The 57,671-nt window shown below is 67.2% G+C and carries 48 protein-coding genes and 1 pseudogene (1 of these 49 running past the window's edge); 16 read left to right on the top strand and 33 right to left on the bottom strand.

What is annotated here, in order from left to right; genetic code table 11:
- The 4 genes from ACFU5M_RS16685 to ACFU5M_RS16670 all read right to left on the bottom strand — a co-directional run.
- A protein-coding gene (locus ACFU5M_RS16685) for a zinc-dependent alcohol dehydrogenase family protein (protein WP_379049617.1) crosses the window boundary here: on the bottom strand, window positions 1-531 show its 5' portion. Its footprint begins 492 nt before the window's first position; the window shows 531 of its 1,023 coding nt (coding positions 1-531); its start codon is at window positions 529-531; its stop codon lies off the left edge, out of view.
- Window positions 532-973: 442 nt separating this feature from the next.
- Window positions 974-1,999 (bottom strand): MerR family transcriptional regulator, encoded by a 1,026-nt coding sequence (locus tag ACFU5M_RS16680; protein WP_379049613.1) that lies wholly within the window; start codon window positions 1,997-1,999, stop codon window positions 974-976.
- Window positions 1,993-2,679 carry a HEAT repeat domain-containing protein gene (locus ACFU5M_RS16675; protein WP_379049652.1) on the bottom strand — a complete coding sequence of 229 codons (687 nt, stop codon included), beginning with the start codon at window positions 2,677-2,679 and terminating at the stop codon, window positions 1,993-1,995. The genes ACFU5M_RS16680 and ACFU5M_RS16675 overlap by 7 nt, the downstream gene beginning before the upstream one ends.
- A 375-nt stretch (window positions 2,680-3,054) precedes the next feature.
- Window positions 3,055-3,222 carry a DUF4236 domain-containing protein gene (locus ACFU5M_RS16670; RefSeq protein WP_084466474.1) on the bottom strand — a complete coding sequence of 56 codons (168 nt, stop codon included), beginning with the start codon at window positions 3,220-3,222 and terminating at the stop codon, window positions 3,055-3,057.
- Window positions 3,223-3,827: 605 nt separating this feature from the next.
- Here ACFU5M_RS16670 and ACFU5M_RS16665 point away from each other — a divergent pair.
- Entirely contained in the window at window positions 3,828-5,144 is a 1,317-nt protein-coding gene (locus ACFU5M_RS16665; protein WP_379049610.1) for a uracil-xanthine permease family protein, read from the top strand.
- Between the two features lie 234 nt (window positions 5,145-5,378).
- Here the strand turns inward: ACFU5M_RS16665 and ACFU5M_RS16660 are convergent, their stop codons facing one another.
- Complete coding sequence (locus ACFU5M_RS16660; RefSeq protein ID WP_379049606.1) at window positions 5,379-6,740, bottom strand: lipase family protein; 1,362 nt, start codon at window positions 6,738-6,740, stop codon at window positions 5,379-5,381.
- Between the two features lie 254 nt (window positions 6,741-6,994).
- Between ACFU5M_RS16660 and ACFU5M_RS16655 the strand changes: the two genes are divergently transcribed.
- Window positions 6,995-7,624, top strand: a complete 630-nt coding sequence (locus ACFU5M_RS16655) for a TetR/AcrR family transcriptional regulator (protein WP_379049649.1) — start codon at window positions 6,995-6,997, stop codon at window positions 7,622-7,624.
- A gap of 107 nt (window positions 7,625-7,731) precedes the next feature.
- On the opposite strand, the gene ACFU5M_RS16650 is transcribed toward ACFU5M_RS16655, so the two are convergent.
- Window positions 7,732-8,724: a LacI family DNA-binding transcriptional regulator gene (locus ACFU5M_RS16650; protein WP_379049603.1), complete on the bottom strand. Its 993-nt coding sequence runs from the start codon at window positions 8,722-8,724 to the stop codon at window positions 7,732-7,734.
- Between the two features lie 457 nt (window positions 8,725-9,181).
- Entirely contained in the window at window positions 9,182-9,724 is a 543-nt protein-coding gene (locus ACFU5M_RS16645) for a TetR family transcriptional regulator (protein WP_379049600.1), read from the bottom strand.
- Between the two features lie 489 nt (window positions 9,725-10,213).
- Between ACFU5M_RS16645 and ACFU5M_RS16640 the strand changes: the two genes are divergently transcribed.
- Both ACFU5M_RS16640 and ACFU5M_RS16635 read left to right on the top strand, forming a co-directional pair.
- Window positions 10,214-11,242, top strand: coding sequence for a phosphotransferase (locus tag ACFU5M_RS16640; RefSeq protein ID WP_379049646.1), 1,029 nt, complete (start codon window positions 10,214-10,216; stop codon window positions 11,240-11,242).
- A 132-nt stretch (window positions 11,243-11,374) separates the two neighbouring features.
- Window positions 11,375-12,982: an MFS transporter gene (locus tag ACFU5M_RS16635; protein WP_379049598.1), complete on the top strand. Its 1,608-nt coding sequence runs from the start codon at window positions 11,375-11,377 to the stop codon at window positions 12,980-12,982.
- 324 nt (window positions 12,983-13,306) lie between these two features.
- Here ACFU5M_RS16635 and ACFU5M_RS16630 read toward each other — a convergent pair whose 3' ends face one another.
- The 3 genes from ACFU5M_RS16630 to ACFU5M_RS16620 all read right to left on the bottom strand — a co-directional run bounded on the left by ACFU5M_RS16630 (window position 13,307) and on the right by ACFU5M_RS16620 (window position 17,160).
- The gene (locus ACFU5M_RS16630; protein ID WP_379049595.1) at window positions 13,307-14,560 is read right to left on the bottom strand and encodes a cytochrome P450; all 1,254 of its coding nucleotides are present in this window, start codon (window positions 14,558-14,560) and stop codon (window positions 13,307-13,309) included.
- A 109-nt stretch (window positions 14,561-14,669) separates the two neighbouring features.
- The gene (locus ACFU5M_RS16625; RefSeq protein WP_379049593.1) at window positions 14,670-15,788 is read right to left on the bottom strand and encodes an aminoglycoside phosphotransferase family protein; all 1,119 of its coding nucleotides are present in this window, start codon (window positions 15,786-15,788) and stop codon (window positions 14,670-14,672) included.
- Between the two features lie 274 nt (window positions 15,789-16,062).
- Complete coding sequence (locus ACFU5M_RS16620) at window positions 16,063-17,160, bottom strand: YihY/virulence factor BrkB family protein (RefSeq protein WP_379049591.1); 1,098 nt, start codon at window positions 17,158-17,160, stop codon at window positions 16,063-16,065.
- Between the two features lie 199 nt (window positions 17,161-17,359).
- Between ACFU5M_RS16620 and ACFU5M_RS16615 the strand changes: the two genes are divergently transcribed.
- Window positions 17,360-18,391 (top strand): DUF2293 domain-containing protein, encoded by a 1,032-nt coding sequence (locus ACFU5M_RS16615; protein ID WP_379049588.1) that lies wholly within the window; start codon window positions 17,360-17,362, stop codon window positions 18,389-18,391.
- Window positions 18,392-18,452: 61 nt separating this feature from the next.
- On the opposite strand, the gene ACFU5M_RS16610 is transcribed toward ACFU5M_RS16615, so the two are convergent.
- The gene (locus ACFU5M_RS16610) at window positions 18,453-19,475 is read right to left on the bottom strand and encodes an alpha/beta fold hydrolase (RefSeq protein ID WP_379049586.1); all 1,023 of its coding nucleotides are present in this window, start codon (window positions 19,473-19,475) and stop codon (window positions 18,453-18,455) included.
- Window positions 19,476-19,498: 23 nt separating this feature from the next.
- Window positions 19,499-19,999 (bottom strand): DinB family protein, encoded by a 501-nt coding sequence (locus tag ACFU5M_RS16605; protein ID WP_379049583.1) that lies wholly within the window; start codon window positions 19,997-19,999, stop codon window positions 19,499-19,501.
- A gap of 122 nt (window positions 20,000-20,121) precedes the next feature.
- Here ACFU5M_RS16605 and ACFU5M_RS16600 point away from each other — a divergent pair, with 122 nt between their 5' ends.
- Window positions 20,122-20,706 carry a helix-turn-helix domain-containing protein gene (locus ACFU5M_RS16600; RefSeq protein ID WP_379049582.1) on the top strand — a complete coding sequence of 195 codons (585 nt, stop codon included), beginning with the start codon at window positions 20,122-20,124 and terminating at the stop codon, window positions 20,704-20,706.
- Between the two features lie 410 nt (window positions 20,707-21,116).
- Window positions 21,117-21,410 (top strand): hypothetical protein, encoded by a 294-nt coding sequence (locus tag ACFU5M_RS16595; protein ID WP_379049579.1) that lies wholly within the window; start codon window positions 21,117-21,119, stop codon window positions 21,408-21,410.
- A gap of 614 nt (window positions 21,411-22,024) precedes the next feature.
- Here the strand turns inward: ACFU5M_RS16595 and ACFU5M_RS16590 are convergent.
- Window positions 22,025-23,053, bottom strand: coding sequence for an adenylate/guanylate cyclase domain-containing protein (locus ACFU5M_RS16590; RefSeq protein ID WP_379049643.1), 1,029 nt, complete (start codon window positions 23,051-23,053; stop codon window positions 22,025-22,027).
- Between the two features lie 436 nt (window positions 23,054-23,489).
- Between ACFU5M_RS16590 and ACFU5M_RS16585 the strand changes: the two genes are divergently transcribed.
- Entirely contained in the window at window positions 23,490-24,620 is a 1,131-nt protein-coding gene (locus ACFU5M_RS16585) for an ABC transporter substrate-binding protein (RefSeq protein ID WP_379049577.1), read from the top strand.
- On the opposite strand, the gene ACFU5M_RS16580 is transcribed toward ACFU5M_RS16585, so the two are convergent.
- Window positions 24,585-25,280, bottom strand: coding sequence for an MBL fold metallo-hydrolase (locus ACFU5M_RS16580; protein WP_379049574.1), 696 nt, complete (start codon window positions 25,278-25,280; stop codon window positions 24,585-24,587). The two genes, ACFU5M_RS16585 and ACFU5M_RS16580, sit on opposite strands and share 36 nt — an antisense overlap.
- A gap of 62 nt (window positions 25,281-25,342) precedes the next feature.
- On the opposite strand from ACFU5M_RS16580, the pseudogene ACFU5M_RS16575 reads away from it, so the two are divergent.
- From ACFU5M_RS16575 to ACFU5M_RS16560, 4 genes and pseudogenes are all read left to right on the top strand, one after another.
- Window positions 25,343-25,441, top strand: a pseudogene (locus ACFU5M_RS16575) (TetR/AcrR family transcriptional regulator); the annotation flags it as partial.
- A 96-nt stretch (window positions 25,442-25,537) separates the two neighbouring features.
- Window positions 25,538-26,329 (top strand): thioesterase family protein, encoded by a 792-nt coding sequence (locus ACFU5M_RS16570; RefSeq protein ID WP_379049572.1) that lies wholly within the window; start codon window positions 25,538-25,540, stop codon window positions 26,327-26,329.
- A gap of 479 nt (window positions 26,330-26,808) precedes the next feature.
- Window positions 26,809-27,201 carry a group 1 truncated hemoglobin gene (locus ACFU5M_RS16565; RefSeq protein ID WP_379049570.1) on the top strand — a complete coding sequence of 131 codons (393 nt, stop codon included), beginning with the start codon at window positions 26,809-26,811 and terminating at the stop codon, window positions 27,199-27,201.
- 244 nt (window positions 27,202-27,445) lie between these two features.
- Window positions 27,446-30,010, top strand: coding sequence for an AAA family ATPase (locus ACFU5M_RS16560; RefSeq protein WP_379049568.1), 2,565 nt, complete (start codon window positions 27,446-27,448; stop codon window positions 30,008-30,010).
- 117 nt (window positions 30,011-30,127) lie between these two features.
- Here ACFU5M_RS16560 and ACFU5M_RS16555 read toward each other — a convergent pair whose 3' ends face one another.
- The 7 genes from ACFU5M_RS16555 to ACFU5M_RS16525 form a co-directional block, all read right to left on the bottom strand.
- Window positions 30,128-31,168: a hypothetical protein gene (locus ACFU5M_RS16555; RefSeq protein ID WP_379049566.1), complete on the bottom strand. Its 1,041-nt coding sequence runs from the start codon at window positions 31,166-31,168 to the stop codon at window positions 30,128-30,130.
- Window positions 31,165-32,550, bottom strand: a complete 1,386-nt coding sequence (locus ACFU5M_RS16550) for a cytochrome P450 (RefSeq protein WP_379049563.1) — start codon at window positions 32,548-32,550, stop codon at window positions 31,165-31,167. The genes ACFU5M_RS16555 and ACFU5M_RS16550 overlap by 4 nt, the downstream gene beginning before the upstream one ends.
- A gap of 328 nt (window positions 32,551-32,878) precedes the next feature.
- On the bottom strand, window positions 32,879-33,193 hold the full coding sequence (locus ACFU5M_RS16545) for a hypothetical protein (protein WP_379049560.1): 315 nt from the start codon (window positions 33,191-33,193) through the stop codon (window positions 32,879-32,881).
- 647 nt (window positions 33,194-33,840) lie between these two features.
- A complete protein-coding gene (locus ACFU5M_RS16540) occupies window positions 33,841-35,112 on the bottom strand; it encodes an ATP-grasp domain-containing protein (RefSeq protein WP_379049558.1) in 1,272 nt (423 codons plus the stop codon).
- Window positions 35,102-36,343 (bottom strand): MFS transporter, encoded by a 1,242-nt coding sequence (locus ACFU5M_RS16535; RefSeq protein ID WP_379049555.1) that lies wholly within the window; start codon window positions 36,341-36,343, stop codon window positions 35,102-35,104. The genes ACFU5M_RS16540 and ACFU5M_RS16535 overlap by 11 nt, the downstream gene beginning before the upstream one ends.
- 413 nt (window positions 36,344-36,756) lie before the next feature.
- Window positions 36,757-37,728 carry an AraC family transcriptional regulator gene (locus tag ACFU5M_RS16530; RefSeq protein WP_379049553.1) on the bottom strand — a complete coding sequence of 324 codons (972 nt, stop codon included), beginning with the start codon at window positions 37,726-37,728 and terminating at the stop codon, window positions 36,757-36,759.
- A 551-nt stretch (window positions 37,729-38,279) separates the two neighbouring features.
- Entirely contained in the window at window positions 38,280-39,479 is a 1,200-nt protein-coding gene (locus ACFU5M_RS16525; protein ID WP_379049551.1) for an esterase/lipase family protein, read from the bottom strand.
- Between the two features lie 358 nt (window positions 39,480-39,837).
- Between ACFU5M_RS16525 and ACFU5M_RS16520 the strand changes: the two genes are divergently transcribed.
- Both ACFU5M_RS16520 and ACFU5M_RS16515 read left to right on the top strand, forming a co-directional pair.
- Complete coding sequence (locus ACFU5M_RS16520) at window positions 39,838-40,446, top strand: YdcF family protein (RefSeq protein WP_379049549.1); 609 nt, start codon at window positions 39,838-39,840, stop codon at window positions 40,444-40,446.
- Between the two features lie 44 nt (window positions 40,447-40,490).
- Window positions 40,491-41,528 carry a fused (3R)-hydroxyacyl-ACP dehydratase subunits HadA/HadB gene (locus ACFU5M_RS16515; RefSeq protein ID WP_379049547.1) on the top strand — a complete coding sequence of 346 codons (1,038 nt, stop codon included), beginning with the start codon at window positions 40,491-40,493 and terminating at the stop codon, window positions 41,526-41,528.
- 12 nt (window positions 41,529-41,540) lie between these two features.
- On the opposite strand, the gene ACFU5M_RS16510 is transcribed toward ACFU5M_RS16515, so the two are convergent.
- The 4 genes from ACFU5M_RS16510 to ACFU5M_RS16495 are packed head-to-tail and all read right to left on the bottom strand — an operon-like array spanning window position 41,541 to window position 45,613.
- Window positions 41,541-42,593, bottom strand: a complete 1,053-nt coding sequence (locus ACFU5M_RS16510) for an LLM class flavin-dependent oxidoreductase (RefSeq protein ID WP_379049544.1) — start codon at window positions 42,591-42,593, stop codon at window positions 41,541-41,543.
- 42 nt (window positions 42,594-42,635) lie between these two features.
- Window positions 42,636-43,664 (bottom strand): alpha/beta hydrolase, encoded by a 1,029-nt coding sequence (locus tag ACFU5M_RS16505; protein ID WP_379049542.1) that lies wholly within the window; start codon window positions 43,662-43,664, stop codon window positions 42,636-42,638.
- Window positions 43,661-44,611, bottom strand: coding sequence for an acyl-ACP desaturase (locus ACFU5M_RS16500; protein ID WP_379049539.1), 951 nt, complete (start codon window positions 44,609-44,611; stop codon window positions 43,661-43,663). Before ACFU5M_RS16500 ends, ACFU5M_RS16505 begins: the two co-directional genes overlap by 4 nt.
- A 57-nt stretch (window positions 44,612-44,668) precedes the next feature.
- A complete protein-coding gene (locus ACFU5M_RS16495; protein WP_379049537.1) occupies window positions 44,669-45,613 on the bottom strand; it encodes a transcriptional regulator in 945 nt (314 codons plus the stop codon).
- A gap of 568 nt (window positions 45,614-46,181) precedes the next feature.
- On the opposite strand from ACFU5M_RS16495, the gene ACFU5M_RS16490 reads away from it, so the two are divergent.
- On the top strand, window positions 46,182-47,732 hold the full coding sequence (locus ACFU5M_RS16490; protein ID WP_379049534.1) for an acyl-CoA carboxylase subunit beta: 1,551 nt from the start codon (window positions 46,182-46,184) through the stop codon (window positions 47,730-47,732).
- A gap of 215 nt (window positions 47,733-47,947) precedes the next feature.
- On the opposite strand, the gene ACFU5M_RS16485 is transcribed toward ACFU5M_RS16490, so the two are convergent.
- The 7 genes from ACFU5M_RS16485 to ACFU5M_RS16455 form a co-directional block, all read right to left on the bottom strand.
- The gene (locus ACFU5M_RS16485) at window positions 47,948-48,442 is read right to left on the bottom strand and encodes a hypothetical protein (RefSeq protein WP_379049532.1); all 495 of its coding nucleotides are present in this window, start codon (window positions 48,440-48,442) and stop codon (window positions 47,948-47,950) included.
- Between the two features lie 68 nt (window positions 48,443-48,510).
- On the bottom strand, window positions 48,511-49,170 hold the full coding sequence (locus ACFU5M_RS16480; RefSeq protein ID WP_379049530.1) for a TetR/AcrR family transcriptional regulator: 660 nt from the start codon (window positions 49,168-49,170) through the stop codon (window positions 48,511-48,513).
- Between the two features lie 90 nt (window positions 49,171-49,260).
- A complete protein-coding gene (locus tag ACFU5M_RS16475) occupies window positions 49,261-50,211 on the bottom strand; it encodes a helix-turn-helix domain-containing protein (protein ID WP_379049528.1) in 951 nt (316 codons plus the stop codon).
- Between the two features lie 57 nt (window positions 50,212-50,268).
- The gene (locus tag ACFU5M_RS16470; RefSeq protein ID WP_379049526.1) at window positions 50,269-51,258 is read right to left on the bottom strand and encodes a helix-turn-helix domain-containing protein; all 990 of its coding nucleotides are present in this window, start codon (window positions 51,256-51,258) and stop codon (window positions 50,269-50,271) included.
- 367 nt (window positions 51,259-51,625) lie between these two features.
- Window positions 51,626-52,690, bottom strand: a complete 1,065-nt coding sequence (locus ACFU5M_RS16465) for a fused (3R)-hydroxyacyl-ACP dehydratase subunits HadA/HadB (RefSeq protein WP_379049523.1) — start codon at window positions 52,688-52,690, stop codon at window positions 51,626-51,628.
- Window positions 52,691-52,868: 178 nt separating this feature from the next.
- The gene (locus ACFU5M_RS16460) at window positions 52,869-54,242 is read right to left on the bottom strand and encodes a lipase family protein (RefSeq protein WP_379049520.1); all 1,374 of its coding nucleotides are present in this window, start codon (window positions 54,240-54,242) and stop codon (window positions 52,869-52,871) included.
- A gap of 234 nt (window positions 54,243-54,476) precedes the next feature.
- A complete protein-coding gene (locus ACFU5M_RS16455) occupies window positions 54,477-55,652 on the bottom strand; it encodes a lipase family protein (RefSeq protein ID WP_379049517.1) in 1,176 nt (391 codons plus the stop codon).
- Between the two features lie 344 nt (window positions 55,653-55,996).
- On the opposite strand from ACFU5M_RS16455, the gene ACFU5M_RS16450 reads away from it, so the two are divergent.
- Complete coding sequence (locus tag ACFU5M_RS16450) at window positions 55,997-56,239, top strand: hypothetical protein (protein ID WP_379049514.1); 243 nt, start codon at window positions 55,997-55,999, stop codon at window positions 56,237-56,239.
- A 10-nt stretch (window positions 56,240-56,249) separates the two neighbouring features.
- Here ACFU5M_RS16450 and ACFU5M_RS16445 read toward each other — a convergent pair whose 3' ends face one another.
- The gene (locus ACFU5M_RS16445) at window positions 56,250-57,359 is read right to left on the bottom strand and encodes a lipase family protein (protein ID WP_379049640.1); all 1,110 of its coding nucleotides are present in this window, start codon (window positions 57,357-57,359) and stop codon (window positions 56,250-56,252) included.
- Between the last annotated feature and the right edge of the window lie 312 nt (window positions 57,360-57,671).

Raw genomic sequence — 57,671 nt, 5'->3', positions numbered from 1 at the left:
CCCGACCGCGCCGTCACCCACGACCGTGACCGTCTTGCCGGGCCCGGCTTCGGCCGCGACCGCGGCGAACCAGCCGGTGCCGAGCACATCGGAGGCGGCCAGCAGATGCGGGATCTGCGCGGCGGTCGGCTCGCCCGCGACCGGAACGAGGGTGCCGTCGGCCAGCGGGATACGGGCCCGTTCGGCCTGGGTGCCGATCATGCCGATGGGCACGTTGTGCACGCAGCGGCTCTGGTAGCCGGCGCGGCAGATCTCGCAGGTGTTGTCGGAAGCGAAGAACGATCCCACCACGAAGTCGCCTACCGCGACATCGCGCACGTTCGCGCCGACCTCTTCCACGACACCGACGTATTCGTGCCCCATCGGGGTGGGGCCGTTCAGCGTCTCGATACCGCGATAGGGCCACAGATCCGACCCGCAGATACAGGTCGCGGTGACGCGGAGGACCGCGTCGGTCGGCTCGACGATCCTCGAATCCTCCCGCTCCTCCACCCGCACATCCCCGGGAGCGTGCATGACGACTCCACGCATGATCGGTTTCTCCTTTCCTGTCGGTTCCGGATCACCCCACGGTGATGCCCAGTCGACCCCTTTGCACGCATCCGGGGAATCTCTCTCGAACGGTGCACTGGCAGGGCATCCCACCTGCTGCGATGCAACCCACCCCGAGCCCGGTTCTCCCACCGCCTACCGATTCTCGCCTGCTGGGCCGACACCCACGGCGGTTCGCCCACCTCGCGATCCGGGCCACCTTCGGTAACAGAGCCGAGGACGAGTACTCCGGGCCACGGCAAGGATCTGTCGATGTACGGGCTGGAGGACTACACCCGCGTCAAGCATGTGATGGCGAAGATCGACCAGCTTGTTTCCGCGGCCGATCGAGCGGTCCCACAACGGCTTCCGGTCCCAGTCCGAGCGCCGAGTCGCCGTGCCGCGCCGATGGGCGCGAGGCGGCTCCGCCACAGAAAGCCCGCTACGCCTCGGGTCCGGTCGGGGACCGCTGCTCGAGCACACTCGCGAGGGCCGAGGCGATCAGGGCGACCGCCCGATCATCGTCCTGGGCCGATCGCCGCAGGACGTCGAGTGCGATGGTCCCCGGCATCTCGGCGAGTGCCTGGATCAGGCGTATCCGCACCGCGGAGTCCGCGGTGGGTGCGGCGAGTTCATCGATCAGCGTGCTCATGATCCGGTCCGCGCAGCCGGGGTCCAGGGCCAGTGTTCCCAGCACCTCGGCCGCTTCGACATCGTTCGTGCCCTCGACCACCATGCCGACGAGCGTCGGCACCGCAGCGGTCACGCCACGCGTACCCGATGCCAGAGCCGCATGCCTGCGCACTGTCGCGTCCGTGTCCCCGAGGGCGTCCGTGAGGATCGAAGTCGCCTCGTCACCGGACATCTCGGCGATCGCCAGGACAGCGCGACGCCGGATCTCGACGTGCTCGGAATACACGCCGGACGCCACGCTCGCCACACCGTCACCGCCCGTCCGCGCGAGGGCCCACCGCAGGGCGCCGGCGACATTCGGATCGGATTCGGCGAGGACGGCCCCGGCCAGCAGCTCGACGGGAACCGGCACGTCCTCGGGCGGGGCCAGGACGGTTTGCTGCCGGCGCGCGGCGCTGGTCGAGTGGAGCCCGTGCAGGAGCTCGACGATCCGCAGGACGCCCTGCCAGCCGGAGGGCGCCGAGGCGTCGACCGCACGTAATCGCTCGAGCAGCTCCTGCTCCCGCTGCAGTCGCTCCTCGGTCCGTCGGATGAGGTCGCCGACCAAAGCGGATGGTGTGAAGGCGGGATCCTCCAGAGCGGAGCCGATCTGTCGCAGGGACAGTCCCAAAGTTCGCAGGCTTTCCACGTGGAAGATCCGGCGGATGTCCTCGGCGGAGTACTCGCGGTAACCACCCACGGTGCGGCCGGTCGGTCGCACCAGTCCGAGGGAGTCGTAGTGCCTGAGCATCCGGGTACTCACCCCGGAGCGGCGTGCCACCTCGCCGATCAGCACGCTGTTTCCTCGGCCCGCTCCGGGCCGAGCGCGACGATCCGTTTCGCCTCGTCGACGTCCGGGTCGAAACCGGCATCCGGGTCGCGTAGCAGCCGCTGCGTGGCGCGGGCGTGCGCACGCACCGCCGGGTCGGCGCTCGCCAGTCCGGTCTGCAGGGCAGGCTCGATCACCTCTCCGAGTGTGACGAGCGCACGGCTGAGACTCCGTCGCATATCCCGGTCACCGCGACCGAGTTGCGCGGCCAGTTCCCCGGCCAGCCCGCTCTCTTCCCCGGCGGGCACGAGGACGACGGCGGCGCGCCACGCGCTTCGCGCGACCTCGTCGTCGGCGTCGTGCAGCAACGACCGCGTGATCGCGGGCCACGCATCCCGGTCTCCGATCTTGGACAGCGTATGCAATGCCTGGCTTCGGGCCTGAGCATGCTCGGAACGCAGCTCGGCGCGGAGCCTGGGCACCGTGATCTCCGGCGGGAAGCGGGTCAACGCCCAGGTGAGCATGTCGCGCACGAAGAAGTCGGGCTCGATCGCGCACCGTGCCACGAGCGCGTCGACGAAGCCGTCGTCGGGGTGCGTGCCGACCGCCAGTGCCGCCTGGAGCCGCGTCGACGAGTTTCGTGCGGCCAGCGCGTCGAGCAGCCGCGTGTCGTGTGAAGTCCTGTGTGCCGAGTTGATGGGGACCACCTCCTGCACCCAGTGAAGACCATGTCACGATGTCAAGGTCAAGCACGGGATGCGTGCGGCGAGCAGAACCCGGCAGCAACCGGTCGATCCGGCGCGCACCCGGCCACGGCAGCGTGCACAATGCCCACCACGTCGAACCGATCCGCCGCGCGGGTGCAGCTCACCACCGCCGAGTCCTGCGGCTCGGCAGGATGGGCAGGAGAACAACCTCGCCGCTACAGGATGTCGCCGAGGGTGATCGGGGCTGATCGCGCACGGCTCCGGGCGGCACGACCGGTTGCCCGGCACGGTTGCGCGGGGGCGGCGGTTCGCCTCGGCGCGGCTTCGGCCGGGGCGAACCGGTGAGCCGTCAACGGCTATCGGCCGCCGACCCGCTCAGCGCTGGCGCCAGCTCAGCGGACCCGGCAGGTCGACACTGTTCTTCTTGCTGCGGGAGTTCCACGACCACGGGCCGATCTTGATACTCCACGAGGACAGTCCCGATTGGGTGAAATTGAGTTTCAGCGGCCCGAAGGATCTACGCTGACGGTATTTAATGGGCATTTGCGACCTCCTCGACTCGACCTCAGGCGTCGGAACCTGTTATCTCCCATTATTTTTCCCTGGGTAGAAGAGACCAAACAACGAAAATCAGGCCGCAACGGTATCGGTGTACCGGGGCGATCTCCACGGTCGGCACAACTGTGGATTCCCGGCCCGCACCCGCCCTGAGTCCGTCCGACCGGCACCGGCTGTACGCAAAACCGAGCCGGTAGGCCAGGCCGCGCAGCCGGATAGTGTTGGCTGCCAATCGTTCTGGCGTGATGGAGGTAGGATGACGCGGGTCTTCCCGAGTCATTCGAGTCGGGACAACGTGCAAGCCGTCGCCCTGGTGCATCGGCCGAGCGAGCGGCAGCCGTCGCTCACGGGGAACATCTCCCTGGACTCGGAAGAGAAGGCGGGAATCCCCAGGGTGTGCGCCGACGAGATGCGTTGCGGCAAACCATTACTCGCTATGAATCGAGGCAGGAACCGCATACCTGCTCGAACAGGCGGCCGGTAGCAGGCGCCGGCGACTTCCGCCGGAGGGCGCACCACGTCGGGCCGACGGCGAACCTGCCGGGTGAGTGAACACGGCACGACGACCGAGGATGCCGCACACTGCTCCCATGACGACGCCCGAGACGCGAACAGGACCGATGTTCCGGTGGACCGAGGTCGGCACCGGTGGTGTGATCGCCCCCGACGAACGATTGACCTGGCCGCGCACGATCGGGATCGGACTGCAGCATGTGGTGGCGATGTTCGGCGCCACCTTCCTCGTGCCGGTCCTCACCGGATTCCCGCCGTCGGCGACGTTGCTCTTCTCCGGAATCGGCACGCTGCTGTTCCTGGGGATCACCCGCAACCGGCTGCCGAGCTATCTGGGTTCGAGCTTCGCGATCATCGCACCGGTCCTCGCGGCCACCGCCTCCGACGGGATGGGAGCGGCCCTCGGCGGAATCGTGGTGGTGGGCGCACTGCTGATCGTCATCGGCGTGGTGGTGCACTTCGCGGGCACGCACTGGATCGAGGCGCTGATGCCGCCGGTCGTCACCGGCACCATCGTCGCCCTCATCGGTTTGAACCTGGCGCCGACCGCCAAAACGAACTTCGAGAAGGACGCGATCACGGCCACGGTCGTACTGATCCTGCTGATCTCGTGTCTCGTGCTCTTCCGCGGATTGCTCGGCCGGCTGGCCATCGTCGCCAGTGTCGTGCTCGGTTATCTGCTCGCGCTCGTGCGCGGTGAGGTCGACACCGCGGCGATCGGGCAGGCCTCCTGGGTGGGGCTGCCCGACTTCCACGCACCGAGCTTCCATCTCTCGGTGATTCCGATGTTCCTGCCGGTGGTGCTGGTGCTCGTGGTCGAGAACATCGGGCACGTCAAGTCGATCACCACGATGACCGGTATCGATTACGACCGGCGAATGGGCCGGGCGCTGGCGGCCGACGGTCTGGCGACGGTCCTCGCCGGCAGTGGCGGCGGCTCGGCGACCACCACGTACGCGGAGAACATCGGCGTGATGGCCGCGACGAAGGTGTACTCGACCGCCGCATACTGGGTGGCCGGCGCCGCCGCCATCGTGCTCAGCCTCTCACCGAAAGTAGGAGCGGTGATCGCCTCCATCCCGGATGGGGTGCTCGGTGGCGTCACGACCGCTCTCTACGGCCTGGTCGGGATCCTCGGCGCGCACATCTGGGTGAGCAACCGGGTGGACTTCGGCAAGCCGATCAACCAGTTCACCGCAGCCATACCGCTGGTCATCGGCATCGCCGACTTCACATGGAAAGCAGGCGATCTGCACTTCGGCGGCATCGCCCTCGGCGCCTTCGCCGCGCTGGTGATCTACCACGCGATGCGGCTGATCGGGGAATGGCGCGGCACGGTCGAACCGCACCGCGCGCACGCCGAGACGAAGCCGGAGGAACCGACGGACCGCTGAGCCTCCGATTCGCGATATGTGGCCGACCATCAAATCTGTCGGCAGCGCAGCAGGAAAGAAGGTGCCCCGCCCGGTGAGCCTGATCTCACCGGGCGGGCGTGGGGTGGCCGCACCCCGGTTCCGCGGGTCACGCCGCAGGCACTGCGAAGGAAGCCTTGGCGGTGACGAGGGCACGCTGCTCCTGCGCGCGCACCCGCCCGTTGCGCGCACGCGACCATCCCGGACCTGACAGCACTACGGGAGGCGGGCGACTACGGCGTCCAGGGAGTTGCCGGGTGGGATCTGGTTGCAGTTGGAGGGCACTGGTCTGGCGGCGAATCGGTCTGTGATCCATGCGGTTGCTTGGAGGGTCCAGATCGGCGCGAGGCTCAGGTGGCTGGCGTAGTCGAATTGGTTGTACTGCACCGCGACTCCGGCCGCGCAGTAGCGGTTCATGAGGGCACGCGCGTCGCCGGCGACCATGATGCCGTCTCCGTCGCCGATGCCGGGGCCGCCGGGTGTGGTGCCTTCCAGGACGCCGGCTGTGCCTTGTGCGACATACATCGGGATCGTGGGTGTCGGCGCGAGGCCCATGTTGATCTTGTTGCTGACCTCGACGAGTTCGGGGATCGAATCGGGGTCGGCGTAGCGTGGTTGAACCAGTTGTTGCCACGACAGTCCGGGGTACTGGCCCAGAACGTTGAGGATGGAGGCGTCCTGGAAGCGGGTCAGGATCTGGCGGCCGTAGTCGCTGAGGTAGGGGTCGAGGTCGATGCCGTAGGAGCGTGAAACCCCCACCACCGCCATGCCCACGACTCCGCCCCAGGCGGCGCTGCCCGATGCGTAGCGCTGGGTGTGGGCAGGATTCACGAGCAGACCTCCCTGGGCGACGCCGATCAGTTGCGCGTTGATGTCCGGGGCGTAGTCCGGGGCGAGGATCGCGGCCCAGTTCGAGGCGATGGCGCCTCCCGAGTAGCCCATCAGCACGGTCGGGGTACCCGGTGTGATCCCGGTGTCGGCGACCGACGCCGCGGCGCGCAGGGAGTCGAGGGTGTTCATTCCGTACTCGGGTCCTGCGGAGAAGTTCGCCTGCTGTCCCTCGGTGTCGGCGATCACGACGCTGTATCCCTGCATCAGCAGTCGCGCGAACATGGTCGCTTCCCCCGAGGGGAACAGGGCGCCGATCGCGAGGTTGCCGCCACTGTCGGTGAATCCGCCGATGTGGGCGTCTCCGGCGATGGCCCGTGACGGTCCGTCTTCGGGGTTGAGCGAGTCGTAGGCCGACTGGAACGAGACCACGCCGCGAGCGCGTTCGACACCCACCGGTTTGATCACCGAGGTGACGTTGGCTACCGCGTTGCCCCTGGCATCGGTGGACCGGTACACGATCTGGATCACGGTCAGCGGTGTCGGGACCTGCGAGAGATGGAAGGCCACTGTGCGAGTGTCGAGGACCGCTCCCGGCGCGAACGAGGCCAGCTCGAGTGCGTGGCGGGGGGAGTAGAAGTCGAGGGGGTCGGCTCCGGCGGTCGGTGTGGCCGCGACCATCGCCGCGGCCACGGCGACCGCAGCCAGCGTCGCGCGCACCCCGGCGCCGAAGGTTTGTCGAACTCTCACAACCACACTCCACATCACATCGTCGGGATGACCAGCTCCCGCGCTCGGCCGAGGTGGTGCGGTGCGCCTGTGCGCGCCGGCCATCGGCTGTCGCGGCGGGATCAGCAGTCGGTGGCGGGTCCGCATCGGTAGGTGACCGCAGCCACATCGACTCCTGGAAGTGCATTCGATCATAGTTAGACGGCGATGTCTAGGATTCTTCCGGGCGGCCGGGTCCGGTATCCGCGGCGACCTAGACTGGCGCCGTGGCAAGCATGAGCGCCTCGGAGCGCAGCTACGGCGGAAAGGCGATGAGCGAGCGCCGGGCCGAGCGCCGGCGTCGATTCCTGTTGGCGGGACTGGCGGTATTCGGTGAGTCCGGCTACCAGAGCAGTTCGATCACGGCCGTCTGCGAGTCCGCGGGGTTGGCTCGGGCGCAGTTCTACGAGCACTTCGCCAACCGGGAGGATCTGCTCGTGGCCGTCTACGAGATGATCCAGGACGATGCGATGCGTGCGGTGGAGATCGCGGCGCGCCGCGCCGACGGCGCCGTCGCCGCCGAACGTCATCGCGCGGGTGTGGCCGCCTACGCGCACTCGGTGGGTGGCGATCCCCGTCGGGCCGCGATCGCGTTCGTGCAGATCGTCGGCCTCAACGAGCGCGTCGAGCGACACCGCGCCGTCGTCCGAGCCAAGTGGGCGCGGTTCATCCGCTCCGAGTTCGAGCGTATGTACGGCCCGGGCAATCCACCGGCAGGCGGATACGACACGGCCGCCACCGCTTTCATAGGTGCCTTGTTCGCGCTGGTGCACCGTTGGAGTGCCGACGATCCGCGTCCGAGTCTGGATTCGATCACCGATGTCCTCACCCGCTTCCTGGTGGCACTCGCGCCGTCGGACTCCTGAGCGCAAACATGACGAACACTCGTCACGACACGCTCGATCTCGCCGCGGCGGTGTCGATGCGAAAGCGATTCCCCGGCGCGGGTGACCGCGTTGTGGTCGAGGTGGGTTCAAGTCGAGTTGCGTGGGATGAGGACGGCGAAGTCGCCGGTGTGCGGGGTGCCCTCGGCGGGCAGGCCCAAGGCGGCCATCATGGCGTCGACAGCGGTCTCGACGATCTCGGTGGCTCGGAATCCGATGGTGGTCAGCGGTGGTTCGGCCATGGCCGCCAAGGTGATGGCGTCCACGCCCATGACCGCGAGGTCTCGTGGGCAGACCAGCCCGGCGCGGCGGATGCCGTGCAGGACGGCGAAGGCGGTCTCGTCGCTCTGCGCGCAGATCGCGGTCACGCCGCGTTCGACCCAGTAGGACACGATTCGGGCGGCGTCGGCACCGTCGGCGCGTATCTCGGCGACGACCGGGTCGGGTAGGTCGTGACTGCGGGTGGCGGCGCGGACACCGGCGAGCCAGTAGTCGGCCAGCGGGCGCAGTTTGCGATTGTTGGTGATCGCGAATCCCAGCTGTCGGTGTCCGCGGGCGATCAGGTGCTCGACGCGCAGTTGCTCCACGGTGAGGTTCAGGGCGGCCAAGGCGTGCAGGTTCGCGCTACCCAGGTGGATCTGCGGTATGCCCGCGGTGGTGACGGCCTCGAGTGCGGGGCCGGCGAGGGGGAAGGTGGCCGCGACCGCCATCGGATTCAGGCTGGCGATGGCTTCGACGACGTTCGCACCGTCGTCGGTCTCGAACTGCAACGACATCAACAGACCGTGGCGAGCCAGTGCGGTGGTCAGCTTGGCGCCGACTTCCATCGCCAGCTCACCCAGGGCCATTCGCGGCACGATGTAGAGCACGACACCACTACCGCCGATGACCAGATTGCGAGCCGCGAGGTTCGGGCGGTATCCGAGCGCGGCGGCGGCCTGGCGCACGGCCTGCTGGGTCTGGAGCGAGATGCGTTGGCCGGCGACGTTGTTCAGGACGTAGGACACGGTGGCGGTGGACACATTGGCCAAGCGGGCGACATCGGCCCTGGTGGGTCTGGTGGTCTTCCGCACACCCTCCACGCCGCCTCCGACTCCAGCCGATACCACCGGACTGCATCATCGCACAGCTACCTCGCTACCTCGCGCGGCACCCTGGGGTGCCCCCGTGTCCTGAAGTCGTCGGCGATCGCTCGGCAAATCGCCTGGCGGGCCGCGTGAGGGGGCGGAAGTCTCGAGGTGTGGCGGACACATTGAACTTATTCGAGTAAGTTGGTGCCGTCACTCTCCCGGAGTGACTTTGCCCATGATGAGCGAGGGCTTGCATGACCGACGCCTACGCCCTGCCGATTCCACCGATTGGGATCAAGTCACCTCGGAGTGGATGAGGGCAGCCCGAGTACCTGCACTCCGGGTTCGTGGTCGCCGACGTCGGGCCTGTTCGGCCCCGGACTCGAACGGGCCCCGATGACCATGACGCGCCATCGGCGCCGCGGCGACAACCGCCCTGGGGCGAGAAGATATGCGGCTCGGGAGGAGGTCAGGGGCTGGTCAGGAGCCGGGTGATCCGTTCGAGCGTCGGACGTATGTCGTGCTCGACGCCGGTCTCGGCGTAGCGCAACGCCACACTCTCGGCCAGACCCGAAAGCACCAGCAACATATCGGTCCGATAGTCGGCATCGGCGTCGGCGAGCACGGTAGCCAGCGCGGCGGACAGTCTGGCCGCGAAACCCACGCGCTCGAGTCGCTCCCCACCCGGACCCGACTTGGCTCGGTAGTAGGCGCGCAACATGTTCGGGTGCCTGCGCCACGGATCGAAATGATGAAAGAACAACCGCACCAGCGTTTCCTGGCGCCGGTTGTCGCGTCTGGCGACCGACGGGAACGGTAACTCCGTGTGGGTTGCCGTCCAGCGTGATATCGCCGCGACGATCAACTCGTCTCGCGTGCCGAAGATCTGATAGATCTTGCTGTGCGAGACGCGCGCCACCCGCGCGACACCGCGCACAGTCACCGCCTCGCAACCTCCCCGTTCCAGGAACTCGACCGCCGCCGAGAGCACTCGCTGCGCGTGTTCACTCACTTCGCTCGTTCCTGACGCGCGGGGACGCAGTGCCGGGCAGCGCGCCCGCCCGGACGCCGTCGGGTGTGCGCGGATGGTCCGGGAGTTCGGGTCGTTGACGAAACATTCATATCGCCGTTCACCTCACACAGCGTGGGGTCGGATCTGCGGCCTTCTCGGTACGCGAATCGGGGACCGCGACCCTCGCAGGTTACACGAGTAAGTACGTCGATTCCATTCGTGGCGTCCCCCCACGGGCGTGCGGCGGCCCCTTGCGATCGAGTCCGGGGAGTCGTCAGGTGCGACTTTGACACCGAATGTCTCGTCGGTGTCGCCGGATGATTCGAATCAATGTCGTCGGCTGGGATGTGAATGACTGGACGCCGGCCACTTACGCGCGTAACTTACCGGCGAGAAGATAATTCTCGCTCGATCAGAATCTCTCTATCGACCCTGAAGGGGATCCTCGTGGACGTCGAAACAGTGCCGTTGCCTCGAGACTGGAACCAGATGACCCCGCAATGGATGTCGGCCGCGCTGGCCACGCACTATCCGGGGTGTGAGGTCGCCACGGTCGAGGTCGACCTGCGCGACGACGGCACCAACCGGCGTGCCCGGCTGCGGTTGACCTATGCCGCGGGCAGAGGACCGGCCACGGTCTTCGTGAAGGCTGCCGATCCGGCGCACAAGGAACTGATCCGCCTGACCAGCGGCATGTTCCACGAACCGCGCCTGTTCAACTCGCGGGTGCCGCTGCACCTCGAGCACCCCACGGTCTACACCGCGCTGATCGACGAGGACAACTACGACTTCGTGCTGGTGATGGAAGACATCGCCGCGCGCGGCGCCGACCCTCGTGACGCCACCCGCCCGCTCACCGTCGACCAGGCCGCCGCGGGTGTGCGCGGATTGGCTCGAATGCACGGAAAGTACTGGGGCCGTATCGAAGACCACCCCGAACTGGGGTGGTTGGAGCCTTTCGTGCCGTGGGACGGCATGGAGATCGCGCCGCTGCCGGCGGCGCTGGATCGCCTCGGACCCGAGGCCCCGCCCGCGGTCATGGCCTTGGGCATCGACGAGTTGATCGAGGGTATCTGGAAGCCCTACATCCGCACACTGACGCGTGGTCCGCAGACGCTCCTGCACGGCGACGCCCACATCGGCAACACCTATCTGCTCGGCGACGGAGAAGTCGGGTTCCTGGACTGGCAGGTAGCGCGCCGCGGAAACTGGTCGCTGGACCTGGGGTACTTCCTCCAGGGCGCGCTCACCGTCGAGGACCGCCGACGCCACGAAGGCCACCTGCTCGCGATCTATCGCGACGCGTTGAACCTGCCCGCCTCCGAACTGCCGACACCGAAGGAGATCGAACTCGGCTACCGGGCCTCGGTCGCCCACGGGCTCACCTTGTGGCTGTGCACCGCGAGCGCCGGCGAGTTCTGGCAGCGCCCCGACATCGCCCTGCTACTCGCGCAACGCTATTCGATCGCCTACGCCGAACTCGACACCATCGACGCGATCGCCGAACTGTCCCGGTAAGCCCCTGTTCCACATCCGGATTACGTTGTCCCGATCGCCCGAGTACGCCACACAGTGGCGCACGAAAGCGAGCACCGCGCGGCATCCGGTCCCGATCGACTCTTCCACGTAGTCATCTTTCTGGAGTTCTCGATGTCCGCAACCACCACGGCCGTCGCCGACACCGCCCCCGACGCGGGCAGACTCGACGGCGCGTCCAAACGACGAATCTTCACCATCATCGTCGTGATCGTCCTCTACACCGAGGTCGTGCCCCTGCAATACACGATGGTCTCGGCCGCGCTCCAGAAGATGAGCGCAAGCTTCCCCGGAGTGGGAGGCAACATCAACTGGGCGGTGATCATCCTCGGCTTGGTCGGCGCCTCGGCCACCCCGCTACTCGGTAAAGCCAGCGACATCTGGGGCAAACGACGACTGTTCCTGCTGTGCGGGATCTGCTTCATCCTCGGCTGCCTGATCTGCGCGGTCACCACCAGCTGGACCCTGTTCCTCATCGGACGCGGCCTCGCCGCGGTCTCCGTGGCCAGCCAGGTCATCGCCTACGGCCTGATCCGCGACCTCGTCCCCCGCAAATACGTTCCCCTCGGCATCGGGCTCATCGGAGCGGGACTGGGCTTCTCCGGGGCAATCGCCCCGGTCATCGGCGGCATCCTCATCGACAACTACGACTGGCGCGCCATGTTCTGGTTCCTGACGATCTTCACCCTCGTGCTGACCCCGCTCGTGCTGTACGTCGTCCCCGAATCCCCCCTGCGCGTCCGAGACCGCATCGACCCCCTGGGGGCGGTACTTCTGTCCTCGGGAATACTGCTGACCCTGCTGTACCTGGACAACGGCCAGAAATGGGGATGGGGCCGCCCCACCGCGTTGGCATGGCTGATCGTCGGTCTGGCCTTGCTCGCATTGTTCTTCCTCGTCGAGTTCAAGGTCTCACGCCCGCTGATGGACATGAAACTGTTGTTCGACCCGCGCGTCGGTGTCGTGCTGCTGATGGCACTGTTCGGCGTCGCCATCACCGCCGTCCAACCCCTGGCACTGGGCTACATGACCCAGACCCCGGACGCGCCACACCTGCGGGACCAGGTCGCCCACGGCGCTGTGGACCAAGCCCATGAAATGACCGGACTGAACCTGCCACTGTCGATCGTCAAGGTCGACCTCGATCCCGGCTACACCTACGGCAACGGCTTCAGCATGCTCGAATACGCCCTGCACGTCGGTATCTGGGCCGGACTCATGGGCATGATCTTCGGACCCATCGGCGGCCTACTCGCCCGACGCTACGGCGCCCGCCTGCCCGCGGTCCTGTCCTTCATCGCCCTGACCATCTCCGGTGTCGGCTTCGTGAGCTTCGATTACAGCTGGCAGACCTACCTGGTGCTCTTCATGATCGCCGGTATCGGATTCGGCATGTTCTACGCCGCGATCGGCAACCTGCTCATCGAAGCCGTGCCCCCCGAACAACAAGGCATCAGCAGCGGCATGCTCGGAGTCACCCAAAACATGAGCTCGGCCATCGGGATAGCGATCACCACCGCCCTGCTCAACGCCCACCCCGTCATCGCCCACATCGACGTCATGGGCCACAAAGCCGACCAACCCATACCCCAAGTCTTCGCCGACCGCGGCTACGAACTCACCTTCTGGTTCGTCCTCGCCACCACCATCATCGGACTGTTCCTCGCCCTGTTCATGCGCCACGGCCGCACCCCCGCCACCGGAGGCGCGCGAACACCCTGACCGATACGCGTCCTGCGTTCCCCCAACCTCGACACGCAGGCATCGGCACCACTCACCCTCACCGACCTGCTCCTGGAGGAGCATATTCGGATGCGCATAGCGAAATATAGACATATGTTTGGGCCTGTTTCTCCGTCCGATGGCCCCTCCGCCGATCCGCGACGACCTTTCACGGCCACAGCTGCTTGTCCTCGCCGCCACAGGCCGGCAGCGTGTGCCCCCTCGGGAGCAGCGCTGCTTCCATCCCGTGGCATGGCGGATCGGTACGCCGCGAACGCCCCGCCGCACGGGGACGACAGCCTGATCCGTGGTTGGCGCCGGTGGTCAGATGTTCAGCGGAGAGGTGGGTGGGAAGGTGACCGGCAATTCGGTCAGTGCCCTGTGGAAGGGACCCGGCCGCCAGTTCGGCGTCCGGTTCGGCAGGTTCAGTTCGATCTCCGGCAGTGCGTCGAGGAGTTGGTCGATCGCCTCTTGCGCGATCAGGTACGCCAAGGACCGCGCGGGGCAAGCGTGCGGGCCCAGGCCCCAGGCCAGGTGGGAGCGATTGCCGGTCAGGTCGCCGGTACGGATCGCGGGATCGTTGTTGCACGCGGCCATGCTGATGACGACGGGCTGGTGGGCGGGCAGCCAGACGTCATCGATGAGGATCGGATGGCGGGGATAGGTGATCAGCAAGTTCGCCAGGGGCGGGTCGTTGAACAGGACCTCGTCGAGGGCATCGCGGGACGACAGGTTGCCGCCGAGAAAGCTGTCACCGAAGCGCTCGTCGGTGAGGATCAGCAGCAGCGTGTTGGTGATCAGGTTCAGCTCGAATTCGATTCCGGTGCCGTAGACCTGGGACACATGGTGGGACGCCTCCACGTCGTCCAGCCGGGCGGGATGCTGGAGCAGGACCGAGGTGATGTCACGTTGCGGTTCGGCGCGTTTCAGTGCCACCAATCGCATCAGCGCCTCCCCGAGCATCTGATTGCCCTTCTCGGCGTCGACACCCTCGAGGAGGGCAGCCGTACCGGCGGCGACCTGCCCGCCGATCTCCGGCGGGCAGCCGAGCAGATAGTTCACGACTTCGAAGACCAGGGGGTACACGTACTGGCGGATCAGGTCGGCGGCACCGTCCTGGCAGAAGGAGTTGATCAGCGGAACGGCAAGTCCCTCGACGACGGCGTGGAGGGCGTACAGATCGACCTCATCGATACTTGCGGTGATCGCCCCTCGGTAGCGGGTGAAGTCGGACCCGGCGCTGCGACTGGCCATGGGCCGCCACTCCAGGAGCGGGAGAATCGGGCAGTCGGCCGGGATGTTCTTCTGCCAGGCGCGTGGGTCGGCGGGGAAATGCTCGGGATCATTGAGGATCCGCACCGCGGTGCCATAGCCGACCACCAGGGTGGCGGGCACGCCGGGCGCCAACTCCACCGGCGCCAAAGATCCGTATTTCCGGCGCATTTCGCGGTAGACACGGTGCGGATCGGCCGCGAACTCGGGCGAATACAGGGGTACCCGTGTGACGTCCGAATCGAACGGCGAGCCGTGCACGACCGGGCAAGACCGTTCTGGAACCTCGGACTGCGGCGTACTCAAGAAGCAAACTCCCAACTGTCGATATGCACTGCACGATTGCTGAAATACCGGCTTCCCGCCCGAGCGAGGAGCGAACGCCGCCGCCCCGGTGGGCGGCGGGAGAGTTGTATCAGACGCCGAGAGCGTCCAGCGAATCGTGATCGTCGATGGCCGTGGTGATTCGCTTCAGCAGCGTCAGGCACGTCTCCACCGGTTGCATCTCGGGTTGATACGCCGCCCTGCCGATCGTGAACGCCCACGCGGCGTAGGCGAACATGGACTGCTGCCGGTAGGCCAGCCATGCGTCATCGAAGGTCGGAGCCCGGCCCTCGAGGGGTCCGAGTTCGTCGAGGTAGGAAGCCAGCAGTTCGCGGTCCCAAGCTCGGCGATCCTCGGGCTCGCATCCGGAGTTGACGGTGTAGGCGAAGTCGTGGGCCCAGCCGCCCCGCATCACCACCTGCCAGTCGACGAATCCCATTCGCCCACTGGCTGTCCGGTAGGTCTGGCCGATGTGCGGGTCACCATGCAGCAGGGTCTGGGGCAGTTCGTTCGTCGCCTTGTCGATCGCTTGCTCGACACCGGCCCACAGCCGATCCGCCTGTCCGCGCAGTGTCTCGGGTACCACTGCCTCGGCCCGCCGCAGTCCGACCTCACAACGCTTCTTCATGTCGATGGCGGCCAGATATGCCTCGAGGGCTTCGGTCGTGGTTTTGAGGTCCGCGATCGAGGGGTGATTCCAGAAGGTGCGGTGCAGCCGAGCGAGATTGCGTACCAGGTCTTCGATCTGGTCACGGGCGATCGGGGCGTTCGGCTCGATGAACCGGGCACCGCGGGTCGAGGCGATGTCTTCCATCAGAGCGATCGAACGCCACGATCCGGCGTCGGCGGCACCCCAGTAGCCGACGGGGGCCTCGATATCGACCCGGGGCCGGAAGTCCCGGAAGAATCGGGTTTCGCCGTCGATCATCTTTCCGCCGCCGAGCAGAATCCGCTGCGAGAAAGCTGTTGTCGTCTTCGCGAAGAGATCGGTCGGCAAGTTCGCCTGCTTGCCCACGTCGTTGTACTCCACGCGTATCGCGACGCGCGTGGAGGTTCCGCGGCTGCCGTTGGCGGTTTCGAACGAAAGCACCTCGGCCTCCGGCACATCGCGGCACAGGACGGCGGTCAGCCACTGCGGTGTCACAGTGTCGCCGGATACCGGGACGTCATCGATATCGCGGGCTTTCGGCCGTAGCATCTTCTCGCCCATGATGTGAGCACCCACCGTGACAGACCGTCCGAGCAACCAGAGCTTGTGGTTCAATCGCTTGCCTCGATTCCGGAGTACGACTCGACCGCCCGAGCACCTGGATCGCCGGCGCACGGGCCCGCAGGACAGTAACCCATGCTCGCGAAAAGCCTGGACGACAATGCGATTGCCGAGTCCACTCGGCGAGACCGGCTACCCGCTGACAAGCGCTCGAGCCCGACCGCACTTCTCACCCGTGGGATGAGCGGTAGGGCAGCCTGGAGACGACTGCGGTTCATTCGCTCCGTGCGGATTCCGTGGCCTGGGCTGCTTCCTTCTCCGCCTCGTCGAGCTTGCGAGTATCACGCGGTTCGGCGAAGGGCCGCACGTCCTCCGGCAATCCCTGGGCGATGGCTTTGCCGTGGTCGAGTTCGGCGTTGATCTCGGCTCCCAGCAACAGCGCGATGTTGGTCAGCCACAACCACACGAGAAAGATCACGACGCCCGCCAGCGACCCGTAGGTCTTGTCGTAGGAGGAGAAGTTGGCGATGTAGACCGCGAACAACACCGAGACGATCAGCCAGATGAGGACGGCGATGACACCGCCGGGGCTGATCCATTTCACCCCGCCTTGCCGGGCGTTCGGGCTGGCCCAGAACAGGATGGCGAGCAGCACCGACAGAAGGACGAACAACACCGGCCACTTGGCGATGTTCCAGAGCGTCACCGCGCTTTCCCCGACACCGAGGAAATCGCCGATCTGATGAGCGACCGGCCCGCTCGCGACCACGATGACAGTGCTGATCACCAGGAGGATCACCGCGATCAGGGTGACGCCGAGCCGAATAGGCGCGGTCTTCCAGATCGGGCGCCCCTCCCCGATGCCGTAGACGACGTTCGAGGCACGCATGAACGCCGCGATATAACCCGATGCCGACCACAGCGCGATAGCGAGACCGAACAGCGCCCCGAGGCCCGCTCCCTGCTTATTGGCCTGAGCTTGGGTGATGAGCGTGTGCACGAAGTCGGCGCTCGAGCCCGGCGCGATCTGCTGCGCCTGGTTCATGAGTTCATCGGCGGCGTTCGGGCCCAACAGCCCGAGCAGCGAAACCAGGACGATGAGGCCGGGCACGATCGACAACACCGCGTAATAGGTGAGCGCGGCTGCCAGGTCGGTCAAGTTGTCGCGCTGGAACTCCTTGCCCGCGCGTTTGACCACCGCGAGCAATGATGGTTTCGACAGTTCGGCCGGGCTGCTCGGCTCGTTCGGGTCGAGATCCGGTCGGGCTCCGGTATCGGTCGCCCGATCTGGCGCCTCGAAGCGGTCCCGCGTACTTGCCGAGTCGACAGCCTCGTCCTCGTGCGGGTTCGGTCTGCCGCGATCTGTAGCCATGTCGGTTCGCCTCGCTCAAACGCATTTCTCGGTCCCGCGCGTGAGATGCCGGTACTCCCGCGCTGAACGAGTGGTGCCCGAAGCAGCGGCGCTGAAACAGCAACCCGGATCGGCCGACCAACGCCGTCCCTGCCACCAGCGCGATTCGTCACCTGGCGATTGCCGAGCTCACCCGCGACGTACGCTAGGGTTCGAACCCGTGTCCAAGCTGCGGCGGCGCGTGGTCGAGGCTGCGGAAGCGGCTCTGGTCCAGCGCAAATACGTGTCGGCGGTCGATGTATTCGCCGTCCTCGGGTGGGTGCGATCCAGTCATGTCGATCGCTGGCGGCAGGGGCAGGTGCGGTCGTTGGAGCAAGTCACGGCGGTGGACGGGCGGCGGATGCACGATGCGGCGCGACTGCTGAGCGAGTGGGCCCGCGAGCACGGTCTCACCGCCAGCACCGCGGCGTATCTGTCCGGCGGGCGCGATCGCGAGGCACTGCGGTTCGTCGATAACGGCGAAGACGAGGTGTTCCGGGTGCACTGGCTCTCGGCGGAGCTCAGCCCGGCGCAGCGCGAACAGGTCGCTCAACGCCAGAACCGGGCCCCGGATCTGACGGTAGTCGAGGCCGCGACGCCTTGGACCTGCGCCGAATGCGCCGAAACCGGACCGTATCTGATCACCTCCGCCGCCGGGCCGCTGTGCCTGACCTGCGCTGACCTCGACCATCTGGAGTTGCTGCCCGCCGGAGACGCGGCGCTGAGCCGGCGTGCCAAGAAGGAGAGCACCCTCGCGGCCGTCGTGGTCCGCTTCAATCAGCGACGCAAGCGCTACGAACGGCTCGGCATCCTCGTCGAATCGGCCGCTCTGATCCGCGCCGAACAGCAATGCCTGGCCGACGACGATGCCCGCGCCCGCCGCCGCGAGCGCGATCGCGTCCGCCGCGACGCCCAGGACGTCGATTACTGCGCCCGCATGTCCGACGAAATCCGCCGGCTGTTCCCCGGCTGCCCCGGCGACCGCGCCGCCGAGATCGCCGAACACGCCGCCGTGCGCGGCAGCGGCCGTGTTGGCCGCACCGCCGCGGCCAAAGTCCTCTCCCCCGAAGCGCTCACCCTCGCCGTCATAGCCTCGATCCGCCACCGCGACACCGACTACGACCAACTCCTCATGACCGGCATCCCCCGCCCGGAGGCCAGAGCCCGCATCCGGCCCACCGTCGACCACGTCCTCGAAAGCTGGCGCGGCTGAGACGCCACGCAGAGGGTCGCTCGGGATTGTCCGACAATTCGAATCGGGTCGGGGCGGCGCGTCAGTCGAGGAAGCGCTGTAGTTCGGCGGTGACGAACCGGGGATTCTCTTCGACGAGCCAGTGTCCCGCGCGCGGTACGTCCACAGCCTGCACGATGTTGGTCATGCGTGGCGACACGGTGGCTCGGATCGCGTCGAGTTGCCCTTGCGCGGTCATCAGAAGGGTCGGGACGTGTGCCGGTGGCGCTGCCATGGTGTCGCTGACGTCCTTGTCGAGTGCGCGGTAGAGCTCGAAACCACCCGCCAAAGCCTCGGGTCGGCTGTAAGTGCGTGCGAATTCGTCGATCTCGGCGTCGGTGAACGGGGACCGATCCGACGTGCCGCCGAATGCCGTTCCCTCGAAGGATACTTGCGGGTAGAACAGAGACAGGTACTTGCGGACGTCGTCGCCGACGACGGCTTCGGGAACCCGTCTTTGGGCGTGGAAGGCGATGTGCCAGCTCAGTGAGCGGTAAGTGGGCGCGTCGATCGCGGGCCCGGGCAGCGGCAGGTCGAGGTAGCCGAGGCGTGTGGTGTCGGCGGGGAATCGAGCGGCGTACTGGAATGCGACGGCGGCACCGAAGTCATGGCCGATGACGCGGGCATCGCGCACTCCGAGCCGGTCGGCGATCAGGGTGTGCACGTACCGTGCCAGAGTGGCTTTGTCGTAGCCGGTCGGGGAGCCGGTACTGTCGCCCAGTCCGGGGAGGTCGACGGCATAGACGGTGTGGTGTTCGGCGAGTGCGGGCATGATCGGCCACCAGCCGTACCAGGTCTGGGGCCAACCGTGGATCAGTACGACCGGTGTGCCGCTGCCGCCCGTCACATAGTGCATGCGAACGCCGTCGACGTCGGCGAACCCGTGCCGGAAGGTGCTCTCGAACGCGGGGTCGCTCTGGGTGGCGGCGGCGTAGGGGGCGATGTCGGAGGCGTTCGTGGCACAGGCTGCGGCGCCCATCGTGATCGAGACGGTGAGCGCGACACCCGCCATCGCGCGGGCGGATCGGAGGAGGCCGTTCGTGGACGGCCGGGTCACGGTGATCATGAGTTCCTTTGCTGGAGAGATTTTCAACGGCCGGTCGTGCCGTCGATCAGTTCCCGGAGGATGTCCGCGTGACCCGCGTGGCGGCCGGTCTCCTCGATCATGTGGGTGAGTGCCCATCGGACGCTGGGAGCCGGACGATCCGGCCACGGCCGTGGGACAGGTGCCCCGAGGTCGGCGCAGTTGTCGAGTATTCGGTTGGCACGCTCGACCGCTTCCCGGTAGCGAGCCACGACACCGGCCACGTTGTCGGTCGGCGCGACATGAAACGTCGCCCGCCAGTCGGTGATCGTGTCGCCGAGGAACATCGAGCGCTCGACGAAAGTCAGGTGCTGGAGCAAGCCGAGCAGGTTCGTGCCCGATGGCACTGCGGCTGTACGCGCCTCCGACTCGGGAGCCCCGTCGACCTTCGCTGCGATCGCCGCCCGCAAGTAGTCGAGGAATCCGCACAGGACCTCGGTTTCGCTACCTCCGGTCCGGGGCGGCGGGGTGTCGCCGCGGCGCCTGCGGCGCGTGGTGGTGGGCACGGCGGTCTCTCCTTCGTCGGGTCCGGTGGTGCGGGATGAACTCCTCCCGCCGGACCACGCTCAGTTTCACCATGCGCACCACCACCTGGCACGCGAACTTGCGGTTTCGGCAAGATGGGCTCATGGATCGGGAAACGAATGACGTGCTCGACGCGGTGGGGCCGCGACTTCGCGCGCTTCGGCGCGACCGCGGCATCACTCTCGCCGATCTCGCGACGACGACCGGCGTATCGGAGAGCACCCTGTCCCGCCTGGAGAGCGGGCAGCGCCGGGCCACCCTCGAGTTACTGCTGCCGCTGGCTCGTACCTACAACGTTCCGCTGGATGACCTCGTCGGCGCCCCGCGCACCGGCGACCCCCGGATTCACCTGAAGCCGATCAGGCGATTCGGGATGATCTTCGTGCCGTTGTCCCGGCGGCCGGGCGGGGTACACGCGTTCAAAATGATCATTCCCGCGCGTCCGGAACCCCTGGAACCGTCCCCCCGGACGCACGACGGCTTCGAATGGCTGTATGTACTCAGCGGCCGCCTGCGGCTGATACTCGGCGAGCGCGACCTGACCTTGCCGGCCGGCGAGGCCGCCGAGTTCGACACATCCGTACCGCACTGGCTGGGCAGCGCCGACGGCGGCATGGTCGAGCTTCTCATCCTGTTCGGTCTGCAGGGGATGCGATCGCACATACATGCCGACGACTCCCCTGGGTGAACCCGGCGGGCTCGCGCGCCGCGGTGGTCCCGGAGATCGTCATGCTCGTCGATACGGAGCACGGCTCGGATCGAACCACTCGCCCACTGCGGATGACTGGGTCGCGTCCGGCCGCAGGCCGAGGCCGCGTTGCGGCCCTCGGATACGTCGGACCAGTGGTCGGCTGCGAGATCGTCTCCGCCGCACGCCGATACGCGGCGCGGTCGGAGAAATGTTTCGAATTCGATCATAGAATCCGCGTCCGGGATGAAGATCAATTGGTGTTACCTCGGCACAATACGTTGTTAGCTCATTATTAACGGTGATTATTCACACACGAAGAGAAGTGGATCGTCGCATTTCTTTTTCCTAACGTTGCTGGTGCGCGACGTGATGGCGTCGTTACCCACCTGTGAAAGGAAATCCGCATAATGCTTTCTCGCAAGGCTCTCGCCGCCGTAGGCACCCTCTCCGCCGCCGCCCTGTTCTTCGGCCCGGTCGCGATGGCCTCCGCCGCCACCGGCTCGGCCGCCACCGGTTCCGCCGGCCTGGCCTCGGGCTCAGCGGGCAGCGGTTCCTCCTCGGGTTCGGCCGGCTCGTCCTCCGGTTCCGCCATGCTCGACTCCGGCAGCTCGGCCCTCGACGGCGGCACCTCCGCCATCGTCAACATCATCGATGCGATCACCGGCGTCAGGGACCTGACCCAGCCCCAGCCCGCAGCCTGACCCGGCCCCGGTAGACCACTACCTCGCCCGTGTTGCCACGCGCGTCAAGATTTCTTTTCGCTGCGGTCTACATAGGCGATTGCGCACTATTGCAGTGCATTTGCCCGAATTGAATCGTTCATTCGCCGCGCCGGAGTAGTCGCGGCGAGTGAACACTGAACATTCCGCCTACCCAGCAAAAGAGACGGCACTCCGCGCTCTGAGTGTCAGGGCTTCCTCGACACCGGACACCCCGCGAATCGATCCTGCCGGACGATGCCCGTGGGTATGGTGCCGACGCGGGGACAGTTCGGCGCCGGCCGTCGGTCGAGGTGCCGGACCGGAAGCATCGGCGACGTGCAGGGTCACTTCGCAATGCGGTCGTTGTGGGTCATCGTCGCGGCGGTGTTCGTTGTTCACGCTCGCGGCCGGAACGACCGGGCGGGGGCTGCACCAAGCCGCAGCGGCCAACGATGTGTTCGATACTCGCCCGGACAAGGCCCGCGAAGCCGTCGCCGCACTGGAAGTCCGTCAGCCGGCTTCGGCGATTCTGCGCAAACTCGGCCTTCGGGATCGAGGGCATAGCAGGCGCGGCGCCTTTCCTGATCCACCGCAGGAAACCGATCGGTAACCGGTCAGCCGTGCTTGCGCTTTCGCTCTCGCAGCACGTGGGAACGCAATCGCGAGAACCCTTTGACTCGCACGCTGCGCAGATGGCGGAGTACGAATTGGTCGTCGTCCTCCAGAGCGGCGGCGGCGGCGTCATCGAGGAGCACTGTTCCCGGGCGGGCCACGCCGGTCAGCCGTGCGGCCACGTTGACCACCGTGCCATAGAGGTCGCCGAATCGGGTGAGAACGGGCCCGTATGCCAAGCCCACCCGAATCTGGGGCATTTCCGAGATCGTTTGCGCCGCCTGCGCGATCGCCGCGTTCATGGCCAAGGCGATCCGTGCGCCGTCGCGTGCGTTCTCAGCGGCGAACATCACCTCGTCGCCGACGTTCTTGATCACCCAGCCACCGTGAGCGGTGACCGCTTCGGTGGTGGTGGTCTCGAAGGTCTCCAGCAGATCGGTCAGCTCATCGAGGTCGAGGTGTCGGGAGAGACGGGTGTAGCCGACCATATCGGCGAAGCCGACGAGCAGTTGCCTTGTGGCGCCATCGGATTCGAGTGAGCGGCTCAGCGCCGCAGCCAAATGCCGTTGCCAGGCATACTCCTGCAGATCGGCGAGGACCGCGATGGTCCGGGCGGTGGCGTCTCGGTTCGTTCCGGACATCGGCTGGCCACCTTCGGCGGCGATGCGGCCGCCGAGCTCACGGGCGATCAGGTCCGCCTGCCACTCGGCCAGCCGCGCCATCGCCTGTCCGACAGTGCGGGCGGCGGCGATCTGACTCTGCTCGCGCGCTCCCGCGACCGGGTCCATCGCGGTGAAGTGGCGCACCGCAACGACGTCGGCGTCGGTGAACGCCACCTCGTCGTCGCTCGCCGCGGCCGCAAAACCCAGTGCCACCCAGAGCTTCTCGGCACGTTCGACAGACACTCCGGAAAGCTCGGCCACTTGGGTGCGGGTGTACTTTCGCGGGCCCCCGAGCAACGACTGTTCGACCACAGCGTCGACCACCTCGGTCACGTCACCGGATTCGATCACCCCGCCAGTACAGCACATGGAGCAGTGACCGGCGTTCGACCGATCGTTGCCGCTGTGGCGAGTGGGTCGGTTGCTGCCGACACCTGTCAGCTTCGCGCCATGACAGATGAGGCGCGGCACGGAGTCGCGTTGACGCGGCGGGCCATCGAGTCGGTGCAGCGCGACCCCGGCCGAGCCCGTCGTGTGGGTCGTCCGCACCCGTGGGTGGCGGGAGAGCCCCGGCCGATGCCACAGGACGCGTTGGCGGGGGCGGTGTTCCCGTCGGGTCGTCCGCTGTCGCCGAGCCTGCGGGAGTGGCTGGCGTTCGACACAGGCTGTATTCACCCTCGCATCCCCGGCGGTCCGGCCGCAGGCCTGTGCTGGCAGCTCAGGCGAACGAATAAATCGGTTGTCTGTCGGCGATGGTGGTGGATGCAATGTCCGGCATGGTGACGTCACAAGGGAGACACGACGCATGACTACGCCTGGCGCGGGGCCGACCGACGGAGCATCGGTCCGGATCGGCGCGTTGGTTCCGCTGACCAGGCCTGGCTGGGTCGAGGCAGGCCGACACCTGCTCGCTGGACTCGAGCTTGCCGTTCGCGAAGTCAATGAGACCGGTGGGATCGCCGGAAGACCACTCGAGCTGGCTGTCCGAGACACCGCGGCTGACCCGCGGCGGGCCGCGGCGGCGGTAGACGATTTGGCTCGCCTCGGCGTGGCTGCCTTGGCGGGGGAATATCACAGCGTCGTCGCTCGCGCCACTGCCGCCAGGGCCGACGCCCTCGGCCTGCCGTTCCTCTGCTCGTCAGCGGTTCTCGACGCACTCACCGAACAGCCGACGCAGTGGGTCGCGCGCCTTGCCCCGGCGCAGTCCCGCGGCTGGCGGATCTACGCGGACTTCCTGCTCAGCGCGGGCCACAGCCGAATCGCCGTGGCAGCCGAGCCGAGCGTCTACTGGGCATCCGGGGCCCGCATCTTGCGGGACCACCTCGCTCCACGCGGCGGCACCGTCATCGAACTCGACATGCGCGCGCTCACCCCGACGGCTGTGTGCGGCGAACTCGTCGGCAACCGCGCGACAGCCCTGCTCCTTCTGGTCGGCCACCCGGAACCGGCAGTGTCTATCGTCAAGTCGGTCCGCCGCGACCAGCGCCTCGCCGAGATCCTGATCGGCGCTCCGGCCGGGCAACCGGAGTTCGCCGAATGGGAAAGATTGCTGGGCGACGACAGCGCCGCGATCCCGTTCTTGCGCTACCTACCCCAGCACTTCGGCCCACTCGGAGCACGAGTCGAGACAGCCCTGCGCGAGCGACTGGCCGAAGCGCCCTCTTTCGTCGCCTTCGAGGGCTACGACACGATCGCCGTCCTCGCCGAAGTGCTGCGTTCGCACGGCGCGGACCGGGCGCGCACTGCCGAATCCTGGTCGCACGTCGCAGTCGAAGGCACCCGCGGGCAGATCCAGTTCTCCCGCATCCCAGGCATCAGCGTTTGGCAATGGGCTCGGACGCCGATCCAAGTCGTTGATCGAGATCCGGCGCGACCCGATCGCTTCCGAGTCCTGCACGCGTCAACGGGCCGACCGCCGACTCCGCCACGCATATAGCGACTCTGCCGTCAACACCTCTCCGTGGCCGACACAGACGACGTCGGCATCCGAATCGGTCAGCCGGTGTGCGGCTGCCTCGACAGCGGTGCTGTCCAGGTTGAACACACCCGGCATGGTGACCCCACCAACATTGGCCAATGTATCGCCGGTGAACAGCACACGATGACACGGCAGATACAACGCCAGGCTGCCCTCCGTGTGGCCAGGGACAGCCAATACCTCGGCACCGCCGCCGAAGTCGAGCACCTCACCACCGCGCAATTCGCGATGCACAGGGGCCGGGCGCGGAGACGGGCCCAGCTCCAGGGCGTCGGCGATCGGACGTTCCCAGTCGCGCAGCACCGGGGCCGGCTGCGGACGTTCACCCCGCACGATATCGGCATCGGCCTGATGGACCCAGATCTCGGCTCCCCACTCGGCGATATCGGCCGCCGATCCGATGTGATCGTCGTGCGCATGGGTGAGAATCACCCGCCGCACTCGGTCGACGGAGAAGCCCAATACGCCCAGCCCTCTTTCGATCTCACCGGCTGCGCCGGGCAGCCCGCTGTCGATCAGCGTCACCTCCGCGCCGTCGTTCCACACGTAGACGTTGAGGTCGTTCACCTCGGCGAAACGCAACGCGGCAAGCCGTGGCGACACGGGTACGATTTCCACACGGCGAACCTACTCGCGACAAGCCGCTCGATCCGCTCGATCTGCTCTGGGCAGCAAGACAATCGACACCCGACTTCGTCGTGCTCGGGAGTCGGCTCGACGACATCGACCCCTACCGGCCGATCGTCGAAATGAATGTGCTGGTAATCAGATTGCCGTGACGGCATCGCCTCCCGTCGGCCGCGGACACCGCACCCGGTGACATCGACCATCCACCTGCACCGCTAGCATGAGAATCTGGTTCTCGGAGGTGGTTCGTGGTCGGCTTCTTCACCCGTCACGGTGACGTCGTGGTCGCCGAGAAGATCACACGAAGCGTGTGGAACAGCGATCACCTGGGCGGCCCGCCGGTGTCCGGATTGCTGGCGCGGGAACTGGAGACGCGCTGTCCGGACGGATTCGTTCCCGCCCGTTTGACCGTGGATTTGTTCCGGCCGGTGCTGGACCGGCCGATCACGGTTCGTAGCGAAACGGTGCGCCGAGGAAGGCGAATCACGGTGGCCGACGCGGCGATCGTGCAGGACGATCAGGTGCGTGCCCGCGCCACCGCGCTGTTCCTGAGCCCCGGCGCCCCACCGCCGGGACGGGTGTGGAGCGCCGGTCACCACCTGCCGGTGCCGCCGGAGGGAGCCATGAGGGTCGGTGACATGCCGTTGTTCCGCAGCGGCGACAGCGGCTGGCACCGCGATGGCGCCGACCATCAGAACGATGACCGCAAGATCTGCTGGGTGGCGGTCGTGCTGCCGCTCGTCGCAGGGGAGCCGCTGAGCCCGTTCCAGCACGCCGCCATGGTCGCCGATTTCACCAACCAGGTGTGCCACTGGGGTTCTCGCGGTGTCGGTTACATCAACGCCGACGTGACCATGACCTTGTCGCGCCCACCTGTCGACTGTGAACTCGGCCTGCGCGCCGAGGACGCCGTGACCGCCGAGGGCATCTCGATCGGTACCGCGACCCTCTACGACCGCAGGGGAACATTGGGCACGTGCGTGGTCACCGCACTGTCCAATGGCGACCACCCGGTCGATATGGCAGCTCCCCCGCGCTGACCTCACGCACGCGGCCGCCCTCCCCGATCTCACAGGTGAGTACACCTGAATGGTCACGCGTGCCGGGCTGGGCGCCCACCGGCGGGCGCCCAGCGCGTTCGCCGACCGCATCGACCGAGATACCGCGGTCGAACCGGACCCTCGACGTGCAGTCGACCCAGATGTTGGCGACATCGCCCGCTGCCGTTGCCGGCCCGGCTGGAGGGTATTATGTGAATAGCTATTCCCATTTTATAACTAGTGATGAAGTGCAATAATAGGCACACAAGTTTGCGCTCAGTCTCATATGATCACTGCGTCGGCGATGCCATGACCAGCTTGCGGCCCGAAAGGCCCGCGCGGCGAGAGAGGCCGCGAAATACACGCCGACAGCTGTGCCCGAACGCGCCGGACCACCACATGCTTTCGGAAGGAACCATGAATTCTCGAGAATCCAACTCCGACCGAACATCTGATCGACCGCAATCCGAGGAGCCACCGTGGATACAACATCGGACACGTCCTGCGACGGCACCGTATACGAGCGAGTCGGGGGCCACGCCGCCCTCGAGATCGTCGTAGAAGACCTCTATGCCCGCATCCTGGCCGACGATGAACTGGCGCCGTTCTTCACCGGCGTCGATATGCCGAGAGTGAAGGGCCGCCAAGTCGAGTTCTTCGCCGCCGCGTTGGGAGGACCGGTGCCATACACCGGTCCACGAATGAAGCAGGTCCACCAAGGCCGAGGCATAACCCGGCACCACTTCGACCGGGTCGCCGAACATCTGACGCAGGCTCTCCACGCGGCTGGGACACAACCGGCTCTCACGGCCGAGATCATCGCCGCGGTCGCACCCCTCGCCGACGACATCGTCTCCACAGCGATCCGATAGGACGGCGCGATGATGGAACCGTCCGACACGACCCGGCCCGAGTTGTCAGCGATGTCCGGCGGCACGGACAACGGGTGAATTCGATCCAGCCCATGCCCCCACCATGACGACATGGAGGAACTGGATTTCTGGTGCGCTGAAGTCCGCAAGCGAGTCCGAGACTTCGACCCGGCCTGCACGGCGGCCACAGAGCGTAGGTTCCGGAGGCGGGGTTCCGGAGAACTTGTTCCGCTAGGCTGCCTGTGTGTCGGCAGGCCGAACTTCTGTCAGTGGATTGCCGCCCGCGGCTGCCAACGATTTCGTGGGCCGGGATCGGGAGCTGGAAAGAATCGGGATGGCGTTGCTGGGCAGTACTCGCCTGGTGACATTGATCGGTGCGGGTGGCATCGGAAAGACCCGTTTGGCAACCGAGGCTGTGCAGCGCTTCCAACGGGCGCGGCGCGTCCCGGTGCACTGGGTACGGCTGGCGGTACTGCCTCGGGGCGCGAAGGCGACAGCGGTGGAGGAACAGATCGCGGGCTCGGTGATCGAGGCCGACTTCTCCGGAAGGTCGGCATGGGACGCGGTACTGGACACGCTGCGCCGCCGCGACGCAGCCGGGCGGAATATGCAGACGATCCTGGTCATGGACAACTGCGAACATGTGCTCGACGGTGCGGGCGCAGTGATAGCCGGCCTACTCGACGCGGTACCCGGGCTCACCGTGCTGGCCACCAGCCGCGAGGCGATCGGGTGGGTCGACGAACAGTTGGTGCCGGTGCCCGCGCTGTCGCATGAGCAGGCGCTGGCCTTGTTCCGCGCCCGCGCGGATCTCGTCGGGCATACCCTCGCCGAGGAGGAAGGCGACCTGGCCGCCGCGATCTGCCTGCATGTACACAATCACCCGCTCTATATCCGGCTGGCGGCCGCACGACTGTCACGTCAGCCGCTGCCGATGATTCTGCGTGATCTCAGCGGTGAGGCGGGCGACCGGCGATTGCAGTGGCAGAACGGACCCAGAGTCGGAGCGGACGTCCGGCATCGGGGCATCCGCGATGTCATCGCTTGGTCCTACGATCTCTGCCGGGACAAGGAACGGCTGCTGTTCGACCGCCTGTCGGTGTTCGCGGCCGGGTACGACATGGGCAGCGACAGCCCCGACGCGGCCGGACAGGATGTCGGCGCCGAACTGGAAGCCATCGAAGCGGTCTGCGCCGACGACGACCCCGGCCGTGAGGACGGACTGGCCCGGGCCGAGATCGAAGGCCTGCTGGTGCGGTTGGTGGATCAGTCCCTGGTGTCGATCCACTTGACCGAGACCACGGTGCGTTATTCGATGGCCGAAACCATTCGGCTCTTCGCCCAGCAACGCCTGCGGGACCACGGTGCGGAAGCCGACCGGCTGGCGCGCAGGCACCGCCGCTACTACCGCGACAAGGTCGCCGCGGCCCGTGCCGGTTGGTTCGGGCCCGACGAGCAGGCGCTGCTCGATTGGGCGCGAGTGGCCTGGGACAACCTGCTGTCGGCCATGGAGAGCAGTATCGCCACGCCGGGCGAGGCGGCGGTCGGACTCGAGATCGCCGCCGGGCTGATCGCCTTGCGCATCCCGTTCTTGACCGGCTCACTACGGGAACCGCGCCGGTGGGCCGAGCGCGCGCTCGCGGCAACCCGGGACCTCGATCCAGAGCCGGTACCGCTGCAGGTCGTGGCGATGTCACTGATCGCCTGGATCAGCATGTGCCAGGGGGTGCACCAAGATGCCGAACACCTGCTCGACGAATGCGTCGCCCGCTGCGTGCCCGGCGCCGCAGACCGATCGCGCTGGCGCGAGGAACCCGACGTGGACCTCGGGCTCCCCGCTGCGGTCGAATTCGCCCGAGGTGCCGAGCTGATGCTGATCCGCTGCGATACGCGGGCGATCAACGTCCTGGCCCGGGCGCGGGCGCGTTTCACCGCCGAGGGGGACGAGGGCGGTGCCGCGATGAGCGAAATGTTCGAAGCGCTGGCCGCCGCGTTCTTCGGCACAGCCGAACAAGCGCTGGAAACCTGCCGCGTCCACCTCGACAATGCCGAGCGTTCCGGTGCCCAATGGGCGATCTGCTGGGCAAAGCTGGCATGGGTGATCGCGTCGAGTAAGCACGGCGACATGGAAGAGGCGCTTGCCGTGGGGCGCGCGACATTGTCGGATCAGCTCGCGATGCGCGACCGGTGGGGCGCGGTATGGGCCGTGCACATGCTGGCATGGACCCTGGCCCGCATGGTCGGCGCCGTCGGCGGTGAACTCTCCGCAGCCGTGACGGCCCAGGCGCGCGATATCGCACGCCTGCTCGGCGGCGGGGCCACGCTTCGTGAGGGGCTCGGCGTGGATATCGCCCACCTCGGCCCGTTCGCCACCGAGACCGAATTCGCCGCAGACACCGCCCGAAGAGTATTAGGCGACAACGCCTTCGCGGAGGCCGAACGAGAGGGTGCGCTGTTGCGGCCGGAGTTGGGCGAAGTGGCGCAGCTGGCACTGGGAAAACTGTCCATGGACAGGCTGCCCGTCGAACATCCGGTCCGGCGCAGCCGCCCCTCACCTTGGCAGCAGCTGTCGGAGGCCGAGCAGGAGGTCGCCGTACTCGCCGCGGCGGGGTGGACCAACACGGCCATCGCTGCCCGACGCGGCAGCTCCTTCAAAACTGTCGACGCGCAAATGGCCGCCGTACTCAACAAATTGATGATCGGCTCCCGAGCAGCTATCCGCTCTTTCGTACCTGCCGATCGACAGGCACACGTGAGCGCCGAAGCCGCGCGCAGGCCGCAGCGCGGCCGTTCGAATCCTCGTCTCTGACCCGGCGAACCGGCGTCACGCCGGTGGCGAAGCCATCGGAAACCACCGAATCCGGCGGCCACACAGCGTGATTCGCGACGGGTTGATCTCCCTCGCGAAGAGCGCTGTCGCATCGCGTCATACCTGCCACCACCAGTTGATCGACGAGAGTCCCGGGGCATCGGGTGATGAGTCGGTAGGCGAGTCGTTGATGGTGAAACGGTCGGCCACGGTTCGACCGTCGACTTTGTACCGTTCCACGTCGAGTGCCCAATCGAGGTTGCCGCGGATCACGTGCCGCAGACCGTGGAGATAGTGACGGGTGTCTCTGCTCAGCCCGCTGGTCTGCGCTCCGGCGAGGAGGAACCGGCACATGATCCGGTCGCGCAACCGCACGGCTCGTGCGATGGTCTCGTCCGGTCCGCAGGCATGGCGCGCGGCGATTACCGTCAGCAGATTGTATTGGTTGCTTTCGTTCAAAGCCACTGTCTTGGGGTGGGAGTGTAAGTCGTTGTCCAGTGCCGCAAGCACACGTGTCATCTCGGTCAGCGCTCGAACGCGAGGCAGCTCCAACTCCGCCGCGGGAGGTTCGTACTCGTTCACCAGTTCTGTGATGACGGTGACGATCTCGCCTGCCGCGTTGTTGATCCGGATGGCGAGGTACTCATCGACGCTCGGCGTCGTGGTCGTACTCATCTCGGCGCAGACCCCGAACAGCCAGGCACGGTGGGCCTGAGTCCATCGACGATGCTGAACCGGTGTCACACAATCGGCGAACCGTGCCGAGATATCGATGAGCCCGCGCACCAGCGGATCTGCCTCCACCAGATCCGATCCGGGCGCCTCCAGCACGCGTACGATCTTGTTGGCATAGGACACGAACCCTCCGAGATCCTTCGACAGCGGGCCATGGTCGAAGCGATCGTCGAATGCGAACCCCCAATAGGCCCAATCCGAAGCGATCTGCAGTCGATCAACGCAGCCATGAGGTGCCATCCTTGCCATGAATTCGGCCGATCTGGTCGCGACCAGTGCGCGCCCCTGGTGGTGATCATCGAGGAACGTGCCGGCCGTCAACCAATCGATCGACCGGTTCTCGATCGTGTCGACTGCAGGATGGACGTTCGATTCGATTGGGCAGAAGATCCCCGGCAGAGCAGGCTGTCCGGGGATCGTCATCGGTGACCTCCTGCAGACGGCAGAGCAACGCCCCGACTGGCTGAATGGATGCGTATCCGCAGTTCGCGGGGGCGCAGGGCCATCGCCACCGCAGGACGGACCCGTTTGCCGACTCGATCGCGAATTCGCCACCGGCTAGCGATCGTGGCCAGTGCCAGTGACAGTTCGGTGATAGCGAAGGCCTCGCCGACGCATCGCCGCGGGCCGGCACCGAATGCCATGAACGCCTTCCGTCCGATCGGCGGTTGTGTGGTGTCCCATCGGTCGGGATCGAAGCGATTCGGGTGCTGATAGAGATCGTCGCGCCGGTGCAGGAGATAAGGGCTGTAGACCAGAGAGGTTCCGGCGGGTAGGTCGTAGCTGCCCAGTCGGGTATCGGCGGTGACCGTTCTGGTGAACAACCAGCCGGGCGGATAGAGCCGCAACGCTTCGGTGATGATGTGTCCCGTCAGCGGCAGGTCGGGCAGGTCCTGGTAGCGGGCCGGAGCCCCGTGGAGAACCTGGTCCGTTTCCTGGTGCAGACGTTCCTCGATCTCGGGATGGGCCACGAGTAGATGTAAGGCCCAGGCCAGCGCGCTCGCGGTGGTCTCTGATCCGGCGATGAAGAAGGACATGAGCTGATCGCAGATCTGGCTGTCGGTCATGCCGACAGTTGTGTTCGTCTCGGTGGGGACTCGGGCCGCGAGCATCGCCGAAACCAGGTCCCCATGGTCGGTGCCATCGATCCGCCGTTCAGCGACAATTGTCCTCATCAACTCGCGGAGACTTGCGTGCGCTCGCCCATACCGGCGATTCCCGGGAGTCGGTAGCCGATTCAGCAGCGGCGGCGACAGCATCTGCCGGTACAACCCGTTGACGATGACCGTGACATCGTCCAATGCTCGATCGCGGACGTGCGGTGCGAGCGCGCCGGAGAACATAGTCGCCATCACAGTTTGTGTAGCCAGGCGCGATGTCTCGGCCAACATATCCACGACCTGACCATCGCTCCAAGCGGCGGTCATAGCATCGGCCTCGGCCGTCATCGCTCGGCCGTAGTTTGCGAGCCGTGAGCGGCTGAACGTCGGCTGGATCAAATGTCGCTGCCGACGATGCATACTGTGCGGGCAGGTTATCACGTTGTCACCCACCACTTTCCGCGCTATGTCGAACAGCGGGCCACCTTTGTCGAAAGTGCGATCGTCACGAAGGACTCGATCGACAAGGTCCGGGTCACACACCACGACCGCGGCCCCAGGACCGATCCGTATCTTCACGAGTTCATCGCCGGCATCGGCCAGAGATGACAGGAATGCCAGCGGATCTCGCAGCATCGCCACAGCATGACCGACCGGCCGGACCGCACCCGACACCGGTGAAACCCCCGACTCGGCCATTGCCATCTCTGCGACCTGCTTACCTTCGTATTTCGATCTTCAACACCATCGAACGGTGATACAGAAGCGCGCGGAGCTGGTCACTCCGAACCCATCCGACCCTTGAGCGGAGTGCGGCCGGGATCGAGCCAACCGGCCACTGCTCTCCAATCGGCCGGGGTCAGTTGCCTGCTCGAGTCCGGACCGGAATCCAACGGTGTGGATTCGGGGTACGAGCGCTGCGTGGCTTTCGGAGGTGCCGCGGGGGTGGGCTTCGGTGCTGCGGCCGCCGCGGGCGACAGGCAGTTCGAGCCGGCTGAAGAGGTGCGGAGGATAGTGTCGGGTCTGTTCGGCATCAGGAGCCGACCTCGTGCACGACCAACTCGCAACGCGCTACCAGGGCCGTCTGCAGGACGGTTCGGGATACTGTCTCCGACAGATGGCCGTGCGGTGTGATCACCGCCTCCGCGGCAGCCCGCCGACATTCCGTGAGTAGATCGACGAACGCGGGTGGAAGCCCCTCGCTCCCGCACCCTGGCTCATGGAACACCGTTCCCAGCTCGTAGCCGAGCGCGGTCGCGGCAGATCGTAATGTGTCTTCTGCCGCGTCGCGTTCGCCGAGCAGATCGTCGCGCATATACCCGTAGGCAAGGGGCAGTACGTCGGTCATCGCAGACACCATTTCTGTTCGTGTCGGCCGGTTCAGACAAGTGTCCGAATCGGCCGACGGCAACCCTTTCTACCGATCTCCCTCGAGCGCGGAGGCCGGCCTTCGAACGTCCGAACCCGGCGGTGGACCGCCGACCGGGTTTTACGCCGTTATCACCGCGCGTTCCGCGGTGCGGTTCGCGACCACACCCGGCGAGAACCCCTCGATCCCGCTGGGCGTAGCCGCTGACCACCGACAAACCGAGGATTGCGGGATAGGTAGAAAAGACACATCGGTAGCCGGCGCGCCCGTACTAGGTATGGCCGCCCCGAACTCGGGCTGCGACCTCCCTGGCCGGCGGGTGATCGTCGTAGCTGCTCGATGTATCGGTGGACGATGGGGCAGTGATGGCCGGTGGCAGGAGGTGGCGTAGTAGCTGGGTACCAGGAATGCCCGTTGATGCTGTGTTGCGCCGCATAGTCCACCTGGTCACCGCCGACGACACGCTGGCGTGATCATCACCGCGGTCGCACCCCTCGCCGACGACATCATCTCCACAGCGATCCGATGAGACGGCGCGATGATGGAACCGTCCTACACGACCCGGCCCGAATTGCCAGCGGTATCCGGTACCACCATTCCGAGTCCCGGTGATGCGTACCTGGCCCTTATCGGGCCGCCGTGAAGAAGTCTCGGGCTCGCTTGCGGACCTCGGCGCACCTGAAATCCAGTTCGTCCATGTCGTCACCGACGACGAAGGCGAGTCCCAGGGCCACCGAATCCATCATGGACCTGGTAGCCGGGTATGTCTTGCCCGGCTCGGCCGCGATGCGAACCTCCAGCACGCCGGGAAGTCCTTGGAGTTCTTCTGCCCCACCCAGGTACCGGGCCTGGTGATCGATACTGAAGAGCACGAGCGCGCCGCGCTGGGACAGGGCGTAGCCGGCATTTCGCTCCGGTTCGGAGGGGCGGATCCCGAACAGTTCCGCGATGTACTCGCATTCGCGATGGATCTGGGAGTTCCCGGTGAGCAGATAGGTCTGCCGTGGGTGGCCGATCCCATGCGCTCGTGCGCCGAAATCGATCAGGCGAGGGCCGAGCGCACCGGACATGATCTCCATGTGCGCGGGGCCGATACGCACGCCCAGGGCGTCGAGCACGCGCCACGCGTATTCCGTCAGCTCACCCACCACCGGGTCATCGCCCGCGAGCCACCTGCCTCGCTCGTAGACGAAGTCGCCGGAAGCCGAGACCCACTTGTCGTACACACTGACACAGAGAAGTTCGTGGCCGTCCGGAGTGGAGAAGGTATCCACGGCGTATTCGACTCTGGGCGCGGGATACATTTCCTGGATCAGAGCGGCCGAGCCGGCCCCGAAAAGTCCGGCCTTGTCAATGATCGCGGACACGGCGGCAGCCAATTGGTCCGGAGTCTCCACCAATCGAACATCCACGGAGGCAGCCCCCCGGGCCGGTTTCACCACCAGCTTCCGGCCGCCGCGCAATTCCGTGATCGCCTCGGGGGGGATAGTGTTCCGGTGCGCTTCGACAGATCGTGTCGTCAGACAAGGAACGCCGGCCGCCTCCATCGCTTCGAACATGCGCTGCTTGTCCCAGCGCCGCATCGGCACAGTCGTATCGTTGCCGGGGCAATCCGGAAGATCCGCGCGCAGACGATCGCACAGCTCGACGCCCGGCTCCGACCCGGCGATCACGTATTTCACCGAACGCTCCAGACACATCTGGACGAGCAGCTGGTAATTCGATCCGAAGTCCGCTTCGAAATTCAAAGCTCCCGGCGTCGGCACGGTGCGAAACCCCGACACCAGCGCCTGGTCGGTATCCAGCAGAATCGTGTCGATTCCATATTCTTCGAGCAGGGGCGGGTACAGCGTTCCCGAGCTCACTGGATCGACGATCAAGACCGACTTATCCGACACGGTCCGGACTCCTGTTCTTGTTTACCCCCGCTACTACCGCTACCGCCCCCGTGACAAATGAGATCTGGACGACCAGCGCCCAGTACAGCGAGAGATCGTGCAGGACGCCGAAGGCGCCGATCCCGGGCCCGACCGCGAACCCGATCGACTGCGCTGCCGACAGATACCCCTGATACCTCGGGTTTTCCGAGGGAGAGGCGAGCTTTGCTATCGCCGCGCTCGCCTGCGGAATGAAGATCGCCTCTCCGAGGGAGAACAGTACGAACCCGAAAATGCATACCGTCCAGCTCGTTCCGAGCCCACAGATCGCGAGTCCGAGCCCCGTGACGAATATTCCGAGCCCGAGCGCGTAGTTCCACCGGAGCTTGGACGTCATGAAGCTGAGCGGCAACTCGAAAGCGATGATGAAGATCGAATTCACGGCGATGAGAACGCCGTACAGTTGCCCCCCACCGGATATCCGGTCGAGCGATAGTGGTGTTCCACTCATGCTCTGGACGTAGACCGCCATGGCCGTTCCGAACACTCCGACAACCGCCCACAGTCGCGCCGCCCGGAAGGCGTCGTGTGCGGTATCCGCCGCGGAGTCCGCATCGCATTCCGTCGCACGATCCCGCGACTGCGCGCGCTTGTCCGCCGCCCGCAGCCTGGCGCGTTCACTCAGCAGCAACACCGCAGTCAGCAGTGAACCGAGCGACGACAGGAAGAACAGCGTGGAGAAGTTGTCTTCGCCGACTACCGCGACAAGGATCGGAGCAACCGTGACGCCACTGCTGAGAAATATCCGGTGGAAGGCGACCACGGTCACGGTGTTGCCCTGATAGCCGGAGCCGGTCACCAAGGCCGCCGCGGGCCCGGCGAACGACTGTGTCACCGCAACGCTCAGCGATGCCGACACGATCGCCCAGACGGGCTCCGTCGAGACCAGTCCGAGCAGAAACAAGAGCGGAACATTGAGTACGGATCCGGCGATCAGTACGTCGGTCGACCCGAACCGGGTGGCCAACCACCCGCCGGCCAGTGACCCGAGCACGCCGGCGAACCCGGCCGCGAATAAGGCGAGCGACAGAGCGGCGGCACTCAGCCCGACCGATTTGTAGAACACCGTGGAGTACAGCGCAAGAAATCCCACCGAACGACTGAGAAAGGTGGTAACCGAGACGATCCATACTTCTGCGGGGAACGATGCCGGCTTTCGTCTGTCGAGTACTGCGATGGTCAACGCATGCACCGCTTCGAGTCGACGGGAACGTGCACTGCGCGAACGCGATTCATCGGACCTTCTCGAAGGTCGTGGCCATAGCTGTGCGCACCTGATCCTCCTTGCGATCCACGTGGGGTACGCCGCCCTCTCGGTGGGCAATGCGGACGGTAGTCGTCGCTGTCCGGCGTCAGTTGCTCCGGCGCGAACAGAGGTTGCTCCGGCGCGCAGAGTCTCGTCGATACGCTGCGCAGGCTCCGGGACGGCGCGACGAGTACGGTGCCCGCCGCGCGTACCGGCTCGACCTCGTAGAGCCGACGGGGTCGTGCCGATCGAGCAGCCGGGGAGTCGATCCGACCCGTTGCCGCCGTGAGTATCTCGCGCGGATCGACCCGCAGTGACCGGCGTTATAATGCGCCGCTCGATGCCGATCTCACCTGCCGTCAGCGGTCACGGTCAGGCAGTGCCGAGTGGCGAACATCGCGGGGGCTGGCTCCGAAGCGCCGCCGGAATATGGTGCTGAACGCGCTGGCCGAACCGAAACCCAGCCCGCCTGCTATCGAGGCGATGCTCTGGTCACGAGATGAGGGGTCGCTCAGCCGCCGGTGTGCCAGTTGCAGGCGTTCTTCTCGGATCAATTCTCGCGGTGTGGTTCCGGAACGCTGCAGGGCGAGCTGGATCTGTCTGCTCGACCAGCCGAGCGAGTGCGCGATCGTAGCGCTGGACAGGTCTGGATCTGTGGCGTGCGATCGGACGTAGTGCCGTATCGCCGCGTCCAGTTTGTCGAGGTGGTCGATGCTCGTCGTCCGCCGAGCACGGACATGGAGGCAGAGCAGATCCACGATATGAGAGGACGCTGCGTCGAACTGATATCCGTCGAGCGCATCGCTCTCTTCGAGCAGTCCGGTGAGCATATCGGTCGCCACCCGCCCCAGCCCCGAGCTCAGGTCCATCGGTCGCGCGAGCAGGGAATCGTCCATGCCGAGGCGATGCTCGATCTCGTCTCGCGGGATGGTCATCAGCACACCGCTCGTGCCCTGCCCTTGCTGGAAGCCGAACGGCCGATCGAGGGTGAGCAGACAACCGGTGCGATGCGGCAGATGCGCTCGGCCGCCGTCGTCCCAGAGCTCCGTACGACCGGCGAAGGTGAGCAGGAGCCGGAGATCGTCGTCGCTGTCGCTGCGTACGTGGTTGGGCGTCCGGACGTAGGTCACGCCGTCGGACTTCCAGCCCACCAGCTGGAACTTGCTGGTGCGACACCGCTTCGTACGCCCGGTGAAGTCGCTTCCGTCAGGGAATTCGTATGCCATACGCCGGTGGTAGGAGGTGATGAGTTCCGCCCAGTAGTCCGCGCGTTCGCCCGGCTCGACACTGTGGGTAGTCGAGGTCTCCACCGTCAGGTGAGGCTTGTCCACCGCCGTAACTCCTGCTCGAACCGATCGCATGCCGAATGATCTCCGGCATAGCGTATCGCCGTACCGGTCCGGCGGCCGGTGTGAAATTCGTTGCTGTGCTACCCCTGCCGGACCCGAGGTTCGCTCGCTGCTGTCGGACGGAACCGGGACTCGGGGGGATCCAACCCCGGACCTGACCGGCACGTGGCGGTGCGCACCGGTCGGCGTAATCGTCTGGAAACCCTTCATTCCACTGCGTGCAACCCGGCATTTCGATGCCCGCCGCCACCGTCGACGATTCTTTGCCACAGAGTTCGGTGGTGGGGTCGTCGTAGACCTCGGTGGACGGGCTCTCGGTGATAGTGCACGCGACGCCCCGATGCCCACCGAGCAGCGGGTGCGAGGGCCGCTCGGTGGGCATACCGCCGCGCGCCGGGGACGTGCGCGCCGGACAGAGGCGGGTTGAGGGATCCCGTCCGGTGAGCAGAAACGCGTGGCGGCCGGTGTTCCCCTCGCGCGGGCGGAGTCGGGGCACAAGCCACGCCGCGCGACGGGAACAGGTCATCCGGTGGTCACAGCGAGCCTCCGCCGCCGAGCAACCACGGGTTGAAGGTGCACTCCAGATTCGGGTGGCCGGCCGGGTCCAGCGCGCGCAACGCGATGGACAGCGCTCGCGGTGAGTACATCACCGTGAGGTGATCGGATACGTCCTGTTCGCATCCGTCCTGCAGCGTGATGTTCTGGACCGTGACGCCGGGCGCCGCCTTCAGGAAGGTCAGGTCGTAGGGATTGGTGATTTCGTCGTAGCGCGTGCCGACGACGGTGTAGTCGACCCCGGAGACAGTGTCACCGTTCTCGTTCAGCTTGTTGACGAAGTCCGAGCCGATCGTCTGCTGGATACCCGCGTGGCCCACGAAGATCTCGATGAAGCCGAGGATGTCGATGCCGAAGTTGTTGATCGCCCGGCCCAGCGCACCGATGCCGTCCAGGCTGGTGCCGTGATGCGTGGCGCCGTAGGTGATCAGATTCTTCACCTTGGCCGCGCCGCCTTCGAACTTGGTGTACCAGTTCGACATCGACCCGCCCTGCGAATGCGCGACGAGGTCCACCTCCGACGCCCCGGTCGCGGCCAGCACCCGGTCGACGAACGTGGCCAGTTGCTTGGCCGAGTCCTGGATGTATCCGGTGCCCATCACCCCGGGCAGCACGGATCCGAGACCACCGCCCTCGAGCAGGTTGGACCGGCCGTAGTTGAAGGTGAAGGTGCAGAAGCCCGCGTCCTTGATGGGCTGGCCCATGAAGGCGAAGCCGTTGTAGGCGTTCATCCAGGTGCCGTGCACCAGCACCACAGGGCGGGGGTGTTCGGCGGTGGGCTTGCAGCTCCAGTCGTTGGCGCCCGGTGGCGCGACGTCCGGATGGGTCAATCCGTAGCCGAACGCGGCCAGCCACGAGGTCATCGGCGGTCCGTAACCCACGGTGTCGCTGGCGTAGCCGCCGGAAGATCCCGAGCTGCTGCCCGATCCGCCGTAGCAGTCGCCCGAACCGTTGCCCGACCCCGCGCCGCTGCCCGAGGTGCACGCCGATCCGGTGCCCGCACTGCCCGAATCCGCCACCGGCGCCGCGGTGCGGCCGGCCGCGATGTAGTCGGCCAACTGCTGTTCGGTGGGCTGAGCCTCCGGCGCCGCGTTCGCGCCGGTCGCACCGACGGCGAGCACCGACACGCTCAGCAGCACCGCCGCCAGGGACGATCGCCCGTAGGTACTTCGTTTCATGATTTGCCTCTCTGCGGAACCACAGTGTTCGACGACCGGCGCCGTTTTCGCTGGTAGACGGCACCGAAGCTGCGCCAACGCTAGAACCGGAAAACGTGGCCGCCTACGCGGAACAGCGGGATCTGGAGACCTCACGAATCCGTTCGAGCACGACTAGGGAGACGGCACAAAGCACGCGCAGAAGCGCAATTCCGGAATTCGTCGAACAGGTCGCCTGGCACAAGGAAGCAGCACCCGAACGGTGAAATATCCAGATCACCAAGCAATTACGGTTCCGCAACGGCCGATAGCCGCATCATGGATGGACGCTGTTCCCAGCCATCGGTGGCCATCCGATGGCTAACCGCTTGGAGATCCCGTGTCCGCCACCATGGCTACCCTCGCCCGCACCGTGCTGGGCGCGCTCGCGGTCACCGCCGCGCTGACGACCAACCCCCCGCACGCGGCAGCGGACGGGTCGGGCTCCGCCGACGCGCAACCGGCGATCACCGCACCGTTCACCCTCGTCCCCGCGCCGACGCCGACGGTGCGCGGACCGGTCACCGCCATCATCGTGCTCGGCTACGGACTGCTGCCCGACGGCGGCATGCGACTGGAGCTCATCGATCGTCTGCACGCCGGATACGTGCAGGCCCTGCTGGCGCCCTTCTCACCGATCATCGTGACCGGCGGCAACGCCTGCAACGGCGTCACCGAGGCGCGGGCGATGGCCGACTGGCTGATCGCCCGCGGCATCCCGAACGCGCGGATCAACCTCGAACCGGAGGCCGACACGACCGCGCAGAACGCCGTGCGCTCGGCCACGATCATGCGCGCGATCGGAGCCCGCGACGCGGTGGTGATCACCTCGGCCGACCACATGGACCGTGCGGTGGGCACATTTCATGACGCCGGGGTGGACGTCGTCGGCACCGTGACCCCCGAGCAGGTGCCATCCGGACTCTGGCGGTTCGGTCCGCTCTCGTGACGAGAGCCTGCCGTCATACACCGTTTCGCAATACAGGAGCAACCATGCACGAGACCGCGGTGAATCCGGCCGAACAGGCGATGTCACTGGTCGACCATCGTTACCGTTCCACTCTTCGCTACGAGGTGGAACGGGAAAAGATCCGTGAATTCGCCCGCGCCGTCCAGGATTCCCATCCAGCGCATCGGAGTGAGGCCGCCGCGGCCGAACTCGGCTTTCCCGGACTCATCGCCCCCGCGACATTCAGTTCGATAATTCTCACCAGGGTGCATCGCGAAATTCTGGACACGCTGATCACCGGCTACGACCCGACCCGGATTCTGCACGCGGACCAGGTCTTCGACTTCGGCAGGCCGTTGATGGCCGGTGACCGCCTGACCTGCGACATCTATTTCGAATCGTTCCGGCACTTCGGCGACTACGACGTCCTCGCGATCAAGAGCGTGCTGATCGACCAGCACGGCACCGTAGTGCAGACCGGCTCCAGCGCACTGCTCGCGCGGGCCGGCGAGCGCGATCGGGGGTTGGCCGATGCCGTGGGCAAAGTCGTCATGGGGCATCGCAACCCCGAAGCATCGACCCGGGGCAGTGCCGTCGTCCCGGCCGCGGCGGACTATCTCACTCCGAGCCCCTCGGGCCGGATACCGCGGCCACGCGTGGATTTGACCGACCTGACGGTGGGCACCGAACTGCCCGTTCGCACCATGCGCCTGTCACGTGGGGATCTGGTCAACTACGCGGGTGTGACCGGCGAGTCCAATCCGGTGCTGTTCGACGAACGGGTCGCCGTCGCCAGCGGCCTGCCGACCGTGGTCGCGCCGGGGATGTTGAAACTCGGCCTGGCCACCTCGTTCCTGACCTCCTGGCTCGGTGACCCCGCGGCGATCACCCGTTTCCGCGCGCAGTTCGCGCACAACTCCCATCACCTGCGCATACCGTCGTTGGGGACGGGCACGATCCAATTCCTCGGCCGGGTCACCTCGATCGATCCGCGCAGACGGCGGGCGACCATCGCGGTCGACGCACGCGCCGAGGGACGCGGACTGTTCGGCTACGCCGCCGCCGAAGTGCTCTTCCCGTAAGCGGTATAGGGATCAGGCGGCCCGGCCGGATCGCGCATCTGCGCGATCGCAGACGTCTGCGCTGCTCCGCGACAGACCGGTGAGCAGCGCCAGGCGGCGGTGCGAATCCAGCCGCGCGGCACGATCGTAAGTGCTGGTGTGCACGAGGATCTCGTCCGCGCCCGTCCTGCTCACCAGCCGCTCCAGGTGGTCGGCGACTTCGTCCTCGGTGCCGTACAGGTGGCCGCGCAGGCCCTCGTCGACGATCCGGCGCTCCCGATCGGTCATCGTCCGCGCCTCGATCTCGGCGGGCGGCAGCAGCGGCGGGAACTCGCCCCGGGTGCGTGCGAACGCAGCGGACCACGCCTCCGGCAGCAGCAGCCGGTGGGCCTGCGCGGTGGTGTCGGCGATGACGATCGAGCCGGAGACGATCACGTAGGGTTCGGCGCCCGCCAGGGCGGGGCGGAATTCGGCGCGATAGCGCTCGATCGCCTCGACCATGCGATCCTCGCCGCCGACCGGGGCGATCACCAACGGCAGCCCGAAGCGGGCCGCGCGTTCGGCGCCGGAGCCGGTCGCCAGCAGGAAAGCCGGAACCCGCAGTCCCTCGGCGGGCCAGGCGTGCACACCCTGCCTTCCCTCGGTGAAGTACGCCAGGAGTTCGGCGAGCCGGGCGTCGAAGTCCTCCGCGTCGCTTCTGTCGTGCCCCAGCGCACGCCGAACGCCGTCGGTGAATCCCACCGAGCGGCCCAACCCCATGTCGATGCGTCCCGGATACAGCGATTCCAGCACGCCGAACTGTTCGGCGACCACCAGCGGCTGATGATTGGGCAACATCACGCCGCCGGTGCCGATGCGGATCCGCGAAGTCGCCGCCGCGGCGGCCGCCGCCAGCACGGTCGGCGCCGAACCCGCCACGCCGGGCACGCTGTGGTGCTCGGACACCCAGAAGCGGTGATAGCCCCACTCCTGCGCGAGCCGGGCGAACTCGACGGTCTCCCGCAGCGCGGCCGGGTGGCTCTGACCGCGCCGCACGCGCGAACGATCGAGGATGGAGAACCGGACAGAGGACAGCGCCGAGGTCATACCGATGTCAACGCCGGCGCGCCGCGCTGATTCCGCGCGGGTTCACGGGGAGGCGGGCACCCCGAGCGCCTCCGCCAGCACCCGCCAGGCCCGCGGCAGCTGGGCCTGGAAATCCGGCCAGGTGTGCATGCCCGCCGCGGTGTACTCCACGGTCGCGGGAATACGCAGCTCGGACAGGCGGGCGGCGAACCGCTCCGTGCAGGCACGGGCACCCGCCTCCAGCGCAGCGCCACCGCCCGCCGTGCGCAACGCGTCCGCGACCGACGGGGAGTTCGCGATCGCCACCAGGTCGGCGCCGGTCGGCAACCCGGCGGCCGCCGAGAGATAGACAGCGGTGCCGCGCAGGTTCTCCGCGTGCAGCAGGCTGTCGTGCGCGGCCCATTCCGGTGAGGAGGGCGGGCCCCAGAGATTGTCGACGTTGCCACCGCGCGAGGCGACCGTGATGGTGGTGACCGCGTGACCGAGCGGGTCAGCGGTGGAATAGCACCCGCTCATTCCCGCGACGGCGCGATACCAGCCGGGGTGGCGCTGGGCGAGCATCATCGCCGCCTGCGCCCCCATCGACACCCCGGCGATGGCGCGGCGTCCGTCGGTGCGCAGCAGCGATTCCACGATGGGCGGAAGCTCAGTGGTGAGGAACGTCTCCCAGCGGTTGAGTCCCAGCGTGGCGTCGTGGCGGACCCAGTCGCTGTACATGCTGCCGGTGCCGCCGCCGGTGAGCACCACGTCGACCGGTTTGCCCGCGAAGAATTCGGCGGCTCCGCCCTTGCCCAGCCACGCCGACGTGGCGTCGCCGTCCACGCCGTCGAGCAGATACAGCACCGGACGTGGCGCCGAGCCGCTGCCGCGCAGCACGTCGACGGAGATGATCCTGCGCATCGCCGCGGAAGCGATCGACAGCCGTTCATGCCCCTCGGCGACCTTTTCGATCGACAGCAGCCCGGTGCGGTTCATGGCCGGGTCGACCGCAGGCGGCGGAGTCAGCGGGATCGGATCGGCGAACACGGGCGCAGCGGTGACCGCGGCGATGAGGGCCATCGCCGCGGCGGTGATCGGTACGCGCGAACTCATCCTGCCGCGGTAGCCCGTTCCGCTTGTCTGGCCGCCGCGCGCTCGCGCTGCTCCTCGAACCGTCGAGCCTTCAGCTCGAGGTCCTCGAGGTAGGCATGCAGTTCCTCACGCGCACGTTCGCCGTCGCCGGTCAGATCGGTCCGCTCGAAGATGTGCCACGCGCGCAGCACCGGGCGCACGACCACATCCAGGTGCTGGCGCAGATCGTAAATGCCGTGCTTGGCCAGCAGCACCGCGTTGCGCCGGAAGTTCGGCTGGGACACTCCAGGCATCTGGAAGCGGGTGACCACGGTGGTGATCGCGCGCAGCGCTTCGTTCGGAACGAGGTCCAGGGCTGCGGCGCTGATGCTCCGGTAGAAGATCATGTGCAGGTTCTCGTCAGCGGCGACACGCTGCAGCATACGCTCGGCGATCGGTTCCTCGCAGGCCGCTCCGGTATTCCGGTGACTGATCCTGGTCGCCAGCTCTTGCAGTGTGACGTAGGCCACCGAACGCAGGAAGACCTGCTCCGTTTCGGGTTTCGCGAAGCCGGTGGTCATATGCGCCATCCTGGCCTGCTCCAGCAGCACCGGATCGACCGCGCGGGTCACGACCAGATAGTCGCGCAGCACGATGGCGTGGCGGTTCTCCTCGGCGGTCCACCGGCCCACCCAGGTGCCCCACACCCCGTCCAGGGAAAACGCGTCCGAGATCTCCCGGTGATACGACGGCAGGTTGTCCTCGGTGAGCAGATTGGTGATCATCGCCGTCTGCGCGACGTCGGAAAGTCCGGATTGCCCCGGTTCCCAGTCGATTCCGCCGAGAGCGGCGAAATTACGCCCGTCGTCCCACGGCACGTAATCGTGTGGATTCCAGGACTTGGCCTTGCGCAGATGGTCGTTGAGCAGGCGTTCGGCAGTGGGTTCGAGTTCGCGTAGAATATCGCGATCGGACAACGCGGTGGTCACTCGCACTCCTTTGCTCACCCTCGATATCAGGGCACTCTCGACGATACCGGCGAAATATCAGGCCGTCCGGCCGATTACGTGATCGTTGGGCGAGGTGACGATGGCCATATGACCGGGCTGGGGCAATTCACAACCCGGGGTCTCACCCGCGTCGACAACCCGATACAGCCCCGGGGGCCCGCCCGCCGCCCGCAACCGATCCAGCAGATCGTGGGCGCGCCCGGCCAGTTCGGGGATGCGCGCGGTGCGCCCGGTGGCCACCGCGGCCGTCAACGGCACCTCGGCGGCCTCACCGACGATGGCCAGCACGTCGGGGGTCACGCTGAACGTTCCGGTACGAGCGGGCACGTCGTCGACCGGCACCAGCACCGTGCCGCCGGCGGCGGACAGCACCGACAGCGCCCGCGAGCCGAGCGGATCGGCCAGCGCGGCCTGGACGCGCCGGAGTTTGCGCCGGGCCGCGTCCGTGCCCGTGACGGGTCTTCGCTCGTCCGGGTGCGCCGGAATGTCCAGCGCCACGACCTGGTACGACCGCGCGATCGGGATGCCGGTCGCCCTGGCGAGCTCGCCGACCGCGTGCCCGCTCAGCAAGGCGGAGACCAGCGTCTGTGCGGCGGTCTGATGTTCCCGCGCGACGGCGCGGTGCTCGTCCACGTAAGCGGTCGACGCCGCCACGGTCACCATTTCCAGAACGTGGATCGCCATTCGCGCACCCGCGAGAAAATCGTCGGTCCGCTCGTCGGCGACCGCGTCGGCGAGGAATTCCAATCCGTTGCGGATTTCGTCGTGATACGCGCCGAGCACCGTTTCCAGAGCGATGCCCTCCCGCGCCCAGCGCGAGGCGAAACCGGCGATCTCCGGGGGTCGCGGCACCGCGGGTGCCGGACGCGGCGCCAGCAGTTCGACGGCGGCCGCCAAACAGTTTCGCGCGGTGCTCGCGACATCGCCGGACGCGTCGTGGCCGGCGCGCTCGGCGAGGTGTTCGACGAGTTTCGATGTCAATGTCTCGGTACTCGTACTCGGCTGCCTGCCCATCATGCCTTCCGAAGGTTAGCGACGGATCGTGATGGAATCGAGATATGTTCCGCCGAATCGGGTAAGTCATCAGCGGCCGCCCGGCCGATTGGGCACGATCACAAGCATTTCGAGCGGATTGCGGCCGAGGGCGTCCGGCGCGGGCAGACCTGCTGCGGCACCATGATTTCCGGCTCCGGCCCCCGAGCCCTCGCGGACTCGCCCGATCCCGAAGTATGTGACGCAGCGCCGTCCGCGCATTTCCGGCGCTGCGTCGAGATCACCCTAGATCCGTGGGCACCGCCCTGAGAAGTCCCCCGCGGCGCTGTGGGGACGGTTCATCGGCACCCACGGCCATGATTGGGACCTCGCACAGTCCGTGTCGTCGCAGCGGGCACCGCCGTCGCATGCTATGAACCGAGTGATCCCAGGGGCAAACCTGTGAGCTGTCACATCAGATCTTCCGAATCGCTGTGCAGCGGATCGCGGCGCCGATAGCATCGAGCGCCGCGCTGCCGTACGGTGTCGCGACGAGTTTCGAAGGGCTACACCACATATGAGCGGTACGCGAGAGAAGCTGGACGAGCTGCGGGGGATCCTGGAGCTGGCCGAGGAGCCCGCAGGCGAGAACGGCATCGCGAAGCGCAAGAGCAAGGGCATTCCCAGCGCGCGGGAGCGGGTACGCGCACTCCTCGACCCGGGAAGTTTCGTGGAGATCGGCGCGCTGGTGCGCCAGCCGGGCACCCCCGGAGCCATGTACGGCGACGGCGTGGTCACCGGCCGCGGCCGGATCGAGGGCAGACCCGTCGTGGTGATCGCGCACGATCAGACCGTCTTCGGCGGCTCGGTCGGTGAGATGTTCGGCCGCAAAGTCGCCGCGGCACTGGATTTCGCCACCACGAACGCCTGCCCGGTCGTCGCGATCAACGACTCCGGCGGCGCCCGCATCCAAGACGCGGTCACCTCGCTGGCCTGGTACGCGCTGATGAGCCGCCGCCAGGAACGGCTGTCGGGCTTCGTGCCACAGGTATCGATCATGCTGGGCAAATGTGCGGCGGGCTCGGTCTACGCACCGGTGAACACCGACGTCCTGATCGCGACCGAGAAGTCGTACATGTTCGTCACCGGCCCCGAGGTGATCAAGGAGGTCACCGGCGAAGAGGTGACCATGGAGGAGCTGGGCGGCGCGCAGGCGCAGGCGGCCACCGGCACCGTCCACCACGTCGCCGCCACCGAGCAGGACGCCTTCGACTGGGCCAGGACCTACCTGAGCTATCTGCCGTCGAGTTGCCTGGAGCCGGGCCCGGTCGTCAATCCCGGGCTGGAGCCGCAGGTCACGCCGCACGATCTGGAGCTGGACTCCATCGTTCCCGATTCCGATCGGCAGGGCTACGACATGCACGAGATCCTGCTGCGCCTGTTCGACGACGGCGACTTCCACGAGATCAGCGCGGCCACCGCGCAGAACCTGATCACCGGCTTCGCCAGGGTGGACGGGCGCAGCGTCGGGGTGATCGCGAACCAGCCCTTGGTGCTCGGCGGTGCGATCGACGCCAAATGCTCGGACAAGGCGACCCATTTCATCCGGTTGTGCAACGTCTTCGGGTTGCCGCTGATCTTCGTCGTGGACACCCCCGGCGTGCTGCCCGGCGTGGAGGAGGAGCGCAGCGGGGTGATCAAGCGCGGCGGGCGATTCTTCCGCGCGGTGATCGAGGCGACCGTCCCGATCGTCACCGTCGTGGTCCGCAAGGCTTACGGCGGCGGCTACGCCGTGATGGGCTGCAAGCAACTCGGCGCCGATGTCAGCCTGGCCTGGCCGACGGCGCGCATCGCCGTGATGGGCGCGGAGAGCGCGGTGAGCATCGTCGGCAAGCGTCAGCTCGCCCAGGTGCCCCCGGAGCAACGCGCGGCGCTGCGCGACTACATGATCGAGCAGTACAACACCACAGTGGCCACGCCGTGGATCGCCGCCGAGCGCGGCTACATCGACGCCGTGATCGAGCCCTCGCGGACCAGGTTGGAGATCCGCCGCGCGCTGCGCCTGCTGCGCGAGAAAGAGGCGAGCGCCGAGCCCAACCCGCGCAAGCACAGCCTCTTCCCGGTCTGAGGCGTCCCGCGGCTCCGGTTAGGTTGTGTCACAACGTAACCGGGTCATCTGGTGGGATCTCCGACGATCCGCGCCGAAAGGGGCCGCCCGGGCACGCCGGTGCCTTAATCTCAGGGCAGTGCCGGGCCGCTTCGTTCGCCGCGTTGCATCCCGGCACGCGACGTGCCCGCTGCGCCTGTCCCTACCCTCGCCCGGCGGGCACGCCGCACCAAGGCTCAGCCGTGCCCCCAGGTGAGGTCGGCCGCCACCCATTCGGTTTCCCACCGGCGCAGCCGACGCCGATCGAGTCCGCGGCGCAGCAGCAGGTAGCTTCCCGCGAGCACGATCGAGACGCCGAGCACCGCTCCCGCGGTGAGCATGACCGCTTTGCCTGCGGGCTGGGACGACGACGGCGGCTCGACGATCGCACCGCGCTCGTTCAGCCAGATCGGCACGGTGGAACCCGGCTCCACCACCGTGGTCGACTGATAGTCGCCGGTGTGGGTCACGCCGTCGGGATCCTTCCAGGACACGCGCGCGGGCACCACCGGTGCGTACAGCGGCGCCTTACCGGTTTCGATCACGGTGGCATCGACCTGATGCAACCGCGCCGTCTCGGCCTGCACCGCGGCCGTTTCCACCCGGTACACCCGGCCACCGACGGTCGTCGCCAGCACGGGCACCACGATCAGGAACACCAGGGCCAGCAGCACCGCGACCCCGGATTGCACACGATCTTCCCTGCGACGCAGCGGATTTCGATCCAAGCCGACGCGGCGGCACGTGCGGCGGTACATATTCACCGACCCGGTAGGCATGACGGTGACTCCTCGTTACGGAATTCGGCGGTGAGGGTGACGAGGGTGTCGAAGAATTCTTCGACGAGGCCGGGCAGACCCATCGGATTCGGGCCTGCCGCCCAGCTCTGCAGCGCCGCGAGCAGCATGCCCGCGCCGGCGCCTACGGCGACCGCCGGACGCGGATCCGTCAGCGGATCCACCCCCAGCCGCGCCGCGATGATCCGGACCGATTCGCGCTGCCCATCGATACGGATGCGCTGATAGCCGGCGAACAGTTCGGGTTCGTCCTCGAAGCGCTGGAACAAGGCCCAGCGGCGAGCCAGCAGGGACGCACGGACGCCGCCGTACTCGGTGGCGAGCCAGTCGTGGACGGCATTGCGGTAGGCGATCAGGGGCGGCTCGCCCGGCGGCCGGTGGCACAGCGCGGCGTTGAACAGGTGGACGTCTTGATCGACATCGCCGAGAACCGCCTCCTCGATGGAGGCGAAATGCCTGCTGAACGTGCGCCGGGTGACACCGGCTCGCTCCGCGATGTCCTCGACCGCCACCGCTTCCAGCCCCCGCTCGGTGAGCAGGTCGAACGCCGCGCGCGACAACGCTTCGCGGCTGCGCCGAGTACGCAGCCGACGGCCGTCCAGACCGACACCGTCGTCGCTCATGCACACAGCTTACTCCCTATTGTCCCAATGGGACAATATTCCGCCCTTCCCCGGCATGAATGCGGCGGTGTGCCGCAGGGCGCGTTCCGGTCACCCGCGTGGGTGGTCCACCGGTTCGTCGACCGTCGGCGGGACGCCGTCGCGCAGGACCTGGAGCAGTTGCCGGGAATGCTGCGGCGAAGGGGCCAGCAGCGAAAGTTGGTTCAGCGCCGCGTAATACACGTCCAGGTCGGCGATCTTGTCCAGATACAGCGCGCTGGTCAGCTGCTGGAGGTAGACGATGTCGGGCAGATCCGCCTCGGCGAAACGCAAGATGGTGAACGCGCCGTCGGTGAGGGCCTGGCCGCCCACATGGTCGGCCAGGATCTGAATGGTGACGTTCGGCTGCGCCGCCGCGCGCAACACGCGGTCGAGCTGGGCGCGCCAGACGGTCGAGCCGCCGATCCTGCGGCGCAGCGCCGCCTCCTCGATGATCATCCACAGCTGGGGCGGGTGCGGGCCGGCGAGGATGTCCTGCCTGCGCATGCGCAACGCGACACGACGTTCGATCGACTCCTCCGACTCCCCCGGATGCGACAGGGTGAGCAGCGAGCGGGCGTACTCCGGAGTCTGCAGCAATTCGGGAACCGCTCGCGGTTCGTAGCTGCGGATCAAGCGCGCCGCCTGTTCCAGCCCGAGATAGGTGTCGAACCATTTCGGCAGCCAGTCGTTGTCCCGCGCCCACCAACCCGACGCATTGGCCTGGCCGGCCAGTTCCAGGTAACGCTCCCGTTCCTCGGGATCGGTCACCCCGTAGAAATCGAGCAGGTCCACCAGATCACGTTCCCGGCAGCCGGTGCGCCCTAGCTCGAGCCTGCTGATCTTCGAATGCGACCCGCGTATGGCCTCACCCGCCGCCTCGCGGGTGATGTTCCGGGACTCGCGCAGGCGACGCAGCCTGCCACCGAGGACCATGCGTAGGACCGTCGGCCCGCCGCCGGACACCGGATGACCGCCGGGCCCGGCAGAATCGGTCGCCTGTCGTTCCTTCGAAGGGCGCATGTCTCGAGTCTGCCATGTTCACCGGGTCGTTATCTATGGTCGAAAGTCCCTGTAACGCTAGGTATTCGTGGTCCCGCCGAACTCGGCGCCGTGCCCTGACGGCCAGGCGCGGCCGGACGGGAGGTCCACGATCCGCGGCTCGCGCTCGCGCAGCGCCGCGATGAGGTCGCGGGTGTACTCGGGCGGCGCGGCGTGCACCGACAGCAGATTCGCCACCGCGCGGTAGGCCGCGAGATCCGCGTCCTTGTCCAGGTACAGCGCGCCGGTGAGCTGCTGGAGGTACACGATATCGGGCAGATCCGCCTCGGCGAAGCGCAGCATGGCGAACGCGCCGTCGGTCAGCGCGGGGCCGCCGACATGATCGGCGAGCACCTGCACCGTGATGTTGGGCGCGTCCACGGCCCTCAGCAGGTGCTCGAGCTGGGCCAGCCACACCTGCGATCCGCCGATCCTGCGCCGCAGGGCCGCCTCCTCGACGATCAGCCACAGCTGGGGCGGGTCGGGTCTGGTCAGGATCTCCTGGCGGCGCATCCGCAGGGCCACGCGCCGCTCGATCGACTCCTCGTCCTCGTGCGGATGCGCCAGCACGAACAGCGCGCGGGCGTAGTCGGGAGTCTGCAGCAGTTCGGGGACTACCCTCGGCTCGTAGCAGCGAATCAGCTGGGCGGCCTGCTCCAGCCCGAGGTAGGTGTCGAACCACTTCGGCAGCCAGTCAGCGTCACGATGCCACCACCCCGAGGTGTTCGCCTGCTTGGCCAGCTGCTTGAACTCCGCGCACTCCTCCTCGTCGGTGATGCCGTACAGCGCGAGCAGATCCACCAGATCCCGCTCCCGGAAACCGGTGCGCCCCAATTCCAATCGACTGATCTTGGAGTGCGAGCCGCGAATCGCCTCGCCCGCTTCCTCGAGCGAAATGCCGCATGCCTCACGTAGCCGCCGCATCCGGCCGCCGAGGATCATCCGCAAGACGGTCGGGCCGCCCTCGGCGGCGGGAGCCGTTCCACGAGCGATGGTTTCGTTTTGAGGCCGCACTACCGAAGCACGCATCTACCGAGTCTCGCATGCGCACTGCCCACACTCCAGCACCGAGCCCATCGGAGCGACACGAATGCGCAGGTGTAAGCACATCCGCACGATCATTCGCGGGACAGCGCGGACAACCGCTCGCCCCGGTCGCACACCAGACGTCGCGCGCGCTGTCATCCGGGCCGGCTTCGCACACCCCCGCGCCAACCTACCGACGAGCGAAACCGGTTGCAGTGTCGTGCATTCGGGGCAGTGGCACCGAAATATGCTGGACGAGAACGCATTCCCGGAGGCGCGCCGTTCGACCGAGCCGGTTTCACGACGTGGTTTCGGACGCCGTCGCGACGGCTTCGGCCCTCACATTCGCGGTGATGACGAGGCCGAACGGTCAGCGCAACAGCACGTCCGCCGTCGCACGACCGAACAGCTTGCGGTCCCCGCAGGTCGCCGTCAACGCGATCGTGGCCGCACGGCGCTCCGGATCCAATTGCTTGACACGCCCATGGAATTCGATCGCGCTGGCCTTGGTCGCCGGAACCGGGGCGAACCCGGCGAACCGCACCCCGTACCGCGTTACGGCGGCGGGATCGCCGAGCCACGAGGTGAGATATCCGGCGCCGAGACCCATCGTCAGCAGTCCGTGCGACACCACATCGGGCAATCCCGCGCTGCGCGCGACCTCGTCGCTGAAGTGGATCGGATTCGAATCGCCCGACACGCCGGCGTAGTTCACCAGATCACCACGAGAGAGCAGCACGGTGCGTGGGGCGAGTTCCATGCCGACGGACAAGTCCTCGAAAGCGGGACCGGTACGCGGCGTGCGCGGCTCCGCGGGCGGATCCGATTGCGCCGGCTCATCGAAGCTCTCGACGAGTCCGCCGTCGTCGCCGGTCCGGCGCGCGGCCGCCGCGTCCCTGCGGTCGGCAGCCGATTGCCCGGTCATGATCACGCCGTCGACCGCCGCGCGCAGATCGGCGGCGAGCTCGACTCCGGTCTGCGCCACCGCTGTGGTGTGCGCGGTCTGCAACACTTCCTTGTGCTGGTTGCTCAGCACGTTCCTGGTGACCATGAAGTCCTTGTCACCGAACTGCCGGAACGACTCGATATAGGAGTCGCACCGCACCTCGTCGCCCGCGACGATCGGCCGGTGCACCCGGATCGACTGTTCGGTCTGCAGCACTTGGCCGAGGTCGTAGCCGGTGAGCACGGACTCGAACATCTTGCGCTGCATCAACATGAGGATGATCGAGGAGAACGTCAGCGGCGCGACGAGCCCGTCGAAGCCCAGTCCCTCGGCGGCGTCTTCGTGCCGGTGCGCCGGATGGCCGTCCTGCAACGCTCGCGCGAACTCCCGGATCTTCTCGCGTCCCACCTCGTACGGATCGGTCAGGCGGTAGTGCCGCCCCACCAGTGCCTCGGCTTGTTCGGACGCGGTGGTCGTGATGTCGTTCATGTGCCTCTCTCGGGAATTCGGGCGTCACCCCGCCCAGCCCGGCCCACCGTACCGAAGCGGCGACGACGCCGCACAGCACTCTAGCCAGACCTGGGCATACGAACCGAAGGGGTCACAGTGATGATCGCCATCGCAGGCCCACCGTGTTAACCGGAGCCCTCCCGGCGTCGTCGCCCGGTCAGCACTCGTCGGGCGCCCGGACTCCCCGTAGCCTGTCGTCGAGCCAGATCATGGCTTCCGGATAACCGAGCGCACCTGCGATGATGTGCTCGCCGAGCACGCTACGGTACACGGCGGGCACCCCGAGGCCGCACTGCTCCAGATAGAGATTGCGCGCGCCCTCGGCCGGGATCCAGAACTCCTGCTCCCCGTTGTAGATGTACAGCGGAGTCGCCGACCTCATGCCGGCCATCTTCGTCACCCGATAGATGTCCGCGGCCAGCGCCGAATGCAGCGGATCGGGAAAGTTCGCGGCGATGTCGATCGGCAGCATCAGCACACCGATCGCTCCGTAGCTACTACCGCACATGTTCTTCACCGGTGAGGTGGCCACCCACTGGGCGAGATTGTTCATCCGGGCCAGAATCTCCGGTCGCTCGCGGCCGATCCCGAAGACCGCTCCCATGAACACCGCCGAGGCGAGGTTGCCGTTCATGCTGCGCGCCAGGAGCTCGAAGTCGGCGGGGACCCCGCCGAGCGCGGCGCCGACGATCACGTCCGCCAACTCCGGTGCGTAACCGTCGATCAGCTTCACTGCCCCGTGCGTCGCGATCGCGCCGCCGGAATACCCCGCGAGCCCGAACTTCGCGGCGCCGAACTCCTCCGGCAGCAGACCGCGCACCGCCCTGATCGAGTCCAGCACGGCGTGCCCGGCCACGATCGGTTCGGCGTAGGCCATCGAAGGGCCCTCGTGGTCCGGAATCAGCACGGCGTAACCGCGCAGCGCCGCCACATGCGTGGTGGGTGGCAGGAAGTCGGTGAAACTGGTGTCCGGGTTGAGCCCGTGCGCGAGGGTGTATCCCGGCGTGCAGGTACGGCCGAGGGCGTCGATGGGCAGGTTGTTCACCACCACCGGTCGCTGCCCCGGTCCCGGCCACGGTGCGGCGGGAACGACCAGCGTCGCCGTGGCATACGACGGCGCGCCGTGCGCGTCCGTGGTGCGGTACTTCAGCAAGAGCGCCCGCTGGATGGGCATCAGCATCAACGGTGCGGCGGTGGGGCTCACCTCGCGTATCTCGATGACCTGTCCCTCGGCCAGTTCGCCGAGATTCGCCGGCCGCAGGTCGAACATCGGATCGCCGACGGCGGAGGGCAAGGCGGCCGCGCGCAGCGCCGCCAGCGACGGCGACAGCGTAGTCGCCTCGTGCGCGGGTGAACTCGGCTCCGGCAGCGGCACGATCGGCGGCGGCGGGATGACCTGATCGATGAGCTGTTGCAGCCCGGGCAGGAGCCCGCCGGGCGGCGGCGTGGGCGCAGGCTCTGCGGCAGCGGGGACGGCCAGGACCGAGCTGGCTGCGAGCAATGCCACAGCAATGGCACGCGAGATTCTCATGGCACACGCCTTCGGGTGCGAACGGCAACGTCGTCTGGCACCCGGGCGCAGTGGCCTTCGACCCCCGAATCGGCCCCTGTCAGACCGGGAGCCAGGAAGTCAGGCTACGTCAGCGCCCATGCCTGGACGCAGTAAAGCATCCGAGTTGTGTTGTCGCGTATCCATATCGCAACAACCGGGCCGAGACCCGTATCCGGAGAACGGGTCCCGGCTCGGCCGGTCGTGTGTGTTCGCTCAGCAATTACTCGGCGCGGGCTCCCCTCGGAAACGGGCGTCCAGCCAGTTCAGTGCCGCCGGAATGCCGAGCACCGCCGCGGTGAGATGGTCCGGAACCGGGATCTGCTCGGCCTGCACTCTGGCGCCCGCCGCACACCACCGCTTATCGGTGTTGACCACCGCGTCGATCGGGATCAGGCCATCGATCGGCGAATGCCATTCGAACACCGGCGTCTTCGGCACGCCGTCGTAGAGCTCGAGGCTGTTCTCCTCGACCACGGCGCGGGCGGTGTCGTCGTTGATCATCGAGGTCGTCTTGGCGAAGTCCAGCGCACCGCGGCCAGCCCCGGTCGAGAGGATGTCGTTGGTGCAGCTGTTGGCGATCTGCGCGCGGGCGGCCAGCCCGCGCTCGTTCAACTGCTCGCTGAGCGGAAAGCGAGTCGGATACTCACGCTCCAGCCCGAATCCTGCGGCGAAGGCGAGCCCGAACACCGGGTGCGGGTTCAGACCCAGCCCCTCGAGCATCTTCACGAGATTCATCGGCACGCCGCCCATGGCCGCGCCGGCGATGTCGAGTTCCGGGGCGTACTTCGGCTGCAGGGCCGCCGCCCACGCGGTGGCCATCCCGCCGCCGGAGTACCCGACCATCGCCACCGGGCTGCGCTGCACCCCTAGCTCGGTGACCTGCTTGGCGGCGCGAATCCCGTCCAGGGTGATCTGGCCGCCGAGCTTCGCGGCGCCGTAGGCGAAATTCGGACCGAGGTGGTCGGGCAGCGCGATGCTCCAGCCGCGCGCCAGCAGGACGTTCCAACCCGGCGCTTCCCGTACGACCAGGTTCGGATCACCGGTGTAGAGCACCCGGGAGACCGAGCACTCCGAGCCGAGCCCGTTGATGATGTGCTGGAACGACAGCAGCGGCCCGTCGGCGCGGTGCGCCTTGGGCGTCAGCACCGTGGTGGTCGCGGCGATGGGTTTCCCCTCCGAACTCGTCGACCGGAACCGGACCACGGTCACCGTGGTCTCCGGGAAGATCGCCAGCGGCGGCATCACCCTGGTCGCGATCACGTCGCCGGGCTTGCGGTCGGCGATATCCGCCGGTGTGGCGTAGAAGGGATCCGGATCGGGTTCGGGGTACAGCGGCGCGCTGGTGGCCGCACCGGCCATGCTCGCGACCAGCGCCAGGCCCGCGGCCATCGCTCCGATCGCACGCGCGAGACGTCGTCGCCCCACTCCCCTACCCAACGAACGTGGGCCCTGACTCATCGACGTGTGCCTCCTGAATCGTCCAACGCTGTGCTCATCCTCGGCAACATCACCCACGCTGGGCACCACCCGACGCGATCATGTTGACAAATCACAAGTTTCGGGTGCCCGGCCTGTGGCGGACGCGCGCCCCGGGTGGTGACTGTACCCGACCGCTCGACGTCCGTTCTGTGACATTTCCAGCCGATAACTTGGAACATGTTCTCAGCAGTGGCTGCCCCTTACCGTCAGACCTACCGGCACGGCCGCCGCGCCGGTGGGAAGGAGACGGTGGCATGGACGGCACTGCGCGCAGACTCGCCGACCGCGACGACACCCAGGATCCGCCGACCCGGCGGATCACCGTCTACTTCGACGGCCCCACCCCCGAGGACGCCCTGGTCCTCGAATACGCCGCGACCAGGACCGAAGCGTGGGAGTTCACCTCGGCCGCCGCACACGCCGGACTCACCGTCACCGTCGACGCCAAGGTCAGTCCCGGCCTGCGTAGGTTACCGTGCCGGTCGCTGTGGCGCTGAGTACGCGGGCTCAGGGCCGATCGAGCACACCGCGCAAGAAGGCGAGCGCGTCGGGAAACGCCTCCCGCGCCGCGCCGAGATGATCGCCGGGGTACCAGCTCACCCGCAGATCGGTGCCTGAGGCGCGCAGTTCCGCGATCAGCTCGACCGTCAACGGCGCGGGCACCTCCAGATCGGTCAGCCCTTGGCCGAGATACAACGGCACGGAGTAGCCGCTCGTCGGCACCCGCAACATCGCGCGCACGGCGGCGAGCAACGCGGGATCGTCCAAAGGCCGCGACAGCATGGCGCCGATGCCGATACCCGACAACCGCGCGTCCGCCTCGGCCGCGCAATCCGCTTCCACGATGCGCAGGACGTCGCGGCCCACCGGCGTCAGATAGCTGTCGATGTCCAGCTCCGGCGCACTGGCGCGCAGTCCGGCCAGTAGCATGCCGAAGTAGGTTGTCGTCTTCTGCAGCGGCAGTCGCGGCAGCCAGGGCCCGGCCAGCGGGAACAGCGCGTCCAGGTTCGACGGCGTCCCGGTCGAGGCGGCGCCGCGCAGATCGAGTTCCGGCGCGTCACCGGGTGCGAGGTGAGCGGTGAACAGCGCCGCGTGCCCGCCCTGCGACTGGCCGAAAACCGCCCAGCGGGTGCCGAGCGAGGGCGCGACCGCCCGTGCGGCGCGCACGCCGTCGATGATGCTGCGGGCCTGTGCCGGACCGTCCAGGTAGGGATGCACGCCGGGGGTACCGAGTCCGACATAGTCGGAGATCACGACCGCGTATCCCGCGCGCAGCAGATCCGGGTACACCGACGTCAGGTAGTAGTCCCGGAGTTGCAGCGTGAACGCGCAATCGTCGGCGATCCCCGATGTGCCGTGCGCGTAGGCGATGATCGGCCAACCGCCTTGCGACGGGGAGCCTTCGGGCAGATACAGCACTCCGGTGCTCTGCATCGGCCCACGCGGGCCACGCGACCAATACGTCAGCCGTTCGGCGGTCGTCGCTCCCGCCACGTGCAGCCGCCCCGCCAGCTCCACCAGATCCGTCACGGTGCCGGGCGCTTCGCCGACCCGGGCGCCCGCGGGCCCGGCCAATACGACCGTCACCGAGACCACGACACCTGCCGCCCCCACCATGATCCGTCCACACCGCACCGACCGACTATGCCCAGCCGGAGCCGTACCGGCAAGCCACCACAATCGGTGGCGCTGCCCGGGGGAGCCTCGCCGGAGCCGCCCCGGCTCGCTAGGCTCGGGTGATCACGCCGGAAAGCGGTGCCGAGGGTTACACAGGAGGTTCGACCGTGGCGCAGCGGTACCCGCATCGCCTCGTCACCCGGCGTCGCGCGGCCGCGCTACTCGCGGCGGGCCTGCTGCCCTCGGTGGTCGCCTGCGGTGCCGATGCATCCGCGCCGTCGGCGGATATCGCCACCACGACCACCTCCAGCG

The organism is Nocardia sp. NPDC057455 (assembly GCF_042802775.1).
In the GTDB taxonomy this organism is placed as follows: domain Bacteria; phylum Actinomycetota; class Actinomycetes; order Mycobacteriales; family Mycobacteriaceae; genus Nocardia.
Note: the sequence above shows the minus strand (reverse complement) of the source record. Positions and strands in the feature narration are given on the sequence as shown.

Bases quoted from the DNA above. Each gene is read 5' to 3' on its own strand.
- ACFU5M_RS16670 (WP_084466474.1), bottom strand. From the start codon at position 3,222: ATGCCCATTAAATACCGTCAGCGTAGATCCTTCGGGCCGCTGAAACTC.
- ACFU5M_RS16665 (WP_379049610.1), top strand. From the start codon at position 3,828: ATGACGACGCCCGAGACGCGAACAGGACCGATGTTCCGGTGGACCGAG.
- ACFU5M_RS16655 (WP_379049649.1), top strand. From the start codon at position 6,995: ATGAGCGCCTCGGAGCGCAGCTACGGCGGAAAGGCGATGAGCGAGCGC.
- ACFU5M_RS16640 (WP_379049646.1), top strand. From the start codon at position 10,214: ATGACCCCGCAATGGATGTCGGCCGCGCTGGCCACGCACTATCCGGGG.
- ACFU5M_RS16635 (WP_379049598.1), top strand. From the start codon at position 11,375: ATGTCCGCAACCACCACGGCCGTCGCCGACACCGCCCCCGACGCGGGC.
- ACFU5M_RS16625 (WP_379049593.1), bottom strand. From the start codon at position 15,788: ATGGGCGAGAAGATGCTACGGCCGAAAGCCCGCGATATCGATGACGTC.
- ACFU5M_RS16620 (WP_379049591.1), bottom strand. From the start codon at position 17,160: ATGGCTACAGATCGCGGCAGACCGAACCCGCACGAGGACGAGGCTGTC.
- ACFU5M_RS16610 (WP_379049586.1), bottom strand. From the start codon at position 19,475: ATGATCACCGTGACCCGGCCGTCCACGAACGGCCTCCTCCGATCCGCC.
- ACFU5M_RS16600 (WP_379049582.1), top strand. From the start codon at position 20,122: ATGGATCGGGAAACGAATGACGTGCTCGACGCGGTGGGGCCGCGACTT.
- ACFU5M_RS16595 (WP_379049579.1), top strand. From the start codon at position 21,117: ATGCTTTCTCGCAAGGCTCTCGCCGCCGTAGGCACCCTCTCCGCCGCC.
- ACFU5M_RS16590 (WP_379049643.1), bottom strand. From the start codon at position 23,053: ATGTGCTGTACTGGCGGGGTGATCGAATCCGGTGACGTGACCGAGGTG.
- ACFU5M_RS16585 (WP_379049577.1), top strand. From the start codon at position 23,490: ATGACTACGCCTGGCGCGGGGCCGACCGACGGAGCATCGGTCCGGATC.
- ACFU5M_RS16555 (WP_379049566.1), bottom strand. From the start codon at position 31,168: ATGACGATCCCCGGACAGCCTGCTCTGCCGGGGATCTTCTGCCCAATC.
- ACFU5M_RS16550 (WP_379049563.1), bottom strand. From the start codon at position 32,550: ATGGCAATGGCCGAGTCGGGGGTTTCACCGGTGTCGGGTGCGGTCCGG.
- ACFU5M_RS16545 (WP_379049560.1), bottom strand. From the start codon at position 33,193: ATGACCGACGTACTGCCCCTTGCCTACGGGTATATGCGCGACGATCTG.
- ACFU5M_RS16525 (WP_379049551.1), bottom strand. From the start codon at position 39,479: ATGAAACGAAGTACCTACGGGCGATCGTCCCTGGCGGCGGTGCTGCTG.
- ACFU5M_RS16515 (WP_379049547.1), top strand. From the start codon at position 40,491: ATGCACGAGACCGCGGTGAATCCGGCCGAACAGGCGATGTCACTGGTC.
- ACFU5M_RS16510 (WP_379049544.1), bottom strand. From the start codon at position 42,593: ATGACCTCGGCGCTGTCCTCTGTCCGGTTCTCCATCCTCGATCGTTCG.
- ACFU5M_RS16505 (WP_379049542.1), bottom strand. From the start codon at position 43,664: ATGAGTTCGCGCGTACCGATCACCGCCGCGGCGATGGCCCTCATCGCC.
- ACFU5M_RS16490 (WP_379049534.1), top strand. From the start codon at position 46,182: ATGAGCGGTACGCGAGAGAAGCTGGACGAGCTGCGGGGGATCCTGGAG.
- ACFU5M_RS16480 (WP_379049530.1), bottom strand. From the start codon at position 49,170: ATGAGCGACGACGGTGTCGGTCTGGACGGCCGTCGGCTGCGTACTCGG.
- ACFU5M_RS16475 (WP_379049528.1), bottom strand. From the start codon at position 50,211: ATGCGCCCTTCGAAGGAACGACAGGCGACCGATTCTGCCGGGCCCGGC.
- ACFU5M_RS16470 (WP_379049526.1), bottom strand. From the start codon at position 51,258: ATGCGTGCTTCGGTAGTGCGGCCTCAAAACGAAACCATCGCTCGTGGA.
- ACFU5M_RS16465 (WP_379049523.1), bottom strand. From the start codon at position 52,690: ATGAACGACATCACGACCACCGCGTCCGAACAAGCCGAGGCACTGGTG.
- ACFU5M_RS16460 (WP_379049520.1), bottom strand. From the start codon at position 54,242: ATGAGAATCTCGCGTGCCATTGCTGTGGCATTGCTCGCAGCCAGCTCG.
- ACFU5M_RS16455 (WP_379049517.1), bottom strand. From the start codon at position 55,652: ATGGCCGCGGGCCTGGCGCTGGTCGCGAGCATGGCCGGTGCGGCCACC.
- ACFU5M_RS16450 (WP_379049514.1), top strand. From the start codon at position 55,997: ATGGACGGCACTGCGCGCAGACTCGCCGACCGCGACGACACCCAGGAT.
- ACFU5M_RS16445 (WP_379049640.1), bottom strand. From the start codon at position 57,359: ATGGTGGGGGCGGCAGGTGTCGTGGTCTCGGTGACGGTCGTATTGGCC.